The sequence below is a fragment of the Kribbella sancticallisti genome (assembly GCF_039530625.1).
In the GTDB taxonomy this organism is placed as follows: Bacteria; Actinomycetota; Actinomycetes; order Propionibacteriales; family Kribbellaceae; genus Kribbella; species Kribbella sancticallisti.
In genome coordinates this window covers 115,344-171,894 of record NZ_BAAAOS010000001.1, presented here as the reverse complement: position 1 = coordinate 171,894, position 56,551 = coordinate 115,344, and the positions used below count along the sequence as shown (strand labels likewise).

General features: G+C 69.1%; 55 protein-coding genes and 1 tRNA gene (2 of these 56 only partly in view). 33 read left to right on the top strand and 23 right to left on the bottom strand.

What is annotated here, in order from left to right; genetic code table 11:
- From ABD255_RS00690 to ABD255_RS00665, 6 genes are all read right to left on the bottom strand, one after another.
- Positions 1-31 carry the 5' portion of a hypothetical protein gene (locus ABD255_RS00690; RefSeq protein WP_344208570.1) on the bottom strand. 650 nt of this gene lie to the left of the window's left edge, so the window shows 31 of its 681 coding nt (coding positions 1-31); its start codon is at positions 29-31; the stop codon falls past the left edge of the window.
- A 203-nt stretch (positions 32-234) separates the two neighbouring features.
- A complete protein-coding gene (locus tag ABD255_RS00685; protein ID WP_344208568.1) occupies positions 235-1,764 on the bottom strand; it encodes a precorrin-2 C(20)-methyltransferase in 1,530 nt (509 codons plus the stop codon).
- Positions 1,761-2,396, bottom strand: coding sequence for a precorrin-8X methylmutase (locus ABD255_RS00680; protein WP_344208566.1), 636 nt, complete (start codon positions 2,394-2,396; stop codon positions 1,761-1,763). The genes ABD255_RS00685 and ABD255_RS00680 overlap by 4 nt, the downstream gene beginning before the upstream one ends.
- On the bottom strand, positions 2,393-3,691 hold the full coding sequence (locus ABD255_RS00675) for a precorrin-3B synthase (protein ID WP_344208564.1): 1,299 nt from the start codon (positions 3,689-3,691) through the stop codon (positions 2,393-2,395). Before ABD255_RS00675 ends, ABD255_RS00680 begins: the two co-directional genes overlap by 4 nt.
- A 47-nt stretch (positions 3,692-3,738) precedes the next feature.
- Positions 3,739-4,893, bottom strand: coding sequence for a N(5)-(carboxyethyl)ornithine synthase (locus ABD255_RS00670; RefSeq protein WP_344208562.1), 1,155 nt, complete (start codon positions 4,891-4,893; stop codon positions 3,739-3,741).
- A gap of 14 nt (positions 4,894-4,907) precedes the next feature.
- On the bottom strand, positions 4,908-6,065 hold the full coding sequence (locus tag ABD255_RS00665) for an MFS transporter (RefSeq protein ID WP_344208560.1): 1,158 nt from the start codon (positions 6,063-6,065) through the stop codon (positions 4,908-4,910).
- A gap of 163 nt (positions 6,066-6,228) precedes the next feature.
- On the opposite strand from ABD255_RS00665, the gene ABD255_RS00660 reads away from it, so the two are divergent.
- Both ABD255_RS00660 and ABD255_RS00655 read left to right on the top strand, forming a co-directional pair.
- On the top strand, positions 6,229-6,708 hold the full coding sequence (locus ABD255_RS00660) for a MarR family winged helix-turn-helix transcriptional regulator (RefSeq protein WP_344208558.1): 480 nt from the start codon (positions 6,229-6,231) through the stop codon (positions 6,706-6,708).
- Positions 6,709-6,785: 77 nt separating this feature from the next.
- Positions 6,786-8,216, top strand: coding sequence for an MFS transporter (locus ABD255_RS00655; protein WP_344208556.1), 1,431 nt, complete (start codon positions 6,786-6,788; stop codon positions 8,214-8,216).
- Positions 8,217-8,242: 26 nt separating this feature from the next.
- On the opposite strand, the gene ABD255_RS00650 is transcribed toward ABD255_RS00655, so the two are convergent.
- The 3 genes from ABD255_RS00650 to cobF form a co-directional block, all read right to left on the bottom strand.
- The gene (locus ABD255_RS00650; RefSeq protein ID WP_344208554.1) at positions 8,243-8,419 is read right to left on the bottom strand and encodes a chitinase; all 177 of its coding nucleotides are present in this window, start codon (positions 8,417-8,419) and stop codon (positions 8,243-8,245) included.
- Positions 8,416-9,150 (bottom strand): glycoside hydrolase family 19 protein, encoded by a 735-nt coding sequence (locus tag ABD255_RS00645; protein ID WP_344208552.1) that lies wholly within the window; start codon positions 9,148-9,150, stop codon positions 8,416-8,418. Before ABD255_RS00645 ends, ABD255_RS00650 begins: the two co-directional genes overlap by 4 nt.
- 147 nt (positions 9,151-9,297) lie before the next feature.
- Positions 9,298-10,056, bottom strand: coding sequence for a precorrin-6A synthase (deacetylating) (gene cobF / locus ABD255_RS00640; RefSeq protein WP_344208550.1), 759 nt, complete (start codon positions 10,054-10,056; stop codon positions 9,298-9,300).
- A gap of 89 nt (positions 10,057-10,145) precedes the next feature.
- Between cobF and ABD255_RS00635 the strand changes: the two genes are divergently transcribed.
- Together ABD255_RS00635 and ABD255_RS00630 are read left to right on the top strand one after the other, a co-directional pair.
- Entirely contained in the window at positions 10,146-11,249 is a 1,104-nt protein-coding gene (locus tag ABD255_RS00635) for a DNA alkylation repair protein (RefSeq protein ID WP_344208548.1), read from the top strand.
- Entirely contained in the window at positions 11,246-11,626 is a 381-nt protein-coding gene (locus tag ABD255_RS00630; protein ID WP_344208546.1) for a nuclear transport factor 2 family protein, read from the top strand. The genes ABD255_RS00635 and ABD255_RS00630 overlap by 4 nt, the downstream gene beginning before the upstream one ends.
- Positions 11,627-11,629: 3 nt before the next feature.
- On the opposite strand, the gene ABD255_RS00625 is transcribed toward ABD255_RS00630, so the two are convergent.
- The 3 genes from ABD255_RS00625 to ABD255_RS00615 all read right to left on the bottom strand — a co-directional run bounded on the left by ABD255_RS00625 (position 11,630) and on the right by ABD255_RS00615 (position 13,126).
- Complete coding sequence (locus tag ABD255_RS00625; RefSeq protein WP_344208544.1) at positions 11,630-11,836, bottom strand: helix-turn-helix domain-containing protein; 207 nt, start codon at positions 11,834-11,836, stop codon at positions 11,630-11,632.
- Positions 11,836-12,315 (bottom strand): DUF2975 domain-containing protein, encoded by a 480-nt coding sequence (locus tag ABD255_RS00620; RefSeq protein WP_344208543.1) that lies wholly within the window; start codon positions 12,313-12,315, stop codon positions 11,836-11,838. Before ABD255_RS00620 ends, ABD255_RS00625 begins: the two co-directional genes overlap by 1 nt.
- A 61-nt stretch (positions 12,316-12,376) precedes the next feature.
- On the bottom strand, positions 12,377-13,126 hold the full coding sequence (locus ABD255_RS00615) for an SDR family NAD(P)-dependent oxidoreductase (protein WP_344208542.1): 750 nt from the start codon (positions 13,124-13,126) through the stop codon (positions 12,377-12,379).
- A 98-nt stretch (positions 13,127-13,224) separates the two neighbouring features.
- Between ABD255_RS00615 and ABD255_RS00610 the strand changes: the two genes are divergently transcribed.
- A complete protein-coding gene (locus tag ABD255_RS00610) occupies positions 13,225-13,839 on the top strand; it encodes a TetR/AcrR family transcriptional regulator (protein ID WP_344208540.1) in 615 nt (204 codons plus the stop codon).
- Between the two features lie 4 nt (positions 13,840-13,843).
- On the opposite strand, the gene zwf is transcribed toward ABD255_RS00610, so the two are convergent.
- From zwf to ABD255_RS00590, 4 genes are all read right to left on the bottom strand, one after another.
- On the bottom strand, positions 13,844-15,352 hold the full coding sequence (gene zwf / locus ABD255_RS00605) for a glucose-6-phosphate dehydrogenase (protein ID WP_344208538.1): 1,509 nt from the start codon (positions 15,350-15,352) through the stop codon (positions 13,844-13,846).
- A 36-nt stretch (positions 15,353-15,388) separates the two neighbouring features.
- Positions 15,389-15,859 carry a mycothiol transferase gene (locus ABD255_RS00600; RefSeq protein WP_344208537.1) on the bottom strand — a complete coding sequence of 157 codons (471 nt, stop codon included), beginning with the start codon at positions 15,857-15,859 and terminating at the stop codon, positions 15,389-15,391.
- Between the two features lie 154 nt (positions 15,860-16,013).
- Positions 16,014-18,770 (bottom strand): ATP-binding protein, encoded by a 2,757-nt coding sequence (locus ABD255_RS00595; protein WP_344208536.1) that lies wholly within the window; start codon positions 18,768-18,770, stop codon positions 16,014-16,016.
- Between the two features lie 217 nt (positions 18,771-18,987).
- Positions 18,988-19,059, bottom strand: a tRNA-Arg gene (locus tag ABD255_RS00590).
- Between the two features lie 150 nt (positions 19,060-19,209).
- Here ABD255_RS00590 and ABD255_RS00585 point away from each other — a divergent pair.
- The 11 genes from ABD255_RS00585 (at position 19,210) to prmC (ending at position 31,501) form a co-directional block, all read left to right on the top strand.
- Complete coding sequence (locus ABD255_RS00585; RefSeq protein WP_344208534.1) at positions 19,210-19,395, top strand: PspC domain-containing protein; 186 nt, start codon at positions 19,210-19,212, stop codon at positions 19,393-19,395.
- Positions 19,396-19,413: 18 nt separating this feature from the next.
- Positions 19,414-19,929 carry a hypothetical protein gene (locus ABD255_RS00580; protein ID WP_344208533.1) on the top strand — a complete coding sequence of 172 codons (516 nt, stop codon included), beginning with the start codon at positions 19,414-19,416 and terminating at the stop codon, positions 19,927-19,929.
- Between the two features lie 78 nt (positions 19,930-20,007).
- Entirely contained in the window at positions 20,008-21,666 is a 1,659-nt protein-coding gene (gene argS / locus ABD255_RS00575; RefSeq protein WP_344208531.1) for an arginine--tRNA ligase, read from the top strand.
- Entirely contained in the window at positions 21,663-23,066 is a 1,404-nt protein-coding gene (lysA, locus tag ABD255_RS00570) for a diaminopimelate decarboxylase (RefSeq protein WP_344208529.1), read from the top strand. The genes argS and lysA overlap by 4 nt, the downstream gene beginning before the upstream one ends.
- Complete coding sequence (locus ABD255_RS00565; protein ID WP_344208527.1) at positions 23,063-24,403, top strand: homoserine dehydrogenase; 1,341 nt, start codon at positions 23,063-23,065, stop codon at positions 24,401-24,403. Before lysA ends, ABD255_RS00565 begins: the two co-directional genes overlap by 4 nt.
- A gap of 3 nt (positions 24,404-24,406) precedes the next feature.
- Complete coding sequence (gene thrC / locus ABD255_RS00560) at positions 24,407-25,483, top strand: threonine synthase (RefSeq protein ID WP_344208525.1); 1,077 nt, start codon at positions 24,407-24,409, stop codon at positions 25,481-25,483.
- Between the two features lies 1 nt (position 25,484).
- Positions 25,485-26,423, top strand: a complete 939-nt coding sequence (gene thrB, locus ABD255_RS00555; RefSeq protein ID WP_344208523.1) for a homoserine kinase — start codon at positions 25,485-25,487, stop codon at positions 26,421-26,423.
- 336 nt (positions 26,424-26,759) lie between these two features.
- Entirely contained in the window at positions 26,760-29,033 is a 2,274-nt protein-coding gene (gene rho, locus ABD255_RS00550) for a transcription termination factor Rho (protein ID WP_344208521.1), read from the top strand.
- Positions 29,034-29,296: 263 nt separating this feature from the next.
- Positions 29,297-29,503, top strand: a complete 207-nt coding sequence (gene rpmE / locus ABD255_RS00545) for a 50S ribosomal protein L31 (protein WP_020386473.1) — start codon at positions 29,297-29,299, stop codon at positions 29,501-29,503.
- Positions 29,504-29,597: 94 nt separating this feature from the next.
- Positions 29,598-30,674 (top strand): peptide chain release factor 1, encoded by a 1,077-nt coding sequence (prfA, locus tag ABD255_RS00540; RefSeq protein WP_344208518.1) that lies wholly within the window; start codon positions 29,598-29,600, stop codon positions 30,672-30,674.
- On the top strand, positions 30,671-31,501 hold the full coding sequence (gene prmC / locus ABD255_RS00535) for a peptide chain release factor N(5)-glutamine methyltransferase (protein WP_344208516.1): 831 nt from the start codon (positions 30,671-30,673) through the stop codon (positions 31,499-31,501). Before prfA ends, prmC begins: the two co-directional genes overlap by 4 nt.
- Positions 31,502-31,504: 3 nt before the next feature.
- Here prmC and ABD255_RS00530 read toward each other — a convergent pair whose 3' ends face one another.
- A complete protein-coding gene (locus ABD255_RS00530; RefSeq protein ID WP_344208514.1) occupies positions 31,505-32,473 on the bottom strand; it encodes a hypothetical protein in 969 nt (322 codons plus the stop codon).
- A 137-nt stretch (positions 32,474-32,610) separates the two neighbouring features.
- Positions 32,611-33,633 (bottom strand): adenosine deaminase, encoded by a 1,023-nt coding sequence (locus tag ABD255_RS00525; RefSeq protein ID WP_344208512.1) that lies wholly within the window; start codon positions 33,631-33,633, stop codon positions 32,611-32,613.
- A gap of 242 nt (positions 33,634-33,875) precedes the next feature.
- Between ABD255_RS00525 and ABD255_RS00520 the strand changes: the two genes are divergently transcribed.
- The 15 genes from ABD255_RS00520 (at position 33,876) to sppA (ending at position 46,566) form a co-directional block, all read left to right on the top strand.
- Positions 33,876-34,739, top strand: coding sequence for an L-threonylcarbamoyladenylate synthase (locus tag ABD255_RS00520; RefSeq protein ID WP_344208510.1), 864 nt, complete (start codon positions 33,876-33,878; stop codon positions 34,737-34,739).
- Positions 34,739-35,857: a glycosyltransferase family 4 protein gene (locus tag ABD255_RS00515; protein ID WP_344208508.1), complete on the top strand. Its 1,119-nt coding sequence runs from the start codon at positions 34,739-34,741 to the stop codon at positions 35,855-35,857. Before ABD255_RS00520 ends, ABD255_RS00515 begins: the two co-directional genes overlap by 1 nt.
- A gap of 298 nt (positions 35,858-36,155) precedes the next feature.
- Entirely contained in the window at positions 36,156-36,620 is a 465-nt protein-coding gene (locus ABD255_RS00510; RefSeq protein ID WP_344208506.1) for a Cg1360 family ATP-synthase-associated protein, read from the top strand.
- 126 nt (positions 36,621-36,746) lie between these two features.
- Positions 36,747-36,959 (top strand): AtpZ/AtpI family protein, encoded by a 213-nt coding sequence (locus tag ABD255_RS00505; RefSeq protein WP_344208504.1) that lies wholly within the window; start codon positions 36,747-36,749, stop codon positions 36,957-36,959.
- Between the two features lie 97 nt (positions 36,960-37,056).
- Positions 37,057-37,839, top strand: a complete 783-nt coding sequence (atpB, locus tag ABD255_RS00500; RefSeq protein ID WP_344208502.1) for a F0F1 ATP synthase subunit A — start codon at positions 37,057-37,059, stop codon at positions 37,837-37,839.
- A 76-nt stretch (positions 37,840-37,915) separates the two neighbouring features.
- Positions 37,916-38,143: an ATP synthase F0 subunit C gene (atpE, locus tag ABD255_RS00495; RefSeq protein WP_344208500.1), complete on the top strand. Its 228-nt coding sequence runs from the start codon at positions 37,916-37,918 to the stop codon at positions 38,141-38,143.
- A 29-nt stretch (positions 38,144-38,172) separates the two neighbouring features.
- Positions 38,173-38,745, top strand: coding sequence for a F0F1 ATP synthase subunit B (locus ABD255_RS00490; protein ID WP_344208498.1), 573 nt, complete (start codon positions 38,173-38,175; stop codon positions 38,743-38,745).
- Entirely contained in the window at positions 38,745-39,542 is a 798-nt protein-coding gene (locus tag ABD255_RS00485; RefSeq protein WP_344208496.1) for a F0F1 ATP synthase subunit delta, read from the top strand. The genes ABD255_RS00490 and ABD255_RS00485 overlap by 1 nt, the downstream gene beginning before the upstream one ends.
- A gap of 106 nt (positions 39,543-39,648) precedes the next feature.
- Complete coding sequence (gene atpA, locus ABD255_RS00480; RefSeq protein WP_344208494.1) at positions 39,649-41,286, top strand: F0F1 ATP synthase subunit alpha; 1,638 nt, start codon at positions 39,649-39,651, stop codon at positions 41,284-41,286.
- Positions 41,287-41,292: 6 nt separating this feature from the next.
- Positions 41,293-42,204 carry a F0F1 ATP synthase subunit gamma gene (locus ABD255_RS00475; protein WP_344208492.1) on the top strand — a complete coding sequence of 304 codons (912 nt, stop codon included), beginning with the start codon at positions 41,293-41,295 and terminating at the stop codon, positions 42,202-42,204.
- Between the two features lie 5 nt (positions 42,205-42,209).
- A complete protein-coding gene (atpD, locus tag ABD255_RS00470; RefSeq protein WP_344208490.1) occupies positions 42,210-43,664 on the top strand; it encodes a F0F1 ATP synthase subunit beta in 1,455 nt (484 codons plus the stop codon).
- Positions 43,664-44,071 carry a F0F1 ATP synthase subunit epsilon gene (locus ABD255_RS00465; protein WP_344208488.1) on the top strand — a complete coding sequence of 136 codons (408 nt, stop codon included), beginning with the start codon at positions 43,664-43,666 and terminating at the stop codon, positions 44,069-44,071. Before atpD ends, ABD255_RS00465 begins: the two co-directional genes overlap by 1 nt.
- A 91-nt stretch (positions 44,072-44,162) precedes the next feature.
- Positions 44,163-44,594, top strand: coding sequence for a DUF2550 domain-containing protein (locus tag ABD255_RS00460; protein ID WP_344208486.1), 432 nt, complete (start codon positions 44,163-44,165; stop codon positions 44,592-44,594).
- Positions 44,595-44,741: 147 nt separating this feature from the next.
- The gene (locus tag ABD255_RS00455; RefSeq protein ID WP_344208483.1) at positions 44,742-44,876 is read left to right on the top strand and encodes a hypothetical protein; all 135 of its coding nucleotides are present in this window, start codon (positions 44,742-44,744) and stop codon (positions 44,874-44,876) included.
- Between the two features lie 31 nt (positions 44,877-44,907).
- Positions 44,908-46,566, top strand: coding sequence for a signal peptide peptidase SppA (gene sppA / locus ABD255_RS00450; RefSeq protein WP_344208481.1), 1,659 nt, complete (start codon positions 44,908-44,910; stop codon positions 46,564-46,566).
- Positions 46,567-46,632: 66 nt separating this feature from the next.
- Here sppA and ABD255_RS00445 read toward each other — a convergent pair whose 3' ends face one another.
- The 4 genes from ABD255_RS00445 to ABD255_RS00430 are packed head-to-tail and all read right to left on the bottom strand — an operon-like array spanning position 46,633 to position 52,898.
- Positions 46,633-49,554: a glycoside hydrolase family 2 TIM barrel-domain containing protein gene (locus tag ABD255_RS00445; protein WP_344208479.1), complete on the bottom strand. Its 2,922-nt coding sequence runs from the start codon at positions 49,552-49,554 to the stop codon at positions 46,633-46,635.
- Positions 49,551-51,035, bottom strand: coding sequence for an FGGY family carbohydrate kinase (locus ABD255_RS00440; RefSeq protein ID WP_344208477.1), 1,485 nt, complete (start codon positions 51,033-51,035; stop codon positions 49,551-49,553). Before ABD255_RS00440 ends, ABD255_RS00445 begins: the two co-directional genes overlap by 4 nt.
- Positions 51,022-52,020, bottom strand: a complete 999-nt coding sequence (locus ABD255_RS00435; protein ID WP_344208475.1) for a transketolase family protein — start codon at positions 52,018-52,020, stop codon at positions 51,022-51,024. Before ABD255_RS00435 ends, ABD255_RS00440 begins: the two co-directional genes overlap by 14 nt.
- A complete protein-coding gene (locus ABD255_RS00430; protein ID WP_344208473.1) occupies positions 52,017-52,898 on the bottom strand; it encodes a transketolase in 882 nt (293 codons plus the stop codon). Before ABD255_RS00430 ends, ABD255_RS00435 begins: the two co-directional genes overlap by 4 nt.
- A gap of 141 nt (positions 52,899-53,039) precedes the next feature.
- On the opposite strand from ABD255_RS00430, the gene ABD255_RS00425 reads away from it, so the two are divergent.
- Positions 53,040-54,047, top strand: a complete 1,008-nt coding sequence (locus ABD255_RS00425; protein WP_344208469.1) for a sugar-binding transcriptional regulator — start codon at positions 53,040-53,042, stop codon at positions 54,045-54,047.
- Between the two features lie 87 nt (positions 54,048-54,134).
- Entirely contained in the window at positions 54,135-55,106 is a 972-nt protein-coding gene (locus ABD255_RS00420) for a sugar phosphate isomerase/epimerase family protein (protein WP_344208467.1), read from the top strand.
- Between the two features lie 68 nt (positions 55,107-55,174).
- Here the strand turns inward: ABD255_RS00420 and ABD255_RS00415 are convergent, their stop codons facing one another.
- Positions 55,175-56,551 carry the 3' portion of a glycoside hydrolase family 127 protein gene (locus ABD255_RS00415; RefSeq protein ID WP_344208465.1) on the bottom strand. 498 nt of this gene lie beyond the right edge of the window, so only the last 1,377 of its 1,875 coding nucleotides appear in the window; its start codon lies beyond the right edge, outside the window; it ends in the stop codon at positions 55,175-55,177.

The following is a 56,551-nucleotide window of genomic DNA, read 5'->3' as shown; positions in this document are numbered from 1 at the left end:
TGGTGTCGGTGCCGCCGTAACGCTGCTCCACAGCCGTTTCTCCTCACAAGTCGACCTGCGGCGGGCCCCTACCCCAGCGGCTGCCGGACCATGCAGGATCTCGGCAGAATTGACAAGAACCTGCGGGAAGGTCGACCTCAGGATCGTCCGCAAGGGCATCGGGTTCCGCGGATCGCTGTCCTACGCGGTGACCGATCAGCGGCCACCGAGTACTTCAACAGGATCTGAAGATCCTCACCGGTCCTGACGCTCAGCCTCGCTGACCGGGGCCGGGTAGCGGCGCGGGGTGAACACGAGTTGCCCCGCTTCGCGATCCACTGCCTGCGTCATGGAGGAACCGATCAGCAGCAGGCACCGCATGTCGACCTGCTCGGGGTCCAGGTCGGCCAAGGTGGTGACGGTGATGGATTCCGACGAACCGCCGACATCGCGGCCGATCACCACAGGGGTGGTCGGCGCGCGGTGCTCGAGCAGCAGGTCCTTGGTCGCGCCGACCTGCCAGGTGCGGGACTTCGAGGCCGGGTTGTAGATCGCGATCGCCAGGTCGGCCGATGCCGCGGCGGTCAACCGGGCGGCGATCACATCCCACGGCTTGAGCCGGTCCGACAGTGACAGCACGCAGTAGTCGTGGCCGAGTGGCGCACCCACCCGGCTCGCGACTGCCTGCGCCGCGGTCATCCCCGGCAGCACGCTGACGGTGATGTCGGCGTACTCCGGTTCCGAGGCGACCTCGGTGACCGCGCTCGCCATCGCGAACACGCCGGGGTCGCCGGAGGAGACCACCACGACCCGCGAACCCTTGCGGGCCAGGTCGAGCGCGAAGGCGGCCCGCTCGGACTCGACCCGGTTGTCAGAGCCGTGCTTGCGCTGGCGGGCGCGGTCCGGCAGGCGGTCGACGTACGGGCCGTAGCCGATCAGGTCGTCGGCCTCGGCGATCGCGGACCGGACCTGCGGCGTCAGCCACTCCGGTCCGGCCGGGCCGAGCCCGACCACGGTGACGGAGCCCTCGTTGCTAAGAGCAACCTTCGTCGGCTCGGTCGCGGGCGTGTTGAGCGGGCTCGGGAGCAGAGCGAGGGAGAAGTACGGGACCTCGCTCGGGTCGACCTCGGCCAGTGGAGCGGTTCGCTGGGCGTCGGTGGTCGCGCGCTCGACGTACCAGGCGTCGTCCAGGCGTCCGGCCTGCTCGAAGGCTTCTCGTACGTTCGCAAAGGTGCGGCCCAGTTTCATCACCGCGGCCGCGTCGGTGTTCCGTAGCCGCTCGGCCAGGACGTCTGGCGGGAGAGTGCCGGGCAGGACGGTCAGGACTTCGTCGCGCTCACACAGCGGACGGCCGAGCACCGCGGCCGCGGCGCTGACCGACGTCACGCCGGGCACGACCTCGCAGTCGTAGCGATCGGTCAGCCGCTTGTGCATGTGCATGTAGGACCCGTAGAACAACGGATCGCCCTCAGCCAGTACGACGACGTCGCGGCCGGCGTCGAGGTGGGCCGCCAGCCGCGCGGCGCACTCGGCGTAGAAGTCGTCCATCGCGCCCTGGTAGCCGCCGGGGTGGTCCGTGGTCTCGGTGGTCAGCGGGTACATCAGGAGTTCCTCGACCTGACCCTCGCGCAGGTACGGCGCGGCCACCGAGCGCGCGATGCTCCGGCCGTGCCGGGCGCTGTGGTACGCGATCACGTCGGCGGCGCCGATCAGCCGGGCCGCCTTCACCGTCACCAGTTCGGGGTCGCCCGGGCCGAGCCCGACACCCCACAGCCGTCCGGTCATTCTTCCTCGCTCGCGATCGCGTTGACGGCGGCAGCCGTGATCGCGCTGCCACCCCGGCGACCGCGGACGACCAGGTACTCCAGACCCAGGTCGTTCGCGGCCAGTGCTTCCTTGGACTCCGCCGCGCCGATGAACCCGACCGGGATCCCCAGGACCGCGGCCGGCCGCGGCGCGCCGTCCCGGATCAGTTCCAGCAGCCGGAACAACGCGGTCGGCGCGTTGCCGATGGCAACCACCGAGCCTTCCAGCCTGTCCATCCACAGATCGAGCGCGGCGGCGCTTCTAGTGATCTGGTGCTTCCTGGCAAGCTCCGGCACCGAGGCCTCGCTCAGCGTGCAGACCACGTCGTTGTCCGCCGGCAGCCGCTTCCGGGTCACTCCGGCAGCCACCATCGCCGCATCACACAAGATCGGCGCCCCTGCCCGCAACGCTTCCCGCGCCGCCTTGACCACCCCGTCGGACCAGGCCAGATCCTTGACGAGGTCGGTCATCCCGCACGCATGAATCATCCGCACCGCAACCTGCGCCACGTCCGCCGGCAGCCCGTCAAGCGCAGCCTCCGCACGAATAGTCGCGAACGACTGACGGTAGATCTCCGCACCGTCAGTCACGTACTCGTACTTATCGCTCACCGCACCCTCACCTCATCGACCGGCACTGCCCGTTCCCCATCCACCGAGTAACCCCCCTCGGTAGCCAACACATCCACAAACCCCTCTGCCGGCCGCCCACACCGCCGCCCACACCCCGCCCAGTGCACCCGCCGCCCAGCCTTCGCCGTCCCAGCGGTCTCTGCTTCACGAGGTTTAGCTGCGGTCCCCGGCGTCCAGTTCGGCACCACCCGCCACGCGTCTCCGCGCACATCGGCCAACGCCTTTCCACACCCCGGCCGCCCAGCACAAGCCGTAACCCCGTTCCAGGGCGAGCCAGCGTCCAGCACCAGCCCCACCCCTTTCAACCGCTCAACAGCAGCCGCAACATCCACCACCCCCGGCACGACCACACTCCGCCAGGGCGTCACCCGCAGCTGCTGCTCGTCGGCAACCTCACCCAAAGCCTCAGCCTGCTCCGCCCTCAGCACCCCCAACGGCACCGTCACCACCAACGCCACACCACCATCAACCTGCTCCACCAACCCGGCCTCCGGCCTGGGCTCGTGAGTGGTTAGAGGACGGGGATCGGTTGGCAGCAGACCACTCGGGGGGCCAGCGGCCTCCGGCCGCGGCCGATCCGCCGCCGCGGCGCCAGCCATCAGCCCCAGCCGGCTCAGCACCCGCGGCGGACCGTCTTCCAGCTCTGCCAGACGCCAGGCCTCCGACTGCTGTTCAGCGCGCTCCAGCAGGAACGCCTCTCCGGCCTCGACCATGACAGCTGCCAGTTGTTCTCCCACCACATGCAGCCCGGTGGCGACTCCGGCGAGGAGCAGCTCGGCGTGCCTGCCGTCGACCATCCGGGCGGCTACGTCGGCCTTCACCGCCGCCAGATCTCCCCGGCCGTCGTCCAAGGCGAACAGGAACCGCCCAGGCAGGGCAGCCAGCGGCGGGCTGGCGCAGAGCAGGCGGTCCAGCTCGCCGGCGACAGCTAGTACGTCGTACAGGCTGTGGTGGTCGAGGCCGGAGAGAGGGGAGGCGAGGATGTTGCGCACACGCTCGTGACTCATCGATGGCAGCAGGCCGGCCGCGTAGAGCCGGTCGGACAGCTCAACCGGCGCGCCAGGCTGCAGCGCGCGGATCTGCACGTTTGCCCGCGAGGTCAGCTCCAACTGGCCGTCACCGAGGTCGACGGAGGCAGCAGCCAGCACCCGCAGTTGATCGGCGCTCAGCAGACCACCCGGCAGCCGCACCCGCGCCAACCCACCGTCCGCCGCCTCGTGCACAGCAAGAACCCCCGGACAGCGGTCCGGAGTGGTTCTCTCGACAGGTGGCACGGCCGTGATGCTACTTCCCGGCTGTCAGCTGTGTTCCGCGTCACTCGCTACAGGTGCGGGTGTGGGTACTCCGGTGAGCGGTGCTGGAACGACAGGATCCCCGGGTTGCGGATCCTCCCGCCCTCGATCTCGATGGCTCGCTGGATTGTGGTGTCGGCGTGCCAAGCCTCGGGCCCGTCGAGCACCGTCCGCAGATAGGGGAGCAGGGCTTCACTGATCTCCCAGCCGGCCGAGTTCCACAGGTACGACGGGGTGTGGTCGACGCCGTAGTACGTGACGTTGTCGCCGACGGTGAAGGTCGGCTCGGCGAACCCGGTCGGCCTGGCCCAGCTGAAGCCCATGCCCTCATCGCAGGAGACGTCCACGATCAGGGTGCCCGGCGACAGCAGCTCCAGGTCTTCCTCGATCAGGAAGGTGAGCGGTGCGTCGGGATCCTGCAGAACGCAGTTCACGATGATGTCGTGCTGCGCCAGGAACCCGGCCAGCGGGACCCGGTCGTCGTCGATGAGCGCGTGGCTGCGGCGCGGGTCGTTGGTGTCGTCGGCCTCGTCGTGGTCGAACTGGATCATCCGGGCGGAGTGGATCGGCGAGCTGACCGCGGTCACCCCGCGCGCGGTCAGTACGTCGACGTCGTGCACGCCGTGCGCGGTCAGCGCGGTGACGGCTCCCCGGGCGGTCGCCCCGAAGCCGATCACGACGGCGTTGAGCCGGCGGCCGTAGACGCCGGTCGAACCGATCGTCTCCAGCGCGTGCAGCACCGAGCAGTAGCCGGCCAGCTCGTTGTTCTTGTGGAACACGTGCAGGTTGAACCGGCCGTCCTCGGTCCAGTGGTTCATCGCCTCGAAGGCGATCAGGGTGAGGTCGCGGTCGATCGCGAGCTGGGTCACCTTGTCGTCCTGGACGCAGTGCGGCCAGCCCCAAAGCACCTGTCCGGTGCGGAGCTCGGCCAGGTCCTCGGGTTGCGGCTTCGGCAGCAGGATGACGTCGGTCCTGGCGATCAACTGTTCCCGGTCGAGGACGCCGGCCACGGAGCGGGACAGCACCGCGTCGGACACGCCGAACTGTTCGCCGTACCCGGACTCGAGGAAGATGCGGTGCCGCAGGTCTTCGTCGATCCGGTCGAAGTGGTGCGGATGGATCGGCAGTCGATGCTCGTTCTCTTTGCGGGAACGGCCGATGACGCCGAGGGTTAGCTGGTCCACGAGGGCCCCTTTGGTTACCGCCTGTCTAGCACAGAACCTGTGAGAGCGGCCGCCGCGAGCAGGGCCACGACGCTGCCGCAGACGAAGGCGCTGGACGCTGAAGTGAGGTCGACGACCAGCCCACCAAGCAGCGCGCCGGCGGACAAGGTCGCCTGGAAGGAAGAGGTGAATAGCACCGTGGCCGCCTCTGGAGCCGTCGGAGCCGAGCGCGCGAACCAGGTCATCGAACAGACCGGTACCGCGCCGTACGCGAGCCCCCAGACAACTAGCAGGACGACTGCGCCCGCCGTAGAACGCCCAGCCACCGGCAGGAGGAGAGTGGCAGCCGCGATGAGCAGGGCGCTGGTGAGGAAGGTGGCCCGCAGGTGCCGGGCGATCGTAGTGCCGGCCAGGAGGTTGCCGGCCAGGCCTGCCACGCCATAGATGAGGAGCAGCGTGCTGACGTGGTCGCGCAGGAGCGTGGTCACGTAGGTATAGGTGCCGAAGTGGGCGGTGACGATCAAGCAGGTAGCGATCAACCCGACCCGGGTCTGCCGCTGGCGTAGTACGTCGCGCAGTAGTCCCAGCCTTGTCACTTGCAGCGGTGGCAGCGGCGGTACGAAGACCACAAGCGCAGCCAGTACGCCGACCGCCACCACCCCCAGTACTGCGAACGGCACCCGCCAGCCCGCGTGCTCCCCGACGAACGTGCCGGCCGGTACGCCGAGCACGGAGCCCAGCGGTACCGCCGAGAAGATCACCGCCGTCGCGCGGGCCGCCCACCGCTCCGGCACCAACCGCGCGGCCAGCCCGGCTCCGATCGACCAGAAGCCACCGATCGTCATCCCGACCATCGCCCGGGCGACGAGTTCGAGCCAGTACGTCGAACCGGCCGCCGCAAGGAAGTTGGCCGCGGCGAGCAGGACCATCAGTGCGCAGAGCATCAACCGCCGGTCGAGCCTGGCGGTCGTCACGGTGATCACCGGCGCGGCGACGGCGGCGACCAGGCCGGGCATCGTCATCAACCAGCCGGTCCGCCCGGGCGAGAGGGCGAAGCTGTCGCCGATCGGCGTGAGCAGCCCGATCGGCAGGATCTCGGTGGTGACGATCGAGAAGATCCCGAGCGTCACGGCGACCACCCCGAGCCACCCACGCAACGGAGTACGAACGGCTGATCCTGGTAAGACAGACATATCGCCCAGTCCAGCCGCTCCCACCTGAGCACACCGGCGGAAACGCGACGCCCTGGTCACCCCGGACTACCACGCCGCAATCCCGCCAAGTCGCCTCTGAGCAGACGGATAGGCCAACCATCGGATCATCCGCGAGCAGATAATCCCGAGCTAGGATGAACTCATGGCCAAGACACCGCTGCGTACCGTTCCGGACCTGACCGGGCTGCTGAAGCATGCCGGGCACGTGCTCGAGACCCAGCTGACCGCGGCGCTGGCCGAGGTCGGGCTGTCGCCGCGGATGCAGTGCGTGCTGGTCTACGCGCTCGAGAAGGAGCGGACCCAGATCCAGCTCGCCGAACTCGCGTACCTCGACAAGACCACGATGGTCACCACCGTCGACGCCTTGGAAAAGGCCGGTTTCGCGGAACGCAAGCCGTCCGCCACCGACCGCCGGGCCCGCATCGTCGCCGTCACTCCCGGCGGCGCCGAGGCCGCCGCCGAGGGCCAGCGAATAGTCGACCGCGTGCACGCCGAGGCTCTCGGTGCTCTGGCCGCCTCCCAACGCAAGCCCTTCTCCGAGGCCCTGATCGAACTGGTCAACGGCCAGTTGGCCACCCCGGTCGAGGCGCAGGCCGTCCGCCGCCCCCGTCAGCGAGCATGATCCGGTAAAAGATCGTCTGCTAACAAACTATCTGTTAAGGTCGTTCTTGTCCTGCTCGACTGACAAGGAGACCGGCCATGACCTCGACGATCGACCCGGAGCAGATCCAAGCCGCCGCGAACCGGCGGGGACGATCGTTGGCCGTGTTGTGCGCGATGCAACTGATGATCATCCTCGACGCGACCGTGGTGACGGTCGCGTTGCCGACGATCCAGGCGGATCTCGGGTTCAGTGCCGCAGGCCTGGCCTGGGTGATGAACTCGTACCTGATCGCCTTCGCCGGGTTGCTGCTGCTGGCCGGGCGGATCGGGGATTTGATCGGTAGCAAGCAGGTGTTCCTGGCCGGGCTCGGCTTGTTCACGGCGGCGTCGTTGCTCTGCGGGGTGGCGACCACCCCGGAGGTGCTGATCGCCGGGCGCTTCCTGCAAGGCGTCGGCGGTGCGCTCGCGTCCGCGGTGATTCTCGGGATGATCGTCGGGCTCTACCCGGCACCGGGCGAGCAGGCGCGGGCCATGGGGGTCTATGGGTTCACCTCGGCCAGTGGCGCGTCGATCGGGCTCATCCTCGGCGGGGTCATCACCCAGACCGTCGGCTGGCCCTGGTCGTTCCTGATCAACGTTCCGATCGGCCTGGCGTCGCTGGCGCTCGCAGTACGGCTGCTGGCTCCGCAGCGGGGTCTCGGCATCGGCGCTGGAGCAGACGTCCTCGGAGCCGTCCTGGTAACTGCCGGCCTCTCACTAGCCGTCTACACGATCGTCCAGACGGCCGAGCCCACCGCCGAACTCCCGCGCACGCTAGTGCTGGCAGCAGCTTCCCTGCTCCTCCTCACAAGCTTCGTACTGCGCCAGGCTCGCGCGACCCAACCGCTGCTTTCCCTACACATCTTCCGCAAGCGCCAGGTGACAGTGGCCAACGTGATCGTGGTCCTGCTCTTCGCAGCCGGCTTCGGTTTCCAGTTCATGACCGCCCTCTACCTGCAACGGGTACTGGGCTTCGACTCGCTCCAGACCGGCCTGGCCTTCCTCCCGGCGCCGGTTTTGGGTGCAGTGATGTCGCTGTCCGTCGGACCTCGCCTCACCGTGCGGTTCGGCAGCCGGGCGATGCTTCTGGGCGGCCTCAGCGCCCTCGTGCCGGCGCTGGTCCTGATCAGCCAGGCGCCAGCCGACGGCTCGTACCTGCTGAACGTGGCGCCGGCACTGGCCCTGGTCGGCGTCGGCACAGGCGTCGGAATCCCCGCGGCGATCATGCTCGCGATGTCCGGAGCAGAGCCGACCGACGCGGGCCTGGCCTCAGGTCTGAACAACACAGCCCAGCAAGCAGGAGCAGCAGTCGGTACTGCGGTACTCGCGACCCTGGCCGCATCCCAGACCGCAGTACGGGTGTCGGAGGGAGCGGCGGAGGTAGTTGCTCTACGGGACGGCTACAGCGGTGCCTTTATCGCTGCTGCAGCCTTGGCCCTCGCGGCGCTGGTTCTGGCCGCGACGGCGCTGCGCCCCTCACGGCACTGAGAGCAGAGCCGTGAGGGGCGGCTGGTCTAGCAGTAGAGATTGCCGCCGGGGGAGACGCCCAGGAGTTGGGTGAATCGCTGGTAGGCGTCCACCCGGCTCTGGACCTGACCCGGGTTGCCGCCGTTGCACTCGATGGATCCGTTGATGCTGCGGATCGTCTCGCCGAAGCCGGCGCCGTTGACCATCGCGTTGTGCGGCGTCATGGTGCCCGGCCCGGTCTGGGTGTTCCAGTACAGAGTCCGGTCTTCCAGGCGATCGCCGAGTTCTGCTCTACCTGCCAGGGGTTGCCGAGCAGATCGATGCCGAGAGCATCACCCGCGGCCTTGTAGTTGAAGTTCCAGCTCAGCTGGATCGGCCCACGACCGTAGTACGCCGCTTGGCCGGCGGGGCATCCGTAGGGCCGGCCCCAGTCGCAGTAGTGCGGGTAGTTCGCCTCGTTGATCTCCTTGATGTAGACCAGCCCACCGGTCTCGTGGTTCACGTTGGCCAGGAACGCGGCGGCCTCACGCCTCTTGGTGGTGTCGTCGCCGGTGTTGGCGAAGCCGGGATAGGCGCTGAGCGCGTTGGTCAGGCCTGAGTAGGTGTAGAAGGAGTTCCGGCTCGGGAACATCTGGTTGAACTGCGACTCGCTGACCGGGAATCCGCCCGGCTGCGGATCGCCGCCGGAGCAGTTGTACGGCTCCCAGTACCAGGTGCTGATGGTCGGGTCGTAGCCGGGATTGTCGTGTTCGGCGACGTAGTACAGGCCGTTGGTGTACTTCACGATGCTGCCGGCGGCGTACCAGTTGCCGGCCACCCAGTTCGGGTAGGTGCAGGCCTGGGTCGCGTCCGGAGCCGGAACCCGGGCGTCGGCGGGGGCGGCGAGCAGCATCGAGAGCGCCGCTCCGAGGGCCACGAGGGCCGGGAGAGCGCGCACGAATCGGGGCATCTTCATGGTGCGACTCCTCTGTCCTGACCGCGGCACAGGGGGAGGGCACCACGGTCATGGGGGCGGTGGACAAGTGGTCAGGTCAGGTTAGGGCGACCGAACCGAGGAGGAGAAGAGCGTCGGCTGTAGACTTTCTAAAGATCCTTTGGTAATTCAGGAACGCCGGCGTCGCAGCAAATAGGTGTCCATGATCCAGCCCTTGCGCTCGCGCGCCGCCGCTCGCGCCTCGGTGATCTCGCCGGCCACCTGCGCGAGTGGTCCAGCGATCAGAAGCTCGTCCGGTGTGCCCAGATAGGCACCCCAGTAGATGTCCGCGTCCTGATCGGTGTGTGCGGTGAAAGCGGTCTGGGCGTCGAGCATCACCACGACGTCGTCCACGTCCTCCGGCCAGTTCTGCGCCAGCCGCCGCCCGGTGGTGATCTGGATCGGCCGGCCCACCTGGTTCAGGCCGACCCGGTGCCGCGCCGCGAGCGAGGACACGCTGCTGATGCCGGGGATGACCTCGATCCCGAAGCTCAGCTCGCCGCGGTCCAGCAGGTCGTCGAGGATCGCCAGCGTGCTGTCATACAGGGACGGGTCGCCCCAGACCAGGAACGCGCCGACCTGACCCTCGCCCAGTTCCGCCGCGATCATCTCCGCGCAGACGTCCGCGCGGCGACGCCGCCAGTCGTCCACCGACTCGACGTACGCGTCGCTGGTCCGGTCCCGCTCCGGGTCGCGGCCGACGACCACCTTGTACTGCCCGTCGGTGGCGTGCCCGCGCAGGATCTGCTCTCGCAGATCGACCAGTTCCTGCTTGACCTCGCCCTTGTCGAGCACGAAGAAGACGTCCGTCCGCGCGATCGCCTTCGCCGCCTGCAAGGTCAGGTGGTCCGGATCCCCGGCCCCGATCCCGATCACCAAGATCTCCATGCCGGGGAGCCTAGTTCCCGCCCCGGTTTGTGCCGCCGGTAGGTCACTGCTAATTTGAAAGTCAGTGATCCGCGGTCCGAGAGGTGCTTGTGCCCACTGCAGAAGAGATGCTCAGTACTGCGTCCGTCGTCGCGCTGGGCACCTGCCTGACCCAGGTGGCCCCGGAGCTTGACTTCGCCGAGGTGAAGGCGGTTCCCGGCGGGCTGGCCGACGCCACCTTCAGCGAGCGGGGGCGGTTGGTCCGGGACGCGCTGCTGGCGGATCTGCCGCCGGGGTTCGGACCCGTCCGGCAAATCTTCACGGCAGCCCTCGAGGATTCCGCCTTCACCGGATGGATGATCTGGCCCGTGACCGAGGCGGTCGCGGTACGGGCTGTGGAGAGTGACGAGTTCGAGGCCGGTCTCGAGTTGCTCGCGGACCTGACGCCCAGGCTGACGGCAGAGTTCGCCCTCCGGACGTTTCTCGCCGCCGACCTCGACCGCACGCTCGCGATCGTCCAGCGATGGACGGACCACCCGGACGAGCACGTGCGAAGGCTCGCCAGCGAGGGCACCCGCGCACGGTTGCCCTGGGCAAAGCGCGTCGCCGGGTTGATCGAACGGCCCGACGTGACCGTGCCGATCCTGGCCGCGCTGCGGCGCGACGATTCGGAGTACGTGCGTCGCTCGGTCGCCAATCAGCTCAATGACCTGAGCCGCCTCGATCCGGCGCTGGCGGTGTCCGTCGCGGGCGGCTGGCTCGCGGATCCCGCGCCGACCACCGAGCGGCTGGTCCGGCATGCGCTGCGCACGCTGATCAAGGCGGCCGATCCGGGAGCCCTTGCCCTGTTGGGATTCAGGGCACCGGCCGGGTTGGTTGTCGACGGCCCGGTGCTGGGTGCGTCGGGCGTCGTGGTGGGGGACATGCTGCCGTTCGAGTTCAGCGCCCACAACCGCGGGACCGCCGACCTGCGGCTGGCGATCGACTACGTCGTCCACCACGTCAAGGCGAACGGGACGCTCGCGCCGAAGGTGTTCAAGCTGACCACCCGCACGCTGGCGCCGGGGGAGTCGGCCACGATCGGCAAGCGGCACTCGTTCAAGCCGATCTCGACCCGCACCTACTACCCGGGCGAGCACGCCCTGGAGCTTCAGATCAACGGCCGGACCTTCGGCCGCTCGACCTTCAACCTCACCCTGGAAGGCCCCCGATGACCATCCCCACCCCTCCCGACCCGACTGTCGCCGAGACCGTGAAGCACCTGCCGCACGCGATCACGACGTACTTGCGTGAGTCCGACCCGCAGCGCAAGGCGAACGCCCACGATCTGCTGTCGGCCTTCGCGCCCGACGCCACCGTCCTCGACGACGGCAACGCGTACACGGGGCACGACGAGATCCACCGCTGGCGCGAGAACGCCGCGACCGAGTACACCTACACCGTCGAGATCACCCACGCCGAGAAACTCGACGAGACCCACTACGTCCTCACGAACCACCTGGAGGGCGACTTCCCCGGTGGTGTCGTGGACCTGATCTACCGCTTCACCCTCGACAACGACCTCATCACCAACCTCGAGATCGCTCCCTGAGGTTCAGTCGTCGACCCATTCGAGCAGATCACCGGGCTGGCACTCGAGCACCCGGCACATCGCCTCCAGGGTGCTGAAGCGGACGGCCTTGGCCCGGCCGTTCTTCAGTACCGCGACGTTGGCCGGCGTCAGCCCGACCTTCTCGGCGAACTCACCGACGCTCATCTTGCGCTTGGCCAGTTCGACGTCGACGCGCACGACGATGGACATCAGATCACCGCTCGCATGTCGGTCTGCAGCGTCGTCGCCCGCCGCAGGAGTGCGCGCAGGACCACCATCACCAGGCCTACCACCGTGCTGACCGCCAGCATCAGGAACAACAGGAGTGGCAGTCCGGGGTCCGAGGCCTTGAAGCCGACATAGAGAAACACCCCGACCAGCACCAGCCAGCCGGCGGCGATCGCTCCCATGATCACGTTCACCCACGTCATCGCGGCGTCGGTGAAGATGCGGTCGTTCTTGACCAGGGTGAGCAACTTCCAGGTGGCAACGATCACCACCTGGACGCAGAGCACCCAGAAGATCGTCACGGCGGTCGCCGGCCAGCGCAGGTACGCGTCTTCCGGCGCTTCCTCGGCCAGGTGTGCGAACTGTCCGGGCAGGGAGACGGTCTGGAAGAAGATCAAGATCGCGAACAGCACCGCGAGAAAGAATCGGAGAGCGATGACCGCTCGATACTCAGTCAGCATGCATTGAGAATCGCTCAGATCCTATCGATTGTCAATCGATAGGATCTGAGCTCGGCGAGCGTCAGGAAGCGATGACCGCGACGCCGATCCGGCCGCCGTCGACGTCGAGGACGGTGCCGTGGATGAACGCGGCCTCGTCACTGGCCAGGAACACGGCCGCGTCGGCGATCGCGGACGGCGCCCCGATCCGGCCGTACGGCGTACCGGCCATCATCGCGGTGGCCGGGTGGTCCTGGTCGGTGTGCACGACGCCGGGAGAGATGGCGTTGACCCGCACCCCGGACGGCCCGAACTCGGCCGACCAGGCCCGCGTCAGCGTCTCCAGTGCGCCCTTCGACGCGGCGTACACGGCGCCGATCGGGATGCCCAGCCGGGCCACCCAGGAGCCGAGGTTGATGATCGTGCCACCGCCGGCGGCGGCCATCGCGGGCGCGATCGCGGCGGTCAGGAAGTACGGCGACTTCACGTTCACCGCGTAGACCCGGTCGAAGGTCTCCTCGTCGGTCTCCGCCGTCGGGGTGCCGTCGATCGCGCCGGCGTTGTTGACCAGTACGTCGATCCGTCCGCCGAGCAGCCGGGTCGCCGCGCCGGCCAGTTCGTTCGCGGTCTCCTTCGTGCCGTCCAGGTCCACCGCGACGAAGTCGGCCCGGCCGCCCGCCGCCCGGATCTCGGCCAGTACCTCGTCGCCGCGTTCCTTGTTGCGCCCGGCAACGACCACGTGGGCGCCCTGGCCGGCCAGGGCGACGGCGATCGCCCGGCCGATGTTGCTGGTGGCTCCGGTGACCAGAGCTGTCTTGCCTGCCAACCGCATGGGAGTTCTCCTCGGAGGATCAGATTGGACCGTTGGGTCCAGAGTATCAGGCTGATTGGACCGTCCGGTCCAGAGGGGTCCGCGCTAGGCTGACGGGTATGGAGCGAGCCCTGACCCCCAAAGGAGCGGCGACCCGGCAACGGATCGTCGAGGGTGCCGCGCAGCTGATCCGGGTGCGGGGCGTGCCGAACGTCGGCCTGGACGACATCCGCGCGGCCACCTCGACGAGCAAGAGCCAGCTGTTCCACTACTTCCCGGCCGGCAAGGCCGACCTGATGCTCGCGGTGGCGAGGCACGAGGCCGGGCAGGTGCTCGAGGACCAGATGCCGATGCTCGGCGACCTGACCAGTTGGCGGAAGTGGCAGGCCTGGCGGCGCCGGGTGATCAAGATCTACGACGGCCAGCGCCAGCGGTGCCCGCTGTCGGCATTGACCGCTCAGCTCGGCAATGCCGATCCCGCGACTCGTGAGATCGTCACCACCCTGCTCGACGACTGGCATGGCCTTCTGGCCGCCGGCGTCCAGGCGCTGAAGGACGCGGGTGAGGTCGACGCCTCCATCGACGCCGACAAGGCGGCGACCGCAGTACTCACCGCGGTCACCGGTGGCGCCGGCATGCTCCAGGCGACCGACCGGATCAGCTATCTGGAGGTGGCGCTCAGCGAAGCCATCGACAACCTCCGCCGTCCCCGGGCGCGGGTGTCGGCGGCCTGATCCGTCAGCTCGTGGTGGGCTTGCCCTGGCGCCACTCGCGCTCGAAGGGAAGCCGCCAGGCCCGCGGCGCGATCAGTTGGTGGATCGCGTTCGGCCCCCAGGTGCCCGGCGCGTAGGGCTTGACCGGCGGCGGGTCCTCGAGCAACAGCGTCGAGTTCTCCCACAACGACTCGATGCCCTCGGCCGTGGTGAACAGCGTGTGGTCCCCGCGCATCGCGTCCAGGATCAGCCGTTCGTACGCCTCCAGCACGTCGCCCGCGGTCTCGGTCTCCTGGGTGGAGAACTGCATCGACAGCTTCTCCAGCCGCATCCCCGGCCCCGGCCGCTTGCCGTAGAACGACAGCGACACCCGCGACGAGTCGGCCAGGTCGAAGGTCAGGTGGTCCGGACCCTGCGACCCGACGCCCGAACCGGCCGGGAACATGGTCTTGGGCGCCTCCTTGAAGGCGATCGAGATGATTCGCATCCCCTCGGCCATCTTCTTGCCGGTGCGCAGGTAGAACGGCACGCCGGCCCAGCGCCAGTTGTCGATCCCGACCTTCATCGCGATGAAGGTCTCGGTGTCGGAGTCCGGCGCGACCCCCTCCTCGCCGCGGTAGCCGCCGTACTGGCCGCGGACCACGTCCTCGGGGTGGATCGGCAGCATCGACCGGAAGACCTTGTTCTTCTCCTCCGAGATCGCCCGCGGCTCCAGCGCGGTCGGCGGCTCCATCGCGACGAACGCCAGCACCTGCAGGACGTGCGTGACGACCATGTCCTTGAAGGCGCCGGTCGGTTCGTAGAAGGTGGCGCGCTGGTCCAGCCCGAGGGACTCGGGAATGTCGATCTGGATGTGGTCGATGAAGTTGCGGTTCCAGATCGGCTCGAACAGCCCGTTGGCGAACCGGAAGGCGAGGATGTTCTGCGCCGCCTCCTTGCCGAGGAAGTGGTCGATCCGGAAGATCTGGGCCTCGTCGAAGGTCTCGTGGACGAAGTCGTTCAGCTTGATCGCGCTCTGCAGGTCGTCGCCGAACGGCTTCTCCATCACCACCCGGGCCCGGTCGACCAGGTCGGCGTCGCGGAGCATCTGGATCACCGACTGCGCGGCCTTCGGCGGCACCGACAGGTAGTGCAGGCGGCAGGTGTCCGGCCCGAGCAGGGTCTCCGCCGACTTCACCGCCGTCGCGAGCGCCTCGGGGCCTGCCGTGGTCGACACGTACTCGAGCCGCTCGGAGAACTGGGCCCACTCCTCGTCGGTGATCTGGTGGGTGCCGTAGGTGTCGACGGCGTGCCGCGTCCGGGCCCGGAACTCGTCGGTGCTGAGCTCCTCGGTCGCCGTCCCGATGATCCGTACGTCGGGCGCGAACCGGGACTGCTGCAGATACGCCAGCCCCGGCAGCAGCTTGCGCTTGGCCAGGTCACCGGTGGCCCCGAACAACACGATCACGTGCGGCGCGAGCGGTTCGGGATCACGCCGCGACGGCCGCGAACCGGGCGCCGGGTAGGCGATCGTCTGGGTACGGGAGTCGGGCATTCTCGGTCCTCCTACGGACGACACCACCAGCGATTGTCAGTGTAGGCGAGCCGTCTCGTTGAGGACGTCGCGCGTGAGCTCGAGTTGCCCGAGGTGCTGGACCAGATCGGTGTAGAGGTGGAACAGCGCTCCGCCGCGGTCAAGGGGCTCGTCCAGGCCTGGGAACGCCAGCGGCACCGGCGCTTGCGGCTCAGCCCGTACGTCGGCCGCCTGGGCGTCCGCGGTCAGCCGGGCGAGCGTAGTACCGGCTCGGTCGATCAGCGGCTGGACAGGGCCGGACGCGAGGAACTCGGCATCCCGGTCGCGCTGCACCGGTCGTCCACTGACGATCTGGCCGGCCCAGAAGTCGATCGCGCCGAGAGAGTGGTTCAGCAGCGCGTACGGCGTGTTCGCGCCCGGCAGGTCCGGCTTCTGGTTGGCCAGGTCGTCACCGAGCCCGGCGACGATCGCCGTCATCGCGTTCAGCGTCTTGGAGACGAAGTAGACGTACTGGTGCGGGGTGATCATCGGTATTCCTGCTGGAGGAGTTCGAGGGTGGTCTGGTGGGACCAGTCGAAGTACAGCGGGTTGGTGAAGATGCTCAGCTTGAAGAGGTTCATAATTCGACGCTAGGTACGCCGGTGCCTTCCCCGCGCCCGTCGGATGACGTCGGGGGTGTACGTCACTGCGTGATCGGACCCAGGACAGTCGCGAGCTCGGCGCGGGAGGTGATCCCGAGCTTGGGGAACATCCGGTGCAGGTGGGTGCTGACTGTCCGGTGGGAGAGGTAGAGCCGTTGGCCGATCTCCCGGTTGGTCAGGCCTTCCGCAGCCAGTTGGGCGATGCTCAGCTCGTGCGGCGTCAGGTGCTCCCGGGCATCCGGAGTACGGCGGGGGCTGGTCTCGCCGGCCGCGCGGAGCTCACTGCGGGCGCGTTCGCTCCAGGCGATCACCCCGAGCGCGTCGAAGGTCTCGCGGGCGGCGCGCAGGTGCACCCGGGAGTCGGCGGCCCGGCGCTGCCGCCGCAACCACTCGCCGAAGGCCAGGTGGAGCCGGCCGCGTTCGAGCGGCCACCCGGTCAGGTCCGCGTCCAGCGCGGTCTCGAACAACTCCTCCGCGTCGTCGCCCTCGGCCAGCAGCGCGGACGCGTACCGCAGGCCGATGTGCAGGGCCGGTGAGGTGGTCGACGGCGCGAAGCGCTCCAGGTCGCGCACGATGTCGCGCAGCGTCTCGACCCGCCCGCACCGAACGGCCGCCTCCGCGAGGTCCGCGATGACGTAGCAGCGCAAGGCCACCTGGTACGCCGGATCGGCGGGATCGAGGATGCGGCCGAGATCCGCGCAGGCGTCGGCGTGCCGGCCTTCGCCGAGCGCGGCCAGTCCCCGGGCCAGCTGAACCGTGGCCAGAACGGGCCGGGCACCCGCGGCGATCCCGACCTGCTCCGCCTCGGCAGCCAGCGAGTTGGCCTCCTCGTACTCACCGCGGAGCGCCGCGATCTCGGCCTGAACAGCCTTGGCCAGGCCGTACATGAAGGGCTGGTCCGTCTCCTGAGCCAGCCGCGCCGCCTCCTCGGCAGCGGGTAGTGCCACGGCCAGGTTGCCGAGCCGGGTGGCACTCCAAGCATGAACAGCGAGCGTCCGAGCGACCAGCCCGAGCCGGCCCTGGGGACGCAGTCCGGCTGCCGCCCCGGCCGAGAACCGCGTCGACAGCTCGAACGCGCCGATCTGCATCGCGGCACTGCCCAGGAACCGCTCGACCTGGGGATCGCCGCCGGTGGTCCCGGCCAGATCCATCAGTCCGGCTGCGACCGCCTTGCCGCGCTCGATCGGAGCGACGTACGCCGAGATCGCGAGCAGGCGGGGGTCTCGCTCGTCGACCGGGAGGCCGTCGGCCACATCCATCAGAACTTGCCGTGCTTCTGCTCCCGGCTCCGACCAGAAGCAGCGCATCCCGGCACCCCAGAGAATCCGCATGGCCAGGTCGACATCTCCGTCCGCGGCGACCGATTCGGCCAGCCGGGCAAGCTCGATCGGGCCGGCCGTGTCCTCGCTCAACCCGTCGTCGAAGCTGCTCCTGATCCAGGTGGCCCGCGCTCGCTGCTGCGGCGACAGATCGGCGGGGGAGATGTCGGCGAGAAGGCGCTGAACCAGGTCACGGTTGCCGTACTCGACGGCGAGGTCGGCGGCACGCAGTACTCGGTCGGCCTTGCGGTCGGGCGCCTCGCTCAGCCGGCCGGCCTTCTCCAGGGCCTCGATGGCCGCGGCCACTCCGCCCCGGCGCTGAGCCCGATCCGCGGCGGCCTCGAGCTCGACCGCGATCGTCTCGTCCGGCCCGGAGGCTGCTGCGGCCAGGTGCCAGGCGCGGCGGTCTGGCTGGTCGACGAGGACCTCGGCCAAAGCTTGCTGAGCTGCCTGCTGCTCCACCGCTCCCGTCGCCTGTGAGATCGCCGACCTCATCAGCGGATGCCGGAACGTCAGGGTGCTGCTCTGGAGCTCGATCAGCCCTACTTCGGCGGCGGGAACGAGCACGTCCACGGCGACCGGCATTCCGAGTACGGCGGTCGCGGCGGCGAGCACCTCCGCGACGGAGTCGCCATCGTTGAGGGCGGCAACCAACAGACTCGTCCGGCTGTTCGCCGGCAACGCGGCGACCCGGGCGCCGAAGGCCTGCTCGAGCCGGGCGTTCAACGGTAAGGTGGCCTTCAGCAACGAATCCGGGTCGACCGTGCCGGGCAGTTCGGTCAGCGCCAGCGGGTTGCCGGCCGCCTCGCTGAGCAGCCGGGTCCGGACGGCCTTGTCCAGCTCGGGAGCCACCGCGTCGAGCAGTTCCGCCGCTGTCTCGTCGGTCAGCGGATCGACCTGGATCGACGCCAGGCCGGCGGCGGCGAGCTTGTCGGAGACACCGTCACGGCCGGCGGCGACCAACACGATCGGCTCGGAGTCCAGCCGCCGGCTCACGAACGCGAGCACGTCGGCGGTCGCTTGATCCAGCCACTGCGCGTCCTCGACGATGAGCATCACCGGTGTCGTCGCGGCGACCTCGGCCAACAGGTTCAGAACCGCCAGCCCGACGAGGTGGAGGTCCGGCACCGCCGTGTCGACGAGTCCCATCGCGCTGTGGAGAGCCTCGCGCTGGGGACCCGGCAGGGCGTCAAGCCCGGACCGGACGGGGTACAGGATCTGGTGCAACCCGGCCAGCGGCAGGTTCTGCTCGGCCTCGGTGCCGGTCGTCCGCAGTACGCGCAAGCCGGCGGCCGCCGCCAGCGCACCCGCTTCGCGGAGTAGCGCCGACTTACCGATCCCGGCCGGCCCGTGCATGAGCAGGGCGCCGCCGGTCACGCTGATCCCGTCGACCAACTCGGCCAGGCGCCGCAGCTCCGGCTCGCGCCCGAACAATGTCGGGCACTCCCGCCCGGAGAACTCTCCTCCGATGACCGGCATCGTCCCCCTTTCCCGATCGCTCGCCGTCGCGCTGTCCTGATGGCAGGCTAGAACACGATCTCAACCGGACCCAGGAACTGTAAAAGTCTCCCGATCCGCTGATCGAGAGACTCGGCCTTGCTGACTGCGACTGATGTGCCCCCGGCAGGATTCGAACCTGCGCACCCGCCAGTTGGTGCGGCGCGGTGCTCTGCGCGCGGCGGGTTGGTTGTCTGTGCGCCCCCGGCAGGATTCGAACCTGCGCACCCGCCTCCGGAGGGCGGTGCTCTATCCCCTGAGCTACGGGGGCTCAGGAACGAGCAGAACAGTAGCAGGAAATTCGGCCAGGTCCCGAACCGGGGGAGACCCTGAACGGTCCCTGGGTCTCCGCGCGCCGGGATCGACCTCGTCGGCCGCGGCGTCATAGTGGTCGTAAGTCCAAGCACCGAAAGGATTTCTCATGGCTACCACCTTGGTCCGTCCCTCCAACGGTCGCTGGGTCGGCGGTGTCTGCGCCGGACTGGCCCGGAGGTTCGGGACCACGCCGAACACGATGCGGCTCATCTTCGTGATCAGTTGCATCCTGCCCGGCCCGCAGTTCCTGATCTACATCGTGCTCTGGGTGCTGATGCCGTCCGAGGACTGACATGAAACCCTGCTCTCCATGAGAGCGGGTCTGCTGGCGGTCGCCGTCGTGGCGAGCGTGTTGCCGGTACTGAGCGGCTGCCAGGTCGGCCCCGCCGCGCCCGGCCCGGCCGAGATCAGGTCCGGCCCGCCGCCGTGGGACGCGCCGCGCGACGCCGTCTCGTACATCGACAAGGCGGGCTTCGAGCGGTTGCCGCTCGACTTCAGCGGGCCGGAGCCGTACTCGGTCAAGGTGGCCGTCACGATCGACGGTGCCGCGATCCCGATCCCGGCCGACATCGGGATCGACCGGGTCCGCGCCGAGCAGGCGGCGATCCACACGCACGCGACCGACGGCGTCGTCTTCGTCGAGGCGAAGACGAAGGCGGAACGCCCGACCCTGAAACAGTTCTTCGACCTCTGGGGCGTCCGCTACGACGGCAAGTGCCTCGGCGACGCCTGCTCCGGCCTCACCGTCCGGGTCAACGGCCAACCGGCCGCCTGGGACACCAAACTGATCCGCGAGAGCCGGATCCAGGTATCGGCCGGCCACTGACAGTGACGCCGGTGGTGGTCGTACCGGGCTGTGGATACTGAGTCAAGGGTTCGGGCCGCTGGCCATTAGGCTGGGCCGGTGACTCCGGAACAGCTCGCTGAGAAGATCCTGCAGGCCCTGACCGCGCTCGTCGACGACGGCACCATCACTGTCGACGGCGGGTTGCCGGGCGAGTTGAAGGTCGAGCGCCCCAAGAACCCCGAGCACGGCGACTACGCCACCAACGTCGCCCTGCAACTGAACAAGAAGGCCGGCATCCCGCCGCGGCAGTTCGCGGAGTTGCTCGCGGCGCGGCTCCAGGACGACCCGGCGATCACCGCCGTGGAGATCGCCGGCCCGGGCTTCATCAACATCCGGGTCGCCGCCGACGCGCAGGGCAAGATCGCCGCCTCGATCCTGGAGGCCGGCCCCGCGTACGGGACCAGCGACTCGCTCAAGGGCCAGCCGATCAACCTGGAGTTCATCTCGGCCAACCCGACCGGCCCGCTTCATCTGGGTCACACCCGCTGGGCCGCCGTCGGCGACGCGCTGGCCCGGGTGCTGGCCGCGGCCGGCGCCAAGGTGACACGCGAGTTCTACGTGAACGACCGCGGCGCGCAGATGGACAAGTTCGGCGCCTCGCTCCAGGCGGCCGCGCACGGGCAGCCGATCCCCGAGGACGGGTACCACGGGGAGTACATCCTCGACCTCGCCAAGCGGATCGTCGAAGAGGTCCCCGCGCTCCTGACGCTGCCCGAGGACCAGCAGATGGTCGCCTTCCGCGAAGCCGGGTACGAGCGGCAGCTGAAGGAGCAGCAGAGCCAACTGGAGCACTTCCGGACCAAGTTCGACGTCTGGATGTCGGAGCGCAGTCTGCACGAGCAGGACGGGGTCGGCCACGCGATCGAGAAGCTCCGCGAGCAGGGCCACCTGTACGAGGCCGACGACGCGCTCTGGATGCGGACCACCGACTTCACCGACGACAAGGACCGGGTGCTGATCCGGACCAACGGTGAGCCGACGTACTTCGCCTCCGACGCGGCGTACTACGTGAACAAGCGCGAGCGTGGTTTCGAGGTCTGCATCTACCTGCTCGGCGCCGACCACCACGGGTACGTGAACCGGCTGAAGGCGATCGCGGCCTGCGCGGGTGACGACCCCGAGCACAACATCGAGATCCTGATCGGCCAGCTGGTGAAGATCCTCAAGAACGGCGAGGAGATGAAGCTGTCCAAGCGGGCCGGCACCATCGTCACGCTGGCCGAGCTGGTCGAGGAGAGCGGCGTCGACCCGCTGCGGTACACGCTGTGCCGCTACCCGGTGGACTCGCCGCTGACGCTGGACATCGAGGAGATGACCCGCCAGGTCAGCGAGAACCCGGTGTACTACGTGCAGTACGCGCATGCCCGGCTGGCCTCGATCCTGCGCAACGCGGACGACCTCGGCATCAAGCTGGACGAGTTCGACCCGGGGCTGCTCAGCCACGAGAAGGAAGGCGACCTGCTCCGGGCGCTGGCCGAGTTCCCGCGGGTGGTCGCCACCGCGGCCGAGCTGCGCGAGCCGCACCGGATCGCCCGGTACCTCGAGGACACCGCCTCGGCCTTCCACAAGTTCTACGACAGCTGCCGGGTGCTCCCGCGCGGCGACGAGGAGGTGGAGCCGGTGCACAAGGCTCGCCTGACCCTGGTCGGTGCGACCAGGACCGTGCTCGCCAACGGGCTGGACCTGCTCGGCGTCTCCGCTCCGGAGCGGATGTGAGGGCGCACGAGGCGGGCACCCTGCACGCCGACATCGGACACCGCGCCCCGCCGTGGCTGCGGGCACCCGGCGACGCCAACGACCTGGTCCCGTCGCTGTGGTCGAACACGGCGAAGAAGAACGGTGACGGAGCCCTCGAGGTCGGCGGCGTCGATCTCCGCGAACTCGTCGCGGAGCACGGCAGCCCGGCGTACGTGCTGGACGAGGAGGACTTCCGGGCCCGGGCGCGCGCGTTCAAGCTCGGCTTCAAGGACTTCGACGTGTACTACGCCGGCAAGGCCTTCCTGTGCACGACGGTGGTCCGCTGGGTGATGGAGGAGGGGCTCAACCTCGACATCTGCTCGGGCGGCGAGCTCGCCGTCGCACTACGGGCCGGTGCCGATCCGAAGCGGCTCGGGTTCCACGGCAACAACAAGTCCGAGCAGGAACTGGCCCGTGCGCTGGACGCCGGTGTCGGCCGGATCATCGTGGACTCCCAGCACGAGATCTCCCGGCTGATCGAGTTGGCCCGCGAGCGGGGCGTCGTCGCGCCGGTGATGGTCCGGGTCACGGCCGGCGTCGAGGCGCACACCCACGAGTACATCGCGACCGCGCACGAGGACCAGAAGTTCGGCTTCTCGATCACCTCCGGCGCGGCCTACGAAGCCGTTGCCCGGGTCAACGAAGCGGCCGAGCTGGAGCTGCTCGGGCTGCACTCGCACATCGGCTCGCAGATCTTCGACTCGTCCGGTTTCGAGGTCGCCGCCAAGCGGGTGATCGCCTTGCACGCAAGGGTTTCCGAGGAGCTCGGCGTCGACATGCCGGAGCTCGACCTGGGCGGTGGCTTCGGTATCGCCTACACCACCCAGGACGACCCGTCGGACCCGGCGCAACTGGCCACCGAGATGGGCAAGATCGTCGAGCACGAGTGCCGCGCGTTCGGCGTCGACGTCCCGAAGGTGTCGATCGAGCCGGGCCGCGCGATCGTCGGACCGGCCGTCTGCACCGTCTACTCGGTCGGCACCGTCAAGGAGGTCGCGCTCGACGCGGGCGCCGCCCGGACGTACGTGTCCGTCGACGGCGGGATGAGCGACAACATCCGCACCGCCCTGTACGACGCGGACTACTCCTGCACGCTCGCCAACCGGTACTCCGACACCGAGCCCACGCTGGCCCGGGTGGTCGGCAAGCACTGCGAGTCCGGCGACATCCTGGTGAAGGACGAGTTCCTGCCGTCCGACGTCGCCCCGGGCGACCTGGTCGCGATACCGGGCACCGGCGCGTACTGCCGGTCGATGGCGAGCAACTACAACCACGTACCGCGGCCACCGGTGATCGCGGTGAAGGACGGCCGGACGCGCGTCGTCATCCGCCGTGAGACCGAGGACGACCTGCTCAGCCTGGACATGGGGGCCGAATGACCGAGAACTCAGAACCCCACAAGGAGAAGTCCCTGAGCGTGGGGGAGGGGCAGCGGCCGTTGAAGGTGGCGCTGCTGGGGTGTGGTGTCGTCGGCACCGAGGTGGTCCGCATCCTCACCGACCAGGCCGAGCACCTCGCGGCCCGGGTCGGCGCGCCGCTGGAGATCGCCGGCATCGCCGTCCGCCGGGCCGGTCGCGCCCGCGACATCGCCGTCGACCCGGCGCTGATCACCACCGACGCGCAGGCGCTGGTCTCACGCGGTGACGTCGACCTCGTGATCGAGGTCATCGGCGGCATCGAGCCCGCCCGCGGCCTGATCCTGACCGCGCTCGAGCACGGCGCCTCGGTGGTCACGGCCAACAAGGCGCTGCTCGCCGAGGACGGCCCGACCCTGTTCGCCGCCGCCGAGAAGTACGAGCGCGACCTGTACTTCGAGGCCGCCGTCGCCGGCGCGATCCCGATCCTGCGGCCGCTGCGCGAGTCGCTGGCCGGTGACGACGTGACCCGGGTGATGGGCATCGTCAACGGCACCACGAACTACATCCTGGACAAGATGGACTCCACCGGCGCCGGTTTCGACGAGGCGCTCGAGGAGGCCCAGGCGCTCGGGTACGCCGAGGCCGACCCGACCGCCGACATCGAGGGTTTCGACGCGGCGGCGAAGGCGGCGCTGCTGGCCAGTTTGGCCTTCCACACCAGGGTTTCCATCGCCGACGTGCACCGCGAGGGCATCACCGAGGTGTCCGCGACGGACATCGCCTCGGCCCGGGAGATGGGCTGTGTGGTGAAGTTCCTGGCGATCTGCGAACTGGACGAGGCGAACGACTCGGTCAGCGCCCGGGTGTACCCGGCGATGATCCCGCTGAGCCACCCGCTCGCCTCCGTCCGGGACGCCTACAACGCTGTATTCGTGGAATCCAAAGCGGCCGGCCAGTTGATGTTCTATGGTCGTGGTGCCGGCGGTGCCCCGACGGCCAGTGCAGTCCTCGGGGATCTCGTCTCCGCCGCGCGCAACCGGCTCAAGGGTGTGCCGGGGGTCGGCGAGTCGTCGTACACCCAGCGGGCCGCACGGCCGATGGGTGCCACCAGGACTCGCTATCACGTGTCGCTGGACGTGGCCGACAAGGCCGGCGTGCTGGCGGCGGTGGCCCACGCCTTCGCTGAGCACGACGTGTCGATCCAGACCGTCCGCCAGGAGGGCCGGGGTGGTGACGCGCAACTCGTGGTGGTCACCCACACCGCCACCGACGCGGCACTGTCCGCGACCGTGGAAGCCCTGCGCGAGATGGACATCGTGCGAGAAGTCAGCAGTGTGATGCGGGTAGAAGGAGATTGAGCCATGGCTCAGCAGCGGCCACACCAGTGGCGAGGCGTGATCGAAGAATACCGGGACCGACTGCCCGTTTCGGCGGACACTCCGGTGGTCACGCTCGGCGAGGGAGGGACGCCGCTGGTGGCCGCGCAGTGGCTGTCGGAGCAGACCAACTGCGAGGTCTGGCTCAAGGTCGAGGGCAACAACCCGACCGGTTCGTTCAAGGATCGCGGTATGACGGTGGCGATCTCCCTGGCCGCGCAGGCGGGGGACAAGGCTGTCGTCTGTGCCTCGACGGGGAACACCTCCGCCTCGGCGGCGGCGTACGCGGTACGGGCTGGGTTGTTGCCGTTGGTGCTGATCCCGGCGGGCCGGATCGCGAAGGGCAAGCTGGCGCAGGCGATCGTGCACGGCGCGAAACTGGTCTCCATCGACGGTGGGTTCGACGACTGCCTGCGGATCGTGCGCGAGTTGGGCAAGCACTACCCGGTCGCGCTGGTGAACTCGGTCAACCCGGTCCGGCTCGAGGGCCAGAAGACCGCCGCCTTCGAGGTGTGCGACGCGCTCGGTGACGCACCGGACCTGCACCTCCTGCCGGTCGGCAACGCGGGCAACATCGCGGCCTACTGGAAGGGCTACTCGGAGTACAAGAAGGACAAGATCTCCTCGAGGACCCCGCGGATGTGGGGTTTCCAGGCCGAGGGCGCCGCGCCGATCGTGACCGGGCGGATCGTCGAGAACCCGGACACCGCCGCGACCGCGATTCGGGTCGGCAACCCGGCGTCGTGGACGCTGGCCGAGGCCGCGCGGGACGAGTCGGGTGGCCGGATCGAGGCCGTCACCGATGACCAGATCCTGTCCGCGCAGCGCGATCTGGCCGCTCGCGAGGGTGTCTTCGTCGAGCCGGCGTCGGCCGCCGGGGTGGCCGGACTGCTCGCGTCGAAGGCCGCGGGGCGCCTCGATGGCGGCTCGACGGTGGTGATCACCGTCACAGGTCACGGCCTGAAGGACATCGACACGGCTCTGTCGTACGCGCTGCCGGCCGAAACGCCGGTCACTCCAGCGGACACGGACGCCGTGGCGCGCGTCGCCGGGCTGGTGTGAGTTGAACGCTGCTTCCGAGGCTGCTTCGGGTGCGGCGGTCCGGGTCCGGGTTCCCGCTACGAGCGCGAACCTCGGGCCTGGGTTCGATGCCTTCGGTCTGGCCCTGAGCCTGTACGACGAACTCACCGTGACCCCGGGTGGTTCCGGCGTCACGGTCGAGGTCGACGGTGCGGGCGCGGGCGAGGTGGCGCTGGACGAGTCGCACCTGGTGGTCCGCGCGATCCGCGCCGGGCTGGAATCACTCGGCGCCTCGATCCCCGGCTTCACCTTGCGCTGCCAGAACCGGATCCCGCACGGTCGCGGCCTGGGCTCGTCCTCCGCCGCCATCGTCGGGGGCATCGCAGCGGCGTACGGGCTCACCGGTACTCCGCTCGACCGTGATCGCGTGGTCGCCCTCGCCCACGACCTCGAGGGGCACCCGGACAACGTCGCAGCCGCCGCCTTGGGTGGATTCACCATCGCCTGGACGGAAGGACCGGCCGGTCGCGCGATTCGGTTGGAGCCGGTCGAGGGACTCGCCGCGGTGGCTTATGTGCCGGACACGCGGGTGCTGACTAAAGAGGCCCGCGGGTTGCTGCCGAGCGCAGTACCGCATGCCGATGCAGCTGCGAATGCCGGCCGTTCGGCACTTCTGGTCGCGGCATTGACCGCACGTCCTGAGCTGCTGCTGACGGCAACGGAAGACCGTCTGCACCAGGACTACCGAGAGCCCGCGATGCCGGAAAGCCTCGCCCTGGTTCGCAAACTCCGCGGTATCGGGCTCCCCGCCATCATCAGCGGAGCCGGCCCCACCGTGCTCGTCCTCACCCACCCGACCCGGCCTTCGGCCGACCCCGGATCCACCACCCAGATCCCCGGTCCGGCGCCGGACGGGTGGTCGCGGTACGAGCTGGAGATCGATCCAGTCGGCGTACAGGTCTGGTCCGGTGATGCCTCGTAACTGATCGCCGGGAGGGGGAATGATCGGCACCGAACACGCGTTATACCCCTCGAGTCGGCAAGTGGACCCTCAGTGGTGCTAGTCTCGACTCACCCGATCCCCTTCCAGGTGATCGGCGAACTCTCGCCGCAATCCGGGCTTTGCTCCCGGCACCCAGGTGTATGTGGCGTCTCCCAGTGAAGGACTTGCGCCGCCTGCGCCGGAGATCTCCGGGGGAAACCCAGATTCAGCGAGAGCCGCCTCTTTGTACCCGCGTCGCCGTTTCGTCGGTCGCGGGAGATGATTCCGGGCGATGAGCCTTCTGGACATCGTCCATCCGTGTGGGAAGGACCTCACGTGACAGAAACTGTTGAAGCCTCCAGCGGAGCCGGCACCTCGCCGGCCCCGGGCACCGACGCGACGGCTACCGCCGGTACGCGGCGGCGCAAGACCGGAGGCGGCCTCGAAGGCATGCTGCTCCCCGAGCTCAAGCAGCTCGCCGGGACGCTCGGCATCAAGGGCACCGGCGCGCTGCGCAAGGGCCAGCTGATCGAGGCGATCAAGGCTGCCCAGACGGGTGGCGGCTCGACGGGCGGTTCCCGCTCGCGCTCGAGCCAGCCGACGCTGGACGAGGCAGCCGCTGAGCCGGTGGTCGTCAAGGCCGAGGCTCCCGCCGAGGCGCCGCAGCGGACCGGCAGCCGCCGGACCCGCGCCGCCGCCGGCCAGAACAACGCTGAGCAGAGCGGTGCTGAGCAGAACGGCACCGCTAGCGCGGTGGTCGAGGCTCCGGCCGCGGCTCAGAACGGTGCCACGATGGCTGAGGCCGTGCAGGCGCCGGAGAAGCAGGCCGAGCAGAAGCCGGCCGAGCAGACCTCCGACCGGGGTGCCGAGAGCCGCGGCGACCGCAGCCGTGGCCGCGACAGCCAGCGCGACGGTCAGCAGAGCCGCGAGAGCACCCGCGACGGCCAGAGCCGTGGCGAGTCCGCCCGTGGCGAGTCCGCCCGTGGTGAGTCGGCGCGTGGTGAGCAGAGCCGTGGTGATTCCGCCCGTGGTGAGCAGAACCGTGGCGAGTCGGCCCGTGGCGAGTCGGCGCGTGGTGAGCAGAGCCGTGGCGAGTCCGCCCGTGGTGAGCAGAACCGTGACGGCCAGAGCCGTGGCGAGCGTGACGGCAACCGGGACGGTCAGCAGAGCCGCGATGGTGGCCAGACCCGTACCGACGGTCGCGCCGACCAGCGTGACGGCAACCGCGACGGCCAGACCCGTACCGACGGTCGTACCGACCAGCGTGACGGCCGGGACCGGCAGAACCAGAACGACCGTGGCGAGGAGGGCGAGGGCCGTCGCCGTCGCCGCCGGGGCCGCGACCGTGACCGGGGCAGCAACGACCGCGGTGGCCGGGACAGCGGGCGCGACAGCCAGCGCAACCGCGGCCGCACCGAGCGCTTCGAGCCGGAGCCGACCATCAGCGAGGACGATGTCCTGGTGCCGGCGGCAGGCATCCTCGACGTGCTCGACAACTACGCCTTCGTCCGGACCAGCGGCTACCTGCCGGGCCCGAACGACGTGTACGTCGCGCTGTCGATGGTGAAGCGCTACGGCCTGCGCAAGGGCGACGCGATCACCGGTGCGGTGAAGCAGCCGTCGGACGGCGAGCGCAAGGAGAAGTTCAACCCGCTCGTCCGGATCGACACCGTCAACGGGTCGGACCCCGAGGTCGCCAAGCAGCGTCAGGACTTCAACAAGCTGACCCCGCTGTACGCGACGGAGCGGCTCCGCCTGGAGACCGAGCCGAACATCCTCACCACCCGGATCGTCGACATCGTCAGCCCGATCGGCAAGGGCCAGCGCGGCCTGATCGTGTCGCCGCCGAAGGCCGGCAAGACGATGGTGCTGCAGGCGCTGGCGAACGCGATCACCACGAACAACCCCGAAGTACACCTGATGGTCGTGCTGGTGGACGAGCGGCCCGAAGAGGTCACCGACATGCAGCGCACGGTCAAGGGTGAGGTCATCGCCTCCACCTTCGACCGGCCGGCCGACGACCACACCACGGTCGCGGAACTGGCGATCGAGCGGGCCAAGCGCCTGGTCGAACTGGGTCACGACGTGGTCGTGCTGCTCGACTCGATCACCCGCCTGGGCCGGGCCTACAACATCGCGGCCCCCGCCAGCGGCCGGATCCTGTCCGGTGGTGTCGACTCGTCGGCGCTGTACCCGCCGAAGCGGTTCTTCGGTGCGGCCCGCAACATCGAGGACGGCGGCTCGCTGACCATCCTCGCGACGGCGCTGATCGAGACCGGCTCCAAGATGGACGAGGTCATCTTCGAGGAGTTCAAGGGCACCGGCAACATGGAGTTGAGGCTCCGCCGCGAGTTCGCCGACCGCCGGATCTTCCCGGCCATCGATGTGGTCGCCTCCGGTACCCGCCGCGAGGAACTGCTGATGAGCAAGGACGAGACGACTGTCGTCTGGAAGCTCCGCCGGGTCCTGTCGGCCCTCGACGGCCAGGCGGCCCTGGAACTCCTGATCGGCAAGCTCAAGGAGAGCAAGTCGAACATCGAGTTCCTGCTCCAGGTCAACAAGACCACCCCGTCCGCCGGCGGCGGCCGCAACACCGACGACGGCAACTAACCCCCACCCCACCCCGCCACCCACCCCACGCCAACGCCAACCGCACTCTCAGGGGTTAACCCTTGAGAGTGCGGGTTGCCCCCTGAGCTTCTGGCTGTGCAACCCACCACCTCAGGTGTTAACCCCTGAGAGGCGGCTGCCTGGGCCGGGATGCGGGGGGCGATTCGTCAGGTCGGGGGGTCTGATGGCAGACTTGTCTGTTGGTTCCGGTTCACGTTCGCAGTCGGCGGGCGACCCGGGGCGCCTTTGACTCGAGGAGATCCATGAAGAGCGACATCCACCCGAACTACGTGGCGACCAAGGTGACCTGTGCCTGCGGCGCGTCCTTCGACACGTACTCCACCGCTGAGAACGGCGTCATCCACTCCGACGTGTGCTCGCAGTGCCACCCGTTCTACACCGGCAAGCAGAAGATTCTCGACACCGGTGGCCGCGTGGCCCGCTTCGAGAAGCGGTACGCGAAGAAGTAGCGACTTTCCGGCGCCGGTCCACGAGTCCCCCCACGGGATTCGGGACCGGCGCCGTTGCGTTGCCCAGACTGGTCGAAGGAAGGGAGTGCGGGGCATGTTCGAAGCGGTGCAGACGCTCAAGGCGGAGTACGCCGAGCTGGAACGGCGGATGTCGGATCCCGAGTTGCACTCCGACCAGGCTGTCGCGCGTCAGGTCGGCAAGCGGTACGCCGCGCTGGCGCCGGTGGTCCGGACCTACGACGAGTGGCTGCAGACCGCGGACGACATCGAGGCGGCCCGCGAACTCGCGCACGAGGACCCGACCTTCGCCGAGGAGGCCACCAAGCTGGAGCACCGGCGCGAGGAGTTGGCCGAGAAGCTGCAGGTGCTGCTGGTCCCGCGCGACCCGAGCGACGACAAGGACGCGATCCTCGAGATCAAGGCCGGCGAGGGCGGCGACGAGTCCGCGCTGTTCGCGGGCGACCTGCTGAAGATGTACCTGAAGTACGCCGAGTCGCAGAACTGGAAGACCGAGATCATCGACGCGGCCGACTCGGATCTGGGCGGCTACAAGTCGATCACCGTCGCGGTGAAGGCCAAGGGAACACCTGAGCCGGGCGACGCGCCGTACGCGAAGCTGAAGTTCGAGGGCGGCGTGCACCGCGTGCAGCGGGTGCCGGTGACCGAGTCGCAGGGGCGGATCCACACCTCGGCGGCCGGTGTCCTGGTGCTGCCCGAGGCGGAGGACGTCGACGTCGAGATCGACCAGAACGACCTGCGGATCGACGTGTTCCGGTCCTCCGGGCCGGGCGGTCAGAGCGTCAACACGACGGACTCCGCGGTCCGCATCACCCATATCCCGACCGGCATCGTGGTCTCCATGCAAAACGAGAAGTCCCAGCTGCAGAACCGCGAGCAGGCCATGCGCGTACTGCGGTCGCGGTTGCTCGCCGCTGCTCAGGAAGCCGCTGACCAGGAGGCATCGGACGCCCGCCGGTCGCAAATTCGTACGGTCGACCGCTCGGAGCGGGTGCGCACCTACAACTTCCCGGAGAACCGCTTCTCCGACCACCGCGTCGGCTACAAGGCGCACAACCTCGACCAGGTGCTCGGCGGCGATCTCGCCCCGGTCATCCAGGCCCTGACCGAGGCGGACCTCGCCGCCCGTCTCGAGGCCGTCGACTCCCAGTGATCCGAGACCTGCTGGCCAAGGCCACCGCGGAGCTTCAAGCGGCCGGGGTGGCCTCGCCCGACTATGACGCCGCGGAGCTCCTCGCCTTCGTGTCCGGCGTCAGCCGCCTGCAGCTCAACCTGGTGACGCCCACCCCCGAGCAGCTCACCCAGTACGACGAACTAGTGGCCCGCCGCGCCCAGCGCGAACCCCTGCAACACCTGACCGGTACTGCGGCCTTCCGCTACCGGGAGCTCGCAGTAGGGCCGGGCGTATTCGTGCCGAGGCCCGAGACCGAGGTGCTCGTCGGCTGGATCCTCGACCGGATCGCCGACGTGAAAGACCCGGTTGTCGTGGACCTCTGCAGCGGCTCGGGTGCCATCGCCGGGGCAGTGGCGACCGAGCGCCCCGACAGTACGGTTCACGCGGTCGAGCTGTCGCCAGAGGCCTGCGTGTGGGCCCGGCGGAACCTGGAGGGCACCGGAGCGACCCTGCACGAGGGTGACATCGACGGGTGCCTGCCGGAGCTTGACGGACTGGTCGACGCGGTGATCTCCAACCCGCCGTACATCCCGTTGACCGCCTGGGAGTCCGTCACTGCCGAGGTGCGGGACCACGACCCGGCGCTGGCGCTGTGGTCAGGGGACGACGGCCTGGACGAGATCAAGGTGGTTGCAGCCACGGCTGGCCGGCTGCTGAAGCCCGGTGGCTGGTTCGGCTGCGAGCACGCCGATGTGCAGGGGGAGTCGGCTCCTGCGGTGTTCGCCTCGACCGGGTTGTTCACCGAGGTCCGCGACCAACTGGACCTGGCCGGCCGGCACCGCTTCGCCACCGGCCGCCGCATCTAGCGCCTACTCGTAGATCACGAGCTCCGGGCGGGGCTTGAGAGCCAGCACCTGGGCCGGTGTCATCAGCGGGCCGTGCCGGGTGTCCTCGGTGTAGAAGAGCTTGAAGCCCGCGTGCACGCCCGGTGCCATCTTCGGGGTGAGCTTGCGCCAGGTGGCTTCCTTGTCGATCCGGTTGCCGATGCCGTCGACGGACTTGATCGTGACCACGCCCGGGTGCTGCTTGAAGGCCTGCTCGTTGCTGAGGATCCGCGCCGACAATTGGTGGAAGACGAACACCTTCTCCGGCAGGTCGTGCTGCCGGACCAGCCCGGACAGGTACGTCGCGATGCTGTTGAGCTCGGCGCCGGTGGTGCGGCCGAACACCCGGCCCGGGACCTGCCCCGGCCCGACCGCCCACTCGGGGTCGAAGGCGAGGCCGACGTCGGGTTCCTTCAGCCAGCGTTCCTGCCGCTTCACCTCGGTGAGGATCTTCGACCGGCCGGGCTGGATGTCGAGCAGCAGGAGCATCCGGTGCTTGCGGGCGACCGCGAGGTAGTTCTGGATCTTCGCGTCGGGGATCTGGCTGCGGTACAGCCCGTCCTTGCCGGGGTGGCCGTTCGCGACCACGACGATGAGTTCCATCACCGGGAGCGGAGTACGGCCGGCCGCGTACGACTTGGCGAGCTTCTCCAGCTTGGCGGCCTTCACGTCCAGGTCCTTGTCGAGCGGCCCGAGCGAGGGCGAGCCCGGCAGGCCGACGTACCCGACGAGTTGGTGCTTCGGGAAGATCTGCCGCCCGCTGCGGGGGAGTTCCCCGTCGGCGGGGGCGGGTGGTACCGGCGTCGTGGACGGGGTTGGCGACGGGGACGGCGTGGATTTGGCGGCGGGTGCGGCCGCTCCAGCGTCCGGCTCCACATCGCTGCACCCAGCGACAAAGCCGAACACCAGCACCACCGCCACCACAGCACCAGATGCCCTCAGGGGAAGAACCACCGAACCAGGGAACCACGCCCAGCCCGATAAACCACGCCAAAGCGTGTCAGCCGGCCGGCCTACGTCGTACACCTTCCGGCCGCGGGGCGGACCGGCCACCGTCATGCTCCCGCCCTGCCGGCCGAGCGAAGCTCGATTTAGCTCTTTGTCTTGGTGACGTAGTCGTCGATTTCGGTGAGGAGCGACTGCTTGATCGAGTCCTCGGCGAAAGACACCCGGACGGCGGTGCGGGAGAGTTCGGCCGCGCCTTCTTCGTCGAGATCCAGCAACTCCGTGGCGACGGCGTACTCGTTGATCAGGTCGGTGCCGAACATCGGCGGGTCGTCGGTGTTGATCGTGACCACCAGCCCGGCGTCGACCATCGCGCGGAGCGGGTGTTCGTCGTACGACCGGACCACCTGGGTGGCGAGGTTGGAGGTCGGGCTGACCTCGAGCGGGATCCGGTGCTCGCCCAGGTAGTCGACCAGCGCCGGGTCCTGCATAGCGGACGTCCCGTGGCCGATCCGCTCCGCCTTGAGCACGCGCAGCGCGTCCCAGATCGTCTCGGGCCCGGTCGTCTCACCCGCATGCGGCAGGCTGTGCAGACCCGCGGCACGCGCGGCGTCGAAGTACGGCGCGAACTGCGGCCGCGGTACGCCGATCTCCGGCCCGCCGAGGCCGAACCCAATCAGCCCGTCCGGGCGGATCTCGGTGGCGATCCGGGCGGTCTCGATCGCCGCCGGGATACCCGCCTCGCCGGGGATGTCGAAGATCCAGCGCAGCGTGACGCCGAGTTCCTTCTCCGCCGCTGTGCGAGCGTCCTCGATCGCCTCGCAGAACGCCTCCGGCGCGATCCCGCGCGTCACCGACGTGAACGGCGTGACGGTGAGCTCGGAGTACCGGATGTTCTGCGCGGCCATCTCCCGGGCGATCTCGTACGTCAGCAGCCGGACGTCCTCCGGTGTGCTGATCAGGTCCACCACGGTCAGGTAGATGTCGATGAACTTCGCGAAGTCGGTGAAGACGAAATACTCCGCCAGCGCGGCCGCGTCGGCCGGAACCGGCGAGTTCGGATGCCGGGCGGCCAGTTCGGCGACGATCCGCGGCGAGGCGGATCCGACGTGGTGCACATGCAACTCGGCCTTCGGCAGGCCGGCGAGAAACTCACGCGACACGGTCATGGGGCCTCCCGGCCTGGACTGAGGAGTGGAGGGAGCGCAGCGACCGGAGTGACGAGGGAAGGCCGGGAGCCAAGGCCCCATGGCCCGCCGTGCCGGAGGCGCGGCAATCCAAAACGGTCATGGGGCGGATCCTATGCACGTACTCGGGCGAGCCGCTGGAAAGCTGACAATTATTTGTCAGGAGCGCGCTCGGGCCGCTGGGGGAGAACCCGGCTTCAACGTGAGGCCCCGCGGGTGGCACGATGCACTGCGTGAGCGAGCGCTTTGACTTCACCGGTGATGAACTGGCCCCGGCCTACCGCGCGGCCGTGGACGCCATCGAGGCCGGCGATCTGGTCGTCCTGCCGACCGACACCGTGTACGGGATCGCCGCGGACGCCTTCAAGTCCGACGCGGTCCAGCGACTACTGGACGCCAAGGGGCGCGGGCGGGACATGCCGCCGCCGGTGCTGATCTCGGTGGTCGAGTCGCTGGACGCGCTGGCGACCGACGTCTCGGAGGCGGGCCGCAAGCTGTGCGAGGCGTACTGGCCCGGTCCGCTGACGGTGATCTGCCATGCGCAGGGGTCGTTGATGTGGGACCTGGGGGACACCCAGGGGACCGTCGCGCTGCGGGTGCCGGACCACGAGAACACGCGGGAACTGCTGTCCCGGACCGGGCCGCTCGCGGTCAGTTCGGCGAACAAGAGCGGTCAGCCGGCGGCGCTGGACGTGTACGACGCCGAGGCGCAGTTGCTCGACTCCGTCGCCGTCTTCCTCGACGGCGGTGAGGTGACGGGTGGGCAGCCGTCCACCATCGTCGACCTGACCGGTGACGTTCCGCACGTGGTCCGGATCGGCGCGCTGTCGATGGCGCAGATCCGTGAGATCGTCCCCGAGGCGACCACGGACCTGGAGCCCGACGAGAAGCCCGACACCGAGGACCAGTCCACGGAAGAGCCAACCGAACCGCCCGTCGAAGCGTCCAACGACAAGAAGCCAGTGGAAAAGAAGCTCGCCGCCGACGAGCAGGCGGACGAGAAGCCGGCGGACGACAAGCCCGCCGACAACAAGCCGGCCGACGACAAGCCGGTGGACGAGAAGACTGATGTGAGGCCTGCGGACTAGTGCGCGAGTACCTGCTGGTCCTGTTCGTGGCGATGGCCACGACCTTCCTGCTGACCGGCGTGGCCCGGAAGATCGCCTTGCGGTACGGCGCCGTCGCGAAGGTCCGTGCCCGCGACGTGCACAAGGTCCCGATCCCGTACTTCGGCGGCGTCTCCATCCTGGCCGGCCTGATCGCCGGCTACGCGGTCGCCTCCAGCCTCCCGTTCCTCGGCGACAGCCTGCAGGTCGCCCACGACGCCCGGGCGATCCTGATCGGCGGCGTGGTGATCTGCGCGGTCGGCGTGATCGACGACCTCTACGAACTGGACCCGATCACCAAGCTGGCCGGCATGGTGCTGGCCGTCGGCGTGATGATCGTGCAGGGCATTCAGCTGTACTGGCTGCCGCTGCCCGGTGGCGTCATCTCGCCGCCGCCCGCGCAGCTCGCGGTGATCACCGCCGGCATCCTGCTCGTCTCCACCAACGCGGTGAACTTCATCGACGGCCTGGACGGCCTGGCCGCCGGCGTGACCACGATCGGCGCGACCGCGTTCTTCATCTACTCCTACGTGCTGAACGTCGTGCAGAACCTCGACCGGGCGACCACCTCGGCCCTGATCACCGTCGCGCTCGCCGGAGCCTGTCTGGGTTTCCTGCCGCACAACTTCTTCCCCGCCAGGGTCTTCATGGGGGACTCGGGCGCCTTGCTGATCGGGTTGATGCTGACCGCGTCGACGATCAGCCTGACCGGCCAGATGGACCCGAACGCGGTCCCGTACGAGGTCGGCGGCTCGAGCCTGCTCCCCGCCCTGCTCCCGCTGGTCCTGCCGATCGCGGTCCTGGCGCTCCCGGCGCTGGACCTGACGATGGCGTACGTACGGCGTACCAAGGCGGGCCGGTCACCGTTCGCGGCGGACAAGATGCACCTGCACCACCGGCTGATGCAGCGGGGTCACTCGCACCGCCGCGCCGTACTCCTGATGTACCTGTGGACCGCGCTGATCGCGTACGGCGTCGTCGTGCTCGGCCTGATCCTGAGCTGGTGGACCGCGCTGCTGGTGCTGGCCATCACCGTCACCGCGATCCTGCTCACCACCGGCCTTCCGCACCGCGCCGCCAAACCCCTCGCCAAGGTCTGATCAAACCCCTCGCCAAGGCCTGACCGCTCTCTCGCCGAGGTCTGAACGCTCTCTCGCCGGGGTCTGACCGGCGAGCAGTCGCCGGACGGGTGGTTCACGCGTCAGGGGGACCAGACCAGTGGGCTTCCTGGCCTACCGATAAGGTGTTCGCGTACAGCGGCAGGGAGGCTGTTTTGCTGACGGTGCAGACTTTGTGCTAGTTTTCACAAGCACCAGCGAACAACAGCTTCACCCCTGACCCCGCCCACCCGACGACCGCGGGCTCGAATCCCGGTCGCCAGCAGGACGGAACCACCAGATGGCTCCCGTAGTAAGCAGCCAGAAAGAAGCCGGCCAGGCCACTCGGCACCCGGCTCTGGCGATGTTGCGTGGCGCTTTGGCTGCCGCGCTGGTCGTCGGCGTGAACGCCGCGGCGATCGCCGCCGTCGCTGCCGGCCTCCAGGGCCTGTGGGGAGCGTTGCTGGGGCTGCTGATGGTGATCATCTTCTCCGGCGTGGGTCTGCTCGCGCTGCACCTGGCCCGCCGCACGTCGCCGACCATGCAACTGGCGGTGGCGATGGCGTCCTACACCGGCCGGATCGCGGTCTTCGGCGGCCTGCTCGCCCTGTCCCTCAGTTCCGACAGCCTGGCCGAGAACGTCAACCTGACCGCGCTGGGTCTCAGCGCGATGGTGGTCGTGATGGGCTGGATGGCCGGCGAGATCTGGGCCTGGTCCCGGCTGCGCGTCCCGATCTACGATCTCGACCACGAGGTGAACGCATGATCACCCTGCGTCACGCCTCGGATAGCCGTTTCCCAACCGTGATCACAGGTGTGGTGAAGCGCACTGCGGACCCCGCTCGGGCCGATGTGACCCGGCGTGTCGCCGACTGGTACCTTTCGGGTGCCAATGAGCCAGCAAGAGGATCCGAAGCCGACGCCGAACACTTCCGGCGATGGCTGGCGGGTCCTGTCCTACTTGATCGGCGGAATCCTCGTCTACGGGGGTATCGGGTTCGGGTTGGATCGCTGGCTGGGCACCCAGTTTCTACTCCCGGTGGGCATCGTCCTCGGTGCCGGCCTCACCATCTTGTTGCTGAACTTCCGGTACGGGCGTTCCTGAGCCCTGCCGGGTCTGACGTAGTTGACCGCCTTGCCCTGAGCCGCCCTGCCCTTAGCCCTATGGCGAACGACTTGAGCACGACGCGAGAGGAGACCCGGTGATCGCCGGCGTTTCGACCGAGTTCATCCCGCCCGGTCCAGAGAGTTTCGAACTGCCGCCCATCTTCTCGGGCGTGGAGTGGTTCACCAAGCCGGTCCTGGTGGCCACGCTGTCGGTGATCGTGATCCTCTGGTTCTTCTGGGGTGCTTCCCGCAAGGCCGAGATCGTGCCGAGCAAGCTGCAGTTCGCCGGCGAACTCGGCTACAACTTCGTCCGGAACTCGATCGCCCGGGACGCGATCGGCAGCCCGGAGCACATGAAGTACGTGCCCTTCCTGCTCGGCCTGTTCTTCTTCATCCTGCTGAACAACGTGGCCGCGTCGATCCCGTTCATCCAGTTCCCGACGTTCAGCCACATCGGCTGGGCGTACGCGGCGGCCGCGCTGAGCTGGATCATCTACAACGCCGTCGGTATCCGGAAGCACGGCGTCGGCGGCTACCTGAAGCTGCAGACGATGCCGGCCGGCGTACCGGTCTGGCTGATGCCGCTGATGATCCCGATCGAGTTCATCTCGAACATCCTGGTCCGGCCGGTCTCGCTGAGCCTGCGGCTGTTCGCGAACATGTTCGCCGGTCACATCCTGCTGCTGGTGTTCGTGCTGGGCGGTGAGTACATGTTGCTGCACTCCGGCAGCATCGCGCTCGGCGGCGTCGGCATCATCACCTTGCTGATGGGCCTCGCGATCGCCGGACTGGAGCTGTTCGTCCAGTGCATCCAGGCCTACATCTTCGTCGTGCTGACCGCGCAGTACATCGGCAGCGCCATCGCCGACGAGCACTGATCCGCACCACCTTCACAGACCCGTAGCAACGGAAACCCGGATAGAGCCCTATCCGTACCGAAAGGAACACACTGCAATGAACGCTCTCGAGATTGCCGGCAACATCGCCGTCCTCGGTTACGGCCTCGCCGCGATCGGCCCGGGCGTCGGTGTCGGTCTGATCTTCGCGGCCGTGATCAACGGCACCGCGCGTCAGCCCGAGGCGCAGAGCAAGCTGCAGTCGATCGCGTGGATCGGCTTCGGCGTGACCGAGGTTCTGGCGATCATCGGTATCGCCCTGGCCTTCGTCTTCCGCGCCAGCTGACCATTTCCCCTGACTGACAGGATTCAGACATGTTGACGAAAGTGCTTCCGCTGAGCGAGGCCGCGGGCGAGGCCCCCAGTCCGCTGATGCCGCACACGGCCGAGATCATCTTCGGCTTCGTCTTTCTGATCCTGCTGGCCATCGCCTTCGCCAAGGTCGTCGTTCCGAAGTTCGAGAAGGCTTACGCCGACCGGACGCAGGCGATCGAAGGCGGGATGAACGAGGCCAAGCAGGCCCAGGCCGAGGCGAAGGCGGCGCTCGACAAGTACAACGCGCAGCTGGCCGAAGCCCGGCAGGAAGCTGCGAAGATCCGCGAGGACGCGCGCGAGCAGGGTGCGCTCATCATCGCGGAGATGCGCGAGCAGGCGAACGCCGAGGCCGAGCGCATCGTGACGCACGCCCGGACCCAGATCGACGCGGAGCGCTCGCAGGCCGTGGCCTCGCTGCGCTCGGAGGTCGGCACCCTGGCGACGTCGCTGGCCGGTCGCATCGTCGGTGAGTCGCTCGAGGACGAGGCGCGTCAGCGTCGCACCGTCGAGCGCTTCCTGGCGGACCTGGAGGCCTCGGATTCGGCACGGCAGGCCGTCGGAACGGACGGCTGATGCGCGGCGCATCGAGGGAGTCGCTCGCCCGGGCCCAGGAGGCCCTGGCGGGTGCCACCGTCACCGAAAGCCTGGGCGCCGAGCTGTTCTCGGTGGCCAAGCTGCTCGACTCCAACGGCGCGCTCCGGCGCGCTCTGACCGACCCGGCCCGCTCGCTGGCGAGCCGGACCGGACTGGTCGACCAGCTGTTCAGCGACAAGATCTCCACCCAGGCGCAGGAGATCCTGACCGCCGCGGTGTCCGGCCGCTGGGTCAGCAGCCGTGACCTCGGCAACGCGCTCGACCAGCTCGGCGTCGAGGCCGAGGTGGCCTACGCCGACGGCCAGCGCAAGCTGGACGAGGTGGAGGACGAGCTGTTCCGGCTCGAGCGGGTGGTCGCGGCGGAGCGGGAGCTGAGCGACAAGCTGAGCGATCGCAACCTCCCGCTGGCCGCACGGCAGGAGCTCATCCACGGTCTGCTGGAGGGCAAGGCCGATCCGGTCACCGTCCGGCTCGCCGAGCGTGCGGTGGACGGTCGCGGCCGGAGCTTCGCGGCGTCGCTGCGGTCCTACCAGGTCGCCGCGGCGGCCCGGCGCAACGCGAGCATCGCGACCGTGCGGGTGGCCACCGATCTGACCGAGGGTGAGCGCTCCAGGCTCGCCGAGGCGCTCGGGCGGCAGTACGGTCGACAGATCCAGCTGAACGTGATCGTCGACCCCAAGGTCGTCGGTGGCGTCCGGGTGGACATCGGCGACGAAGTGATCGACGGAACCATCGCGGCCCGGCTCGACGAGGCGCAACGGCGCATCGCGGGCTGACCCCTAAAGACAAAATCTTATGGCGCTAGCGGCCAGTGCTAGTTACGGAAACCTCTAGAGCCAACAGACCAGGCCAGCTAGGTCAAGGAAGCAGGGACGGAAGATAATGGCGGAGCTCACGATCAGGCCGGAGGAAATCCGGGACGCCCTGGATCGCTTCGTCTCCGGGTTCGAACCGGGGACGGCGACCCGCGAAGAGGTCGGCACCGTTGTCGACGCCGGTGACGGCATCGCGCACGTCGAGGGCCTGCCCTCGGTGATGACGAACGAGCTGCTGGAGTTCGAGGACGGCAGCCAGGGCATCGCCCTGAACCTCGACGTCCGGGACATCGGCGTCGCCGTCCTCGGTGAGTTCAGCGGCATCGAGGAGGGCCAGCAGGTCCGCCGGACCGGGCAGGTCCTGTCCGTACCGGTCGGCGAGGGCTACCTGGGCCGGGTCATCGACCCGCTGGGCAAGCCGATCGACGGTCTGGGTGAGATCAAGGACCTCGAGGGCACCCGCGCCCTGGAGCTGCAGGCCGCCGGCGTGATGGACCGCCAGGAGGTCCGCGAGCCGATGCAGACCGGCATCAAGGCGATCGACGGCATGATCCCGATCGGCCGGGGCCAGCGTCAGCTGATCATCGGCGACCGCAAGACCGGCAAGACGGCGATCGCGGTCGACACGATCATCAACCAGAAGGCCAACTGGGACTCCGGCGACCCGAAGAAGCAGGTCCGCTGCATCTACGTCGCGATCGGCCAGAAGGGCTCGACGATCGCCTCCGTGCGCGGCGCGCTCGAAGAGGCCGGCGCGATGGAGTACACCACCATCGTCGCCTCCCCGGCGTCCGACGCGGCCGGCTTCAAGTACGTCGCGCCGTACACCGGCTCGGCCATCGGCCAGCACTGGATGTACCAGGGCAAGCACGTCCTGATCGTGTTCGACGACCTGACCAAGCAGGCCGAGGCCTACCGGTCGATGTCGCTGCTGCTGCGCCGCCCGCCGGGTCGTGAGGCCTACCCGGGTGACGTCTTCTACCTGCACAGCCGCCTGCTCGAGCGCTGCGCGAAGCTGAGCGACGAGCTCGGCGCCGGCTCGATGACGGGTCTGCCGGTGATCGAGACCAAGGCCAACGACGTCTCGGCCTTCATCCCGACCAACGTCATCTCCATCACCGACGGCCAGATCTTCCTCCAGTCGGACCTGTTCAACGCCAACATCCGCCCCGCCATCGACGTCGGTATCTCGGTGTCCCGGGTCGGCGGTGCCGCCCAGGTGAAGGCGATGAAGAAGGTCTCCGGCTCGCTGAAGCTGGACCTGGCGCAGTTCCGCGCGATGGAGGCGTTCGCGATGTTCGCCTCCGACCTCGACGCCACCTCGCGCCGTCAGCTGGACCGTGGTCAGCGTCTGGTCGAGCTGCTCCGCCAGCCGCAGTACTCGCCGTACCCGGTCGAGGACCAGGTCGTCTCGATCTGGGCCGGCACCACCGGCAAGTTCGACGACGTGCCGACCGAGGACGTGCTGCGGTTCGAGCGTGAGTTCCTCGACTACCTGCGCCGTGAGGGCAACGTCCTCGACGGCATCCGCGAGACGAACCTCTTCGAGGACGACGCCCAGCAGGCCGTGACGGCCGCGCTGGACGAGTTCAAGCCGACCTTCCAGACCTCCGGCGGCGAGCTGCTGGTGGGCCGGGAGGAGACTGAGGCGATGGACGAAGAGGACGTCGAGCAGGAGCAGATCGTCCGGCAGAAGCGGGGCTGATCAACCGTGCCAGCCAGTCTGCGGCAGCTTCGTGAGCGTCGGGCCTCGGTCTCGACGATCAAGAAGCTGACCCGCGCGATGGAGCTCATCGCGGCGTCCCGGATCGTCAAGGCGCAGCAACGCGCCCAGGCGGCCGGTCCGTACGCGCGTGAGCTCACCCGTGCCGTGTCGGCGGTGGCGACGTTCTCGAACGTCGACCACCCGCTGACCACCGAGAAGCCGAATCCGAAGCGTGCCGCGGTGCTGCTGATCACCTCGGACCGTGGTCAGGCCGGCGCCTACTCCTCCTCCGTCATCCGTGAGGGTGAGCGGCTGAACCAGCTGCTCCGCGAGGACGAGAAGGAGATCGCGTCGTTCATCAGCGGCCGTAAGGGGATCGCCTACTACACCTTCCGGCAGCGCGAGCTCGCGCAGTCGTGGAGCGGCGACTCCGACGCGCCGTCGTTCGCCCGGGCCCGGGAGATCGCCGACGCGCTGATCGAGACCTTCCTGACCCCGACCGAGGAGGGCGGTGTGGACGAGATCCACGTCGTCTTCACCCGGTTCGTGTCGATGCTGACGCAGCGCCCGGACGTGATCCGGTTGCTGCCGCTGGAGGTCGTCGAGGGCGAAGAGGCCCCCGAGCCGGACGACGTCCTGCCGCTGTACGAGTTCGAGCCGTCCGCCGAGGACGTGCTCGACGGACTGCTGCCGAAGTACGTCGCGAGCAGGATCCACTACTGCATGCTGCAGGCTGCCGCGTCCGAGCTGGCCAGCCGGCAGCGGGCGATGAAGTCCGCGACGGACAACGCTCAGGACCTGATCGAGCGACTGACGCGTGAGGCCAACCAGGCGCGTCAAGCCCAAATTACCCAAGAAATCAGCGAGATCGTGGGTGGCGCCGGTGCGCTGGCCGACGCATCCGCCGGGAGCGAGTGAGAGAGATGACTGCCACGGTTACCGAGAAAGACAACAGCGGCGCGGCGGGTGCCGTTGGCCGCGTCGCCCGGGTGATCGGCCCGGTCGTCGACGTCGAGTTCCCCGCGGACACGATGCCGGAGATGTACAACGCCCTCGAGGTGGACATCACCCTGGGCGACGTCACTCAGACGATCACCCTCGAGGTCGCGCTGCACGTCGGCGACAACATCGTCCGCGCGATCTCGATGAAGCCCACCGACGGCCTGGTCCGCGGTACCGAGGTGCGCGACACCGGTGCGGCGATCTCCGTCCCGGTCGGCGACGTCACCAAGGGCCGGGTCTGGTCCGTCACGGGCAAGTGCCTGAGCCAGGACGAGTCCGAGTTCGAGATCACCGAGCGCTGGCCGATCCACCGCAAGGCCCCGGCCTTCGACCAGCTCGAGTCCAAGACCGAGATGCTGGAGACCGGCATCAAGGTGCTGGACCTGCTCACCCCGTACGTCCAGGGCGGCAAGATCGGCCTGTTCGGCGGTGCGGGTGTCGGCAAGACCGTGATGATCCAGGAGATGATCTACCGGATCGCCCACAACTTCGGTGGCACCTCGGTGTTCGCCGGTGTCGGTGAGCGCACCCGTGAGGGCAACGACCTGATCAACGAGATGGAAGAGGCCGGCGTCTTCAAGGACACCGCGCTGGTCTTCGGTCAGATGGACGAGCCGCCGGGCACGCGTCTTCGCGTCGCGCTGTCGGCGCTGACGATGGCGGAGTACTTCCGCGACGTCGCGGGCCAGGACGTGCTGCTGTTCATCGACAACATCTTCCGGTTCACCCAGGCCGGTTCCGAGGTCTCCACGCTGCTCGGCCGGATGCCGTCCGCGGTGGGTTACCAGCCGAACCTGGCCGACGAGATGGGCGTGCTGCAGGAGCGGATCACCTCGACCCGGGGTCACTCGATCACCTCGATGCAGGCGATCTACGTGCCCGCCGACGACTACACCGACCCGGCGCCGGCGACCACCTTCGCCCACCTGGACGCGACCACCGAGCTGTCCCGTGACATCGCGTCGCGTGGTCTGTACCCGGCCGTCGACCCGCTGACCTCCACGTCGCGGATCCTCGACCCGCAGTACATCGGCCAGGAGCACTACGACGTGGCCGTTCGGGTGAAGCAGATCCTGCAGAAGAACAAGGAACTGCAGGACATCATCGCCATCCTGGGTGTCGACGAGCTGTCCGAAGAGGACAAGATCACCGTCGCCCGGGCGCGCCGGATCGAGCAGTTCCTGTCGCAGAACACCTACATGGCGGAGAAGTTCACCAACACCCCGGGTTCGACGGTGCCGCTGAAGGACACCATCGAGTCGTTCAAGAAGATCACCGAGGGTGAGTGCGACCACATCGCCGAGCAGGCGTTCTTCAACGTCGGTTCGCTCGACGACGTCGAGCGGCGTTGGGCTGAGCTCCAGAAGGAACTCTGATGGCCGACGAATCCGGCAGCAAGCACCTCGAGGTCGCGCTGGTCGCGGCCGAGCGGACGGTCTGGGAGGGGCAGGCGAAGATCGTCATCGCCCGCACCACCGACGGCGACGTCGGCATCCTGCCGGGGCACGCGCCGCTGCTGGGTCTGTTGCAGGGTGGCACCGTCCAGGTGCGGACCGTCGACGACGAGTACTTCGTCGCGGCCGCGCCGGACGGCTTCATCTCGGTGGCGAACGACCGGGTCTCGATCCTGGCCGAGAATGCCGAGATGGGTCACGACATCGACCTGGAAGAGGCCAAGCGAGCGCTCGAGCAGGCTCAGGCGGCTGGGATGGACTCCGAGGACGAGCAGGAGCACGTGCGGCTCGCCGAGGCCAGGGTGAGGGCCGCCGAGAAGGCGTCCTGACCCCACCTGCCATAATTGAATATCGTCACAGTCAGTAGGTTGGGGCTCGGTGCCACCACATCGATGGCACCAGGAATGAGGTCGGCGCACTATGAGGACAGCCCTCGATGTTCTCGGGGTCTGTCTGCTTGCCGCCCTACTGCTGATCGCCGCTTTCGCGTGCCGTCGTCGCTGGTTGTCCAGGGACGGCGGCACGTTCGATTGCAGCCTGCAACTGGCCCAGAAGGACCACGGCCGCGGCTGGGCCCTCGGCCTGGCCCGGTACGTCGGTGACGACCTCCAGTGGTTCCGCGTCTTCAGCCTGGCCTGGTGGCCGAAGCTGACGGTGAACCGCCGCCAGCTGGAAGGCGTGACCACCCGCCGCCCGATGGGCAACGAACCCCTGGTCACCTACGCCGGCCACGTCATCGTCGATGCCGACCTCCGCGACCGCACCGTCCACTTCGCCATGACCGAGGAAGCCCTCACCGGCGTCCTCGCCTGGATGGAATCCGCACCCCCCAGCACCCAGACTTACCTCTGAGTCTGTGCTCACCTGCTGACTTCACGACCTCAGGTCACTAGGCTCACCTAGCGTGACCTGAGGGGGGCACTGGATGAAGTTTCGCAGTGGCAAGCATTTCTCCGCCGAACCGGTTGACGCACTGGTTCCGTTCGACCTGTGGGGCCGGTGAGCGGCAAGCACCGAGACCTCGAGACCACGGCGCTACTGGTGGCTGAGACAGCCAATCCCCACGATCCGAACGCGGTGGCCGTGCAGATCGATGGCAGCGTCGCCGGCTGGCAGTTCTGGGTTCTCGAGTAGAACTTTTGACCGGCCTGTCTAGGGTCGGGGTATGACGGGTGTTTTGCTGGAGATGGATCTGACTCGGGGTGTGTTGGAGACGCCGCCTGGGTCGCCGTTGGCTGCGTTCCGGGCTCGGCATCTTCCGACCTTGCGTGAGTTGGTCGCGGCGTTGCGGAAGGGGGGCGAGGACGACGGCGTGGTGGGGCTGGTCGCGCATCTGGGTGGGCCGGGGTTGTCGCTGGCTCAGGTGCAGGATCTTCGGGAGGCCGTTGCGGAGTTCCGGGCGACGGGGAAGAGCGCGGTGGCCTGGACCGAGTCCTTCGGGGAAGTGAGCACGGGGACCGTGCCGTACTACCTGGCCACCGCGTTCGACGAGATCTGGGTGCAGCCGTCGGGGGAACTCGGCGTCACCGGGGTGTCCGTGCAGGCCACCTTCGTTCGGGGTGCGCTGGACAAGGCGGGGGTGATCCCGCAGTTCGGCAAGCGCCGGGAGTACAAGACGGCTGTGGACACCTTCACCGAGAAGGAGATGACCGGTCCGGCCAAGGAGATGGCGGCGCGGCTGGCCGAGTCGGCATACGAGCAGATCGTCGAGGGCATCGCCGTACGGCGTGGGCTGGAGCCCGCCAAGGTGCGGGAGCTCGTGGACAGCGCGCCACTGTCGGCAGAGGCCGGGCGGGAGGCCGGGCTGGTCGACCAGCTGGGCTACCGCTCCGACGTTTACACCGCGCTCGAGAAGAGCCTGGGGGAGACCACCCCGCTGCTGGCCGAGCGCTACATCCGCCGCGGCCCCAGGAACCTCCAGGACGTCATCAAGAACCTCCCCTGGCCGCAGAAGCCAGTGGTTGCGGTGGTGCGTGTGACCGGCGGCATCAACGTCGGCCGGAACTCCGGCGGTGGACCGCTCGGTGGTCCCAGCTCGGGCTCGGACACCATCGGCGCCGCTCTGCGCGCCGTCGCCGAGGACAACAAGGTCAAAGCCGTCGTACTGCGTATCGACAGCCCGGGCGGCTCCTACGTCGCATCCGACGCCATCCGCCACGAGGTGCTGCGGCTCCGAGCCACCGGGAAGCCGGTGATCGCCTCGATGGGCAGTGTCGCCGCCTCGGGTGGCTACTTCGTGGCCATGCCGGCCGACGTCATCGTGGCCCAGCCCGGCACGATCACCGGCTCCATCGGCGTCCTGTCCGGCAAGGGCGTCGTGCGGGACGCGCTCGGCCGGATCGGCATCACGCAGCAGGCCGTGTCGGAGGGTGAGAACGCGCGGATGTACTCGGCCCAGGAGGAGTTCTCCCCGGAGCAGTGGGAGCGACTGGAGGAGACCCTGGACCGCATCTACGCGGACTTCGTGGCGAAGGCGGCCCAGGATCGCGGTCTGCCCGAGGAGGAGCTGGAGGCGCTGGCCCGCGGGCGGGTCTGGACCGGCGCCGACGCGCATGCCAACAAGCTCGTCGATGAGCTCGGCGGGTTCGAGCACGCCATCCGGCTGGCCTGCAGTCGCGCAGGCCTCGACCGCGACGACATCGCCATCACCGCAGTTCCCCACCGCTCGATGCTGGATCGACTGAGGCCTCCGGAGTCCACCGAAGACCTCGCCGCCACAGCGAAGGCCTGGACCGCGGATGGCCTCACCAGCACCATCTACGCGGCCCTGGGCCTCCCGCCGACCGGCGTACTGACTATGCCGATCTCCTGGCGGCTGACCTAGGGGGACAGCGAACCCGGTCCTCTTGTCCTGTCGAAAATCGGGGAGCAGGACAAGAGGATCCACTGGTCAGCCCAGGGTGAAGGTGAAGCGATGGGCCTGCGGTTGCAGGTCGTGCGCCGGCAGGATGGGGGCGCCGCTGGTAGGACTGCCGAGCCCGTGCTGGAGGGCATCGAGCGTGAGCCACACGCGATCGCTGGGGACCAGGTCCTCCGGATGGGCAGCGGCGGCCAGTTCGGAGATCGTCCAGCGCCGGACTGTCAGCGAGAACACCGGGTCACCGGCCAGCTCGAGGCGCCCCGCCGGTCCTGACAGCTCGGCCCGGCGGACGTCACCGCGGGCGCCGTTCTCCTGCGGGTAGAGGTACGGAATCTGCAGATCGTCCACGGTCGCGGTGTAGGTACCGACCCGGCCCGCGGCGCGCGAGTCGGGGTACGCCGGGCCGGGGCCGAGGCCGAACCAGGTGACGTCCTGGAACCCGGCGGGCAGACCGAGGGTCACACCGACTCTTGCCCACGGCACCGTCCAACGCCCGACCGGTTCGATCTCGACGGCGGCGGTCAACCGGCCATCCGTCGACGTCCATCGGTAGGTCGTGAGGACGGCCGCGTCGACCGCGGCCGGACCGACCTTGGTGACCACCGTCAGCTCGTCGGCCGACTGCTCCAGCGACACAGTCTTCTCCAGGGACACGGTGCGATAGCGCAACCGGTGAAGTCCCGCGTCGGCCCACCGCGTCTTGCGATCCAGGGTGGTCGCGTCCCAGGTCCGCGCGTCGTGCTGCGTCGGCGCCCGCCAAAGTTCCAGTGGGACATGGTCGACGTCCCACTCGTGCAGCCCGACCAACCGGCCGGTGTCAGCGTCGAACCGTCCGGGCCCGAGCTCCACCGCGCCGCCATGCCGACGGGCGACCGCGGGCCGGACCGCCGCATCGACCGCAGGCCGGACCGCCGCATCGACCGCTGTCCTAGGTGCTGTCGGTGGTACGCCGACCCGGGCTTGTCCGAACGCGATCTCGTGACCCGCCGGTGCCCAGGCCGTGTCGGCCGCGAGAACTGCCCGAACCGTCAGCCACCGCTCGGCATCGGACCCAGGCAGGTCGAGCGCCTTCTTCGGCCACTCCACCGTCGCCTCCGTCGCGGCCGCCACCACAGGCATGTCCAGGACACCGCGGGCCACGATCACTCCGTCGTCCGCCAGCTCCCACTGGAGCGCCAGGTTCGAGGTGTCCGCGGAGTCGTACCGGTTCGCCAGCCGCAGTTTCCGGGCGTCCGGATCCACCGTCAGATGCACCGGCTCGAAGGCTTTGCGGACTTCGGCGAGGACCGGCTGCGGGGTCAGGTCCGGGAAGACCAGGCCGTCCAGCACGTACGTCCCGTCGTGCAGTTCCTCGCCGAACTCACCGCCGTACGCGTACCCGCCGCCCGGCCGGCTGATGCCGTGCTCCATCCATTCCCAGAGGAAGCCGCCCTGGCACCGCGGATACCGGTGGAACAGCTCCTCGTACTCCGGCAGCCCGCCGGGACCGTTGCCTCCGGCATGCGAGTACTCGCACAGGACGAACGGCATCGCCCGCCGCCGGGCATCCAGTACGGGATCGTCCAGCGGCTCCTCGGCGCGGCGCCCGATCGCGTCGACCTCGGCGTGTGAGGCGTACATCCGGCTGTAGACGTCGACCGACGCGCAGCTCAGGTCACCCTCGTAGTGCACCGGCCGCGAGGGGTCGCGCTGCTTGGTCCAGGCGGCCATCGCGTCCAGGTTGCGCCCGGTGCCGGCCTCGTTGCCGAGCGACCACATGATCACGCTCGGGTGGTTCTTGTCCCGCTCGACCAGCCGTCGCATCCGGTCCAGCGAAGCGGCCTCGAAGCTCGGGTCGTCGGCCGGGTTGCCGCGCCAGTCGAGCAGGAAGAACCCGTGCGTCTCGTAGTCGCACTCGTCCATCAGCCAGAACCCGAGCTCGTCGCACAGCGCGAGCAGCCGGGAGTCCGGCGGATAGTGGCTGGTCCGGATCGCGTTGATGTTGTGCCGCTTCATCACCAGCAGTTCCTGCCGCAACCGGTGCTCGGGGATCACCCGGCCGAGAACCGGGTCGTGCTCGTGCCGGTTGACCCCGTGGAAGAGGACCCGCCGTCCGTTGACGGTGAGGACCCCGTCCTCGATCGCGACCGTCCGGAAACCGATCCGCAGCTCGACGGACTCGGCGTCGGTCGCCACCACGGCGTCGTACAGGCGGGGGAGCTCGGCGGACCACGGCTCGACCGCGGGGATCATCACCTGCCGGCCGGCCTCGGTCTCGATTCCCAGCTCCGGGATCCTCACCCGGGCTCCGGGGTCCGCCTCCACCAGCAGCGCGCCGGCGCCGGTGAGGTGGTCGTAGTCCGCGTGGACGAAGACATCCGTGAGGCCGCCGACCGGGCGGGCGATCAGGGTGACGTCGCGGAAGATGCCGGGCAGCCACCACATGTCCTGGTCCTCCAAGTAACTCCCGGAGGACCACTGGTGCACCCGGACGGCCAGCAGGTTCCGCCCCGGCCGCAGGTGTTCACCGACGTCGAACTCGCTCGGCACCCGGCTGCCCCGGACCACCCCGAGCTCCACGCCGTTCAGCCAGATCCGCGCACAGGAGTCGATCCCGTCGAAGCGCAGCACCGCCGGACCATGCCACCACCCGGGCAGCTCGAACTCGAGCCGGTGGTCCCCGGTCGGGTTCTCGTCCGGCACGTACGGCGGATCGACCGGGAACGGGTAGGGCTGGTTCGTGTACGCCGGCCGGCCGAATCCGTGCATCGGCCAGCTCGACGGGACGGCGAGCAGGTCCCACGCCGAGTCGTCGAAGTCGTCGCGTTCGAACCCGGTTGGCGCCGTGGCCACCGAGTCGGCCAGGTGGAACCGCCAGGTCCCGTTGAGGCTGAGCCGGGATGCGTCGGAGCGCAGCGCGGCCCGCGGCGGCAGCGCGCCGTAGCCGGGGCCGGGGTCCTCGTAGTACGTCATCGTGCTCCTTCGGTGCGTCTGGTCGTCCCGCGCGATCGGTCCACCGCCTGGTGCCACTCAGCCAGCCGGAACGCGCGGGTGCTCGCGTCCAACCCGGGCCGGAAGTCCTCGTACGCCGGCGCCAGGCGCGGCAGGTCGGCCCGGGTCCAGAGTCCGCAGCCGAGTCCGGCCATCAGGGCCGCGCCGTGGGCCGAGAGCTGCCCGTCGGCCGACCGCCGGACCACCCGTCCGCTGAGGTCGGCCTGCAGTTGCATCAGGGCGTCGTCGATGCTGCCACCGCCGTCAGCGAGCACCGTGGTCACCGGCGTACCGGTGGCGTCGACGGCGGCGAGCACGTCCTCGACCTGACAGGCGATCGACTCGACCGCGGCGCGGGCCAACTGGGCCGGAGTCGCGCCGAGGGTGAGACCGCTGACCAGGCCGACCGCGGAGCCGTCCCACCAGGGAGCGCCGAGGCCGGTGAAGCCGGGCACGAGGTGGACGCCGTCGCTACCGGAGCGGGCCGCGAGAGCGACGATCTCAGCGGGGCGGCGACCGAGGAGGTCGGCCAGCCAGCGAATGGTCGCACCGGTGGCCCGGATGTTGCCCTCGACGGCGAACCGGGGTTCCGGGTCGGCCCACGCGATCGTCCGGCAGAGCCCGGCGGCGACGTCGGCCCCGGAGTCGACCAGACCCATCACGGACGAACCGGTGCCATACGTCACCTTCACCACGCCCGGCTCGCAGACGCCGTGGGCGAACAGGGCAGCGTGGGAGTCGCCCAGCACCGCCATGACCGGCACACCGTCCGGAACCGGAGCCAGGTCACGACAGGAGCCGAGCGATCCCGCCGAGGGAACGACCTCGGGGAGACAGTCGCGGGGGATGCCGAAGAGGCCCAGGAGTTCGTCGTCCCAGGCGGCCGAGTCCAGCCCGAGCAACTGGGTGCGGGAGGCGTTCCCCAGTTCGCTCCGGGCCGCACCGGTGAGGCGGTGCAGCAGCCAGGCGTCGATCGTGCCCAGCCGCAGGTAGCCGGACCGGACCGCGGCGGGATCGGCATGGTCCAGCAACCATCGGCCTTTGGACGCCGAGAACATCGGATCCAGCGGCAGTCCGGTCCGTCGGCGGACCAGTTCGGGAACGTCGGGTCGCTGGGCCAGCCGCTCGACCTCGGCGACGGTACGTCGGTCCTGCCAGCTGAGCACAGGTCCGACCGCCTCACCGTCGCGGGAGTCCCAGAGCACGACGGACTCCCGCTGGGTGGACAGTCCGAGGGCCACCACCTGCGAGGCGTCGTACCCGCTGAGGCAGTCGGCGACCGCCTGGCGGACGCTGTCGAGGATCTCGGTGGCGGACAGCTCGACCTGGCCCGGCGCCGGATGCCGCTCGGACACCGGTGCTCGCCCGGTGGCGACGGTCCGGCCCTGCTGGTCGACCAGGACCGCCTTGGTGGCGCTGCTGCCCTGGTCGATGGCCAGGACGACTGGTCTAGCGGCCGGCATCGGCGAGCACCTGCCTGGCCGACTCGGCGATCCCGCCGGCTGTCAGGCCGAAGTGGTCGAGCAGGAACTCGGCGTCACCGGTCGGCGCGAACACGCCGGGGATGCCGAGCGACCGCACCCTGGCGGGGGAGTAGCGGCTGACCACTCCCGCGACCGCGGCCCCGAGACCACCACTCACGGTGGCCTCTTCGACCGTGACGATGCCGCGTGTCTCCCGGGCAGCGGCCACGACCGCCGCCTGGTCGAGCGGTTCCACGAACGGCGCAGCCAGTACCCGCGCCGAGATGCCCTCCGCCCGCAGTACCGCGGCCGCCTCGGCAGCCCGCCACACCAGCGTTCCCGCGGCGATCAGGGTCACGTCCTCGCCCTCGGTCAACTGGAGGAACCGGCCCGGTTCGAACGGCGTTCCGGGGGCGAACAGTTCCGGTACCGGTGTCCTCGACACCCGCAGATAGCCGGGCCCATCGGTGGACAGGGCCCACCGCACAGCTGCCCGGGTCTGCTCGGGGTCCGCCGGTACGACGATCGGCAGGTTCGCGATCGCCCGCAGCCAGGACAGGTCCTCGATCGAGTGGTGGGTCGGGCCGAGTTGGCCGTAGGCGACGCCCGGGCTCATCCCGCACAGCACCACGTGCCGGTCGGCGTAGGCGATGTCGGCCTTGATCTGTTCCAGCGCGCGGCCGGTGAGGAACGGCGCGGCGGCACAGACGAACGGGATCAGGCCGCCGTTGGCGAGCCCGGCGGCGACGCCGACCATGTTCTGCTCGGCGATGCCGACGTTGACCAGCCGGTCCGGGAACTCGTCGCGGAACCCGGCCAGGTTGCTGGAACCCACCGAGTCGTTGCACACGGCCACCACCCGCTCGTCCGTCCGGGCCAGGGTGGCGAGTTCGTCGGCGAACGCTTTGCGGCAGTCGAACAACGCGGGTGGATCGGCCGCCGGCCGGACGCCGGCCACGGGGTGGACGGGGGTGGACTCGATCATCGGCTCAGCTCCGCTCGGGCCAGGGCGAGTTCGTCGTCGTTGGGAACCTTGTGGTGCCACTCGACCCGATCCGTCATGAACGACACGCCACGTCCCTTCTGGGTATGGGCGATGACCGCGGTCGGGCGGTCCGGCGCCGTGTGGGCGAGAACCTCGGCCAGGCTCGCGTGGTCGTGGCCGTCGACCTCGGTGACGTGCCAGCCGAAGCTGCGCCACTTGTCGGCCAGCGGCTCGAGGGCGTTGGTGTCCTCGGTCCGGGCGCCCTGCTGCAGCCCGTTGCGGTCGATCACGGCGGTGATCGACCCGAGCCGCTGGTGGGCGGCGAACATCGCGGCCTCCCAGTTGCTGCCCTCCTGCAGTTCGCCGTCGCCGAGGACGACCACGGTGCGGGCGGAACTGTGCCGGAGCCGGGCGGCGAGCGCGGTGCCCACGCCGACCGGGAGGCCGTGGCCGAGCGGCCCGGTGTTGGTCTCGACCCCCGGCACCTTGGTGCGGTCCGGGTGGCCGTTCAGCGCCGACAGCGGAGCCATGAAGGTGGTGAGCGCGGCCGCCGGGAAGAAGCCGCAGGAGGCGAGCGTGGCGTAGAGCGCGGCCGCGCTGTGCCCCTTGCTGAGGATCAACCGGTCCCGGTCCGGCCAGTCGGGCCTGGCCGGCTCGACCGACAGGACGGCGGCGTAGAGGGTGAGGAGGATGTCGGTGACGGAGAAGTCGCCGCCGACGTGGCCCAGGCCGGCCCGTTCGATCATCGTGAGCACATCGCGGCGGACCTGATCGGAGGCGGCGGCGAGCAGACTGGCCCGTTCGTCCCGGCCGGCACCGTGGATCCGGGCCCGGAACGCTTGCCATTGCTCGACTTGCGGGCGGCTCGAGGTCAACATAGAATACCTATTCACTAGTGCATGGATGTTCCAATACTGCCGGTCGGGCCCACGGCGCGTCAACGGCCGTCCGGTCACCGGCATCCCGCCGGGCCGGACGTGGCATGCTCTAGCCAGGACTCGAGACAGGGATGGGCGAGCATGACGACGGCGAGTGCGGGCCGGGCCGGTGCGCGGGCGGGAGCCCAGCGACAGCCGTCCGCCGACCATCTGCGACTGCTCACCAAAGTCGCGAAGCTGTACCACGAGCAGGGCGTCCGGCAGCCTCAGATCGCCGCCCAGTTGCACATCTCGCAGCCCCGGGTGTCCCGCCTGCTCAAACAGGCCGTGATGGCCGGCATCGTCCGTACCGTGGTGATCCCGCCCGGTGGCGTGCACACCGAACTCGAGAACGCGGTCGAGCAGCGCTACGGGCTGCGCGAGGTGATCGTCGTCGACGCCAGTGGCGAGGATGATGCCCACGTCATCCCGGCGCTCGGCGCTGCCGCGGCGGTGTACCTGGAGACCACGCTGACCGGTGGTGACCGGATCGGCATCTCGTCGTGGAGTTCGACCCTGTTGGCGACCGTGGAGTCGATGACGCCCCGGCCGACCCGGGTGGCCGAGGAGGTCGTCCAGATCCTCGGTGGGGTCGGCAATCCGGCCGCTCAGGCGAGCGCCGCCCGGCTGGTCAGCCGGCTCGCGGACCTCACCGGCGCGGCGCCGGTGCAGTTGCCCGTGCCCGGTCTGGTCGGCAGTCCGGGGGCGAAGCGGACGCTGATGAAGGACGGCGTGGTCAGCGAGGTGATGGAGGCCTGGTCCCGGCTCACCCTGCTGCTGGTCGGGATCGGCAGCCTCGAGCCCTCCGCACTGCTCAGGGAGAGCGGTAACGCCATCTCGGCGGAGGATCAGAAGGTGTTGCGGGACCAGGGCGCCGTCGGTGACATCTGCCTGCGCTTCTTCGATGCCAAAGGCAAGCAGGTGCGGTCGGACCTGGACCAGCGGGTGCTCGGTCTGTCCGCGAACCAGTTGCGCAGTGGCGACTTGCGGTGCGTCGGTGTCGCGGGCGGCATGCGCAAGTACGCCGCGATCCGCGCGGCCATGCTCGGTGGCTGGGTGGATGTGCTGATCACCGACCGCACCGTGGCCGAGCAACTCGTCGCCGGCTGACCTGCTCCACCCTTGACACCGTCGGGGCGCCGTCCTACGGTCACGCTCGGAATAGAATCCCATACTCTGAATAGAAATGCGGATACGATGACGAGTGGACGCGGTTACACCGGCGGGATGTGGACCTTCGGACGGATCATCGATCGCTATGCCACCGACGGCTACGGCCCGGTGGTCGGCACCCTGCAGACGATCGAGCTGGCCGCCGCCTCGGGCCTGCAGGGCCTTGATCTCAACTATCCCTTCGATCCGGGCGTCGAGGTCGACGACGTCAGGAAGGCGCTGGCCGAGCACGGACTGACCGCGGTCTGCGTGACCCCGGTCATCTACGACCGGCGCTTCCGCAGCGGCTCCTTCACCAGCGCCGATCCCGACCTCCGCCGGCAGGCCATCGAGCTCGGCCACGAGGCGGTCCAGGTGGCGGCGGATCTCGGTGCGAGGTACGTGAAGTTCTGGCCGGGACAGGACGGTTACGACTACCCGTTCCAGGTCGACTACCCGACCCTGCGCCGGCACGCGATCGACGGCATCGGCGCGGTCGCGCGGGCGTTCCCCGACGTCACCTTCGGGATCGAGTACAAGCTCAAGGAGCCGCGGAACCGGTTGTTCTGGGGGACGGCCACCGCCAGCCTGCTGGCAATCGAGCAGATGAACGTGGACAACGTCGGCCTGGTGATCGACTTCGGCCACTCGCTGTTCGCCAAGGAGAACCCGGCCGAGGCACTGAGCCTGGCGCACGGCATGGGCCGGCTGGTCGACATCGAGGTGGACGACAACTATCGCGAGTGGGACGACGACCTGACCGCCGGATCGCTGCATCTGGTGGAGACGCTGGAGTTCCTGCACGTGGTGCGTTCGATCGGCTGGGAGGGGCCGCTCAAGCTCGACCTCTTCCCGTACCGCGAGAACGCCGGCGACGCGGTCCGGGAGAGCATCGAGGCGCTGCGTGCGCTGGAGGACCGGGCCGCCGGACTGGATCTGGAGCAGCTCCGGGCGGCGCAGAGCGGGCATGACGCGATGGCCGCCCAGCGGGTGGTCCGGACGGCACTGTTCGGCTGAGGCTCCCGCTCCGGCGATGACGGGGTGCGCTGTCATCGCCGGAGCGGGCCGTCGGGAGGACTGGCCGGTCAGCGGGCGTCGATCCACACGGTCATCGGGCCGACCGATCGATTTGCCCAGGCGTAGTAGGGGATCGCGGTCAACGTGGTCGCCGAGCCGTCCGGCAAGCGCCCCGGTACGGCAACCGTCGTCACGCCGCCGAGCAGTCCCGGCTGGTCGGATTCCACCAGTTCGCCCGCCACGACGGCTGTACGGTCGAGGACCACCGCCTCAGGCTGGTCCAGTTGCTCGAAGCAGTACACCAACGGGCCACGCTCGATCGCCACGCAGCCGCGGACCGAGTCCACCCGGTCGTCCGGCAAGGTGCGACGAGCCCGCACCGGCAACTCGAGGATCACCTCGTCGCCCTGCTGCCACCGCCTGTGCAGGGGCAGACTCCGTCCGACCTGGCCAATGGGCTCCTCGCTGCCGTTCACCGTGACCGTGCACCCCTCGGCCCAGGCGGGAAGCCGAAGGCTCAACGTCCACGGCGAGCCGGGCGACTCGGTGACGATGATCGACACCTTGCCGTGCCAGGGGTAGCGGGTGGTGACGGTGAGACCGACCGGCTCACCGTGCAGGTCAGCGGACACTGTCGCGGGTGCGTAGAGGTGCAGCTGCAGTCCGTCCTGGTCCGACGTGGCGACGAGTTGGTCGAGTGACGCGAGCGTGCGCATCACGTTGGGCGGGCAGCACGCCGTTCCGTACCAGGGCTGCCGCCCGGCGACGGCCGAACGCTGGTCGTCGGCGTAGGCGCCGTCGCGAACCTTCAGAGTGTTCACGTAGAAGAACTCGCCGCCGGTCAGCGAGACGCCGGAGACCACCGCGTTGTAGAGCGTGCGCTCGACCTGGTCGGCGTACTTGGTGTCCCCGGTGGCGAGCAGGAGTCGCCAGCTCCATTGCACGCTCGCGATGGCGGCGCAGGTCTCGCAGTACGCCGTGTCCGGTGGCAACTCGAACGGGTCGCCGAACGCCTCGCCGTACCAGCGCGAGCCGGCGCCGCCGGTCAGGTAGGTCTGGCTCTCGGTCATCGTCTGCCAGGTCGACCGGAGCGCGTCGAGCAACTCGGTGTCGCCGGTCTCCACTGCGACATCCGTGGCGCCGGAGGCGAGGTACAGCGCGCGGACCGCGTGACCGGCGAGGATCCGGACCTCGCGGACCGGCAGGTGGTCCTGGAAGTACGCCGGGCCGTGGTGCCCGGGCGGGACCAGCAAGCCGTGCCCGCGGGCTTCGACGAAGTACTGGGCGAGTTCGAGGTACGACTGTGTTCCGGTGGCACGGTAGAGCTCGACAAGCGCCATCTCGATCAGCGGGTGACCGTCGACCCCCTCGACGCGACCGGGACCGAAGTGGGCGGCGAGCAGGTCGGCGAACCTTGTCGCGACCGTCAGCAGGGTGCCGTCACC

Bases quoted from the DNA above. Each gene is read 5' to 3' on its own strand.
- ABD255_RS00685 (WP_344208568.1), bottom strand. From the start codon at position 1,764: ATGACCGGACGGCTGTGGGGTGTCGGGCTCGGCCCGGGCGACCCCGAA.
- ABD255_RS00665 (WP_344208560.1), bottom strand. From the start codon at position 6,065: ATGTCTGTCTTACCAGGATCAGCCGTTCGTACTCCGTTGCGTGGGTGG.
- ABD255_RS00660 (WP_344208558.1), top strand. From the start codon at position 6,229: ATGGCCAAGACACCGCTGCGTACCGTTCCGGACCTGACCGGGCTGCTG.
- ABD255_RS00655 (WP_344208556.1), top strand. From the start codon at position 6,786: ATGACCTCGACGATCGACCCGGAGCAGATCCAAGCCGCCGCGAACCGG.
- ABD255_RS00650 (WP_344208554.1), bottom strand. From the start codon at position 8,419: ATGACGCCGCACAACGCGATGGTCAACGGCGCCGGCTTCGGCGAGACG.
- ABD255_RS00645 (WP_344208552.1), bottom strand. From the start codon at position 9,150: ATGAAGATGCCCCGATTCGTGCGCGCTCTCCCGGCCCTCGTGGCCCTC.
- cobF (WP_344208550.1), bottom strand. From the start codon at position 10,056: ATGGAGATCTTGGTGATCGGGATCGGGGCCGGGGATCCGGACCACCTG.
- ABD255_RS00630 (WP_344208546.1), top strand. From the start codon at position 11,246: ATGACCATCCCCACCCCTCCCGACCCGACTGTCGCCGAGACCGTGAAG.
- ABD255_RS00625 (WP_344208544.1), bottom strand. From the start codon at position 11,836: ATGTCCATCGTCGTGCGCGTCGACGTCGAACTGGCCAAGCGCAAGATG.
- ABD255_RS00620 (WP_344208543.1), bottom strand. From the start codon at position 12,315: ATGCTGACTGAGTATCGAGCGGTCATCGCTCTCCGATTCTTTCTCGCG.
- ABD255_RS00615 (WP_344208542.1), bottom strand. From the start codon at position 13,126: ATGCGGTTGGCAGGCAAGACAGCTCTGGTCACCGGAGCCACCAGCAAC.
- ABD255_RS00610 (WP_344208540.1), top strand. From the start codon at position 13,225: ATGGAGCGAGCCCTGACCCCCAAAGGAGCGGCGACCCGGCAACGGATC.
- zwf (WP_344208538.1), bottom strand. From the start codon at position 15,352: ATGCCCGACTCCCGTACCCAGACGATCGCCTACCCGGCGCCCGGTTCG.
- ABD255_RS00600 (WP_344208537.1), bottom strand. From the start codon at position 15,859: ATGATCACCCCGCACCAGTACGTCTACTTCGTCTCCAAGACGCTGAAC.
- ABD255_RS00595 (WP_344208536.1), bottom strand. From the start codon at position 18,770: ATGCCGGTCATCGGAGGAGAGTTCTCCGGGCGGGAGTGCCCGACATTG.
- ABD255_RS00585 (WP_344208534.1), top strand. From the start codon at position 19,210: ATGGCTACCACCTTGGTCCGTCCCTCCAACGGTCGCTGGGTCGGCGGT.
- ABD255_RS00580 (WP_344208533.1), top strand. From the start codon at position 19,414: ATGAGAGCGGGTCTGCTGGCGGTCGCCGTCGTGGCGAGCGTGTTGCCG.
- ABD255_RS00565 (WP_344208527.1), top strand. From the start codon at position 23,063: ATGACCGAGAACTCAGAACCCCACAAGGAGAAGTCCCTGAGCGTGGGG.
- thrC (WP_344208525.1), top strand. From the start codon at position 24,407: ATGGCTCAGCAGCGGCCACACCAGTGGCGAGGCGTGATCGAAGAATAC.
- rpmE (WP_020386473.1), top strand. From the start codon at position 29,297: ATGAAGAGCGACATCCACCCGAACTACGTGGCGACCAAGGTGACCTGT.
- prfA (WP_344208518.1), top strand. From the start codon at position 29,598: ATGTTCGAAGCGGTGCAGACGCTCAAGGCGGAGTACGCCGAGCTGGAA.
- ABD255_RS00525 (WP_344208512.1), bottom strand. From the start codon at position 33,633: ATGACCGTGTCGCGTGAGTTTCTCGCCGGCCTGCCGAAGGCCGAGTTG.
- ABD255_RS00520 (WP_344208510.1), top strand. From the start codon at position 33,876: ATGCACTGCGTGAGCGAGCGCTTTGACTTCACCGGTGATGAACTGGCC.
- ABD255_RS00510 (WP_344208506.1), top strand. From the start codon at position 36,156: ATGGCTCCCGTAGTAAGCAGCCAGAAAGAAGCCGGCCAGGCCACTCGG.
- ABD255_RS00505 (WP_344208504.1), top strand. From the start codon at position 36,747: ATGAGCCAGCAAGAGGATCCGAAGCCGACGCCGAACACTTCCGGCGAT.
- atpE (WP_344208500.1), top strand. From the start codon at position 37,916: ATGAACGCTCTCGAGATTGCCGGCAACATCGCCGTCCTCGGTTACGGC.
- ABD255_RS00490 (WP_344208498.1), top strand. From the start codon at position 38,173: ATGTTGACGAAAGTGCTTCCGCTGAGCGAGGCCGCGGGCGAGGCCCCC.
- ABD255_RS00485 (WP_344208496.1), top strand. From the start codon at position 38,745: ATGCGCGGCGCATCGAGGGAGTCGCTCGCCCGGGCCCAGGAGGCCCTG.
- atpA (WP_344208494.1), top strand. From the start codon at position 39,649: ATGGCGGAGCTCACGATCAGGCCGGAGGAAATCCGGGACGCCCTGGAT.
- atpD (WP_344208490.1), top strand. From the start codon at position 42,210: ATGACTGCCACGGTTACCGAGAAAGACAACAGCGGCGCGGCGGGTGCC.
- ABD255_RS00465 (WP_344208488.1), top strand. From the start codon at position 43,664: ATGGCCGACGAATCCGGCAGCAAGCACCTCGAGGTCGCGCTGGTCGCG.
- ABD255_RS00460 (WP_344208486.1), top strand. From the start codon at position 44,163: ATGAGGACAGCCCTCGATGTTCTCGGGGTCTGTCTGCTTGCCGCCCTA.
- sppA (WP_344208481.1), top strand. From the start codon at position 44,908: ATGACGGGTGTTTTGCTGGAGATGGATCTGACTCGGGGTGTGTTGGAG.
- ABD255_RS00445 (WP_344208479.1), bottom strand. From the start codon at position 49,554: ATGACGTACTACGAGGACCCCGGCCCCGGCTACGGCGCGCTGCCGCCG.
- ABD255_RS00440 (WP_344208477.1), bottom strand. From the start codon at position 51,035: ATGCCGGCCGCTAGACCAGTCGTCCTGGCCATCGACCAGGGCAGCAGC.
- ABD255_RS00435 (WP_344208475.1), bottom strand. From the start codon at position 52,020: ATGATCGAGTCCACCCCCGTCCACCCCGTGGCCGGCGTCCGGCCGGCG.
- ABD255_RS00430 (WP_344208473.1), bottom strand. From the start codon at position 52,898: ATGTTGACCTCGAGCCGCCCGCAAGTCGAGCAATGGCAAGCGTTCCGG.
- ABD255_RS00425 (WP_344208469.1), top strand. From the start codon at position 53,040: ATGACGACGGCGAGTGCGGGCCGGGCCGGTGCGCGGGCGGGAGCCCAG.
- ABD255_RS00420 (WP_344208467.1), top strand. From the start codon at position 54,135: ATGACGAGTGGACGCGGTTACACCGGCGGGATGTGGACCTTCGGACGG.